45 protein-coding genes, 1 tRNA gene and 2 pseudogenes (2 of these 48 cut by a window edge) are annotated in these 57,671 nt (G+C 71.4%); 13 read left to right on the top strand and 35 right to left on the bottom strand.

The annotated features are described in order from the left end of the window. A protein-coding gene (locus RM704_RS05450; RefSeq protein ID WP_033529698.1) for a zinc-dependent alcohol dehydrogenase crosses the window boundary here: on the bottom strand, positions 1 to 413 show its start. Its footprint begins 568 nt before the window's first position; only the first 413 of its 981 coding nucleotides appear in the window; the start codon lies at positions 411 to 413; its stop codon lies off the left edge, out of view. Positions 414 to 519: 106 nt separating this feature from the next. On the opposite strand from RM704_RS05450, the gene RM704_RS05445 reads away from it, so the two are divergent. Then, the gene (locus tag RM704_RS05445; RefSeq protein WP_033529699.1) at positions 520 to 1,362 is read left to right on the top strand and encodes a CDP-alcohol phosphatidyltransferase family protein; all 843 of its coding nucleotides are present in this window, start codon (positions 520 to 522) and stop codon (positions 1,360 to 1,362) included. A gap of 301 nt (positions 1,363 to 1,663) precedes the next feature. Here RM704_RS05445 and RM704_RS05440 read toward each other — a convergent pair whose 3' ends face one another. Then, positions 1,664 to 1,975: a hypothetical protein gene (locus tag RM704_RS05440; protein ID WP_311589777.1), complete on the bottom strand. Its 312-nt coding sequence runs from the start codon at positions 1,973 to 1,975 to the stop codon at positions 1,664 to 1,666. A 155-nt stretch (positions 1,976 to 2,130) separates the two neighbouring features. Between RM704_RS05440 and RM704_RS05435 the strand changes: the two genes are divergently transcribed. Beyond that, positions 2,131 to 2,670 carry a phosphoribosyltransferase family protein gene (locus tag RM704_RS05435; protein WP_052146253.1) on the top strand — a complete coding sequence of 180 codons (540 nt, stop codon included), beginning with the start codon at positions 2,131 to 2,133 and terminating at the stop codon, positions 2,668 to 2,670. Between the two features lie 18 nt (positions 2,671 to 2,688). Here RM704_RS05435 and RM704_RS05430 read toward each other — a convergent pair. Next, positions 2,689 to 3,159 (bottom strand): annotated as a pseudogene (locus RM704_RS05430) (GNAT family N-acetyltransferase). Between the two features lie 48 nt (positions 3,160 to 3,207). After that, positions 3,208 to 4,251 (bottom strand): LacI family DNA-binding transcriptional regulator, encoded by a 1,044-nt coding sequence (locus RM704_RS05425; RefSeq protein WP_033529701.1) that lies wholly within the window; start codon positions 4,249 to 4,251, stop codon positions 3,208 to 3,210. Between the two features lie 199 nt (positions 4,252 to 4,450). Between RM704_RS05425 and RM704_RS05420 the strand changes: the two genes are divergently transcribed. After that, the gene (locus tag RM704_RS05420) at positions 4,451 to 5,212 is read left to right on the top strand and encodes an SDR family oxidoreductase (RefSeq protein WP_033529702.1); all 762 of its coding nucleotides are present in this window, start codon (positions 4,451 to 4,453) and stop codon (positions 5,210 to 5,212) included. Between the two features lie 137 nt (positions 5,213 to 5,349). Next, the gene (locus tag RM704_RS05415) at positions 5,350 to 6,360 is read left to right on the top strand and encodes a Gfo/Idh/MocA family protein (protein ID WP_033529703.1); all 1,011 of its coding nucleotides are present in this window, start codon (positions 5,350 to 5,352) and stop codon (positions 6,358 to 6,360) included. A gap of 133 nt (positions 6,361 to 6,493) precedes the next feature. Here RM704_RS05415 and RM704_RS05410 read toward each other — a convergent pair whose 3' ends face one another. Then, positions 6,494 to 7,507, bottom strand: coding sequence for a LacI family DNA-binding transcriptional regulator (locus RM704_RS05410; protein ID WP_033529997.1), 1,014 nt, complete (start codon positions 7,505 to 7,507; stop codon positions 6,494 to 6,496). A 382-nt stretch (positions 7,508 to 7,889) separates the two neighbouring features. On the opposite strand from RM704_RS05410, the gene RM704_RS05405 reads away from it, so the two are divergent. Continuing rightward, positions 7,890 to 8,855, top strand: coding sequence for a glycoside hydrolase family 6 protein (locus RM704_RS05405; RefSeq protein WP_033529704.1), 966 nt, complete (start codon positions 7,890 to 7,892; stop codon positions 8,853 to 8,855). An 85-nt stretch (positions 8,856 to 8,940) separates the two neighbouring features. Here the strand turns inward: RM704_RS05405 and RM704_RS05400 are convergent, their stop codons facing one another. Beyond that, positions 8,941 to 9,165: a DUF397 domain-containing protein gene (locus tag RM704_RS05400; protein ID WP_033529705.1), complete on the bottom strand. Its 225-nt coding sequence runs from the start codon at positions 9,163 to 9,165 to the stop codon at positions 8,941 to 8,943. Beyond that, positions 9,162 to 10,049, bottom strand: a complete 888-nt coding sequence (locus RM704_RS05395; protein ID WP_033529706.1) for a helix-turn-helix domain-containing protein — start codon at positions 10,047 to 10,049, stop codon at positions 9,162 to 9,164. Before RM704_RS05395 ends, RM704_RS05400 begins: the two co-directional genes overlap by 4 nt. Positions 10,050 to 10,277: 228 nt before the next feature. Here RM704_RS05395 and RM704_RS05390 point away from each other — a divergent pair, with 228 nt between their 5' ends. Next, positions 10,278 to 10,820 carry a hypothetical protein gene (locus RM704_RS05390; RefSeq protein ID WP_052146254.1) on the top strand — a complete coding sequence of 181 codons (543 nt, stop codon included), beginning with the start codon at positions 10,278 to 10,280 and terminating at the stop codon, positions 10,818 to 10,820. Positions 10,821 to 10,851: 31 nt separating this feature from the next. On the opposite strand, the gene RM704_RS05385 is transcribed toward RM704_RS05390, so the two are convergent. The 4 genes from RM704_RS05385 to RM704_RS05370 form a co-directional block, all read right to left on the bottom strand. Next, on the bottom strand, positions 10,852 to 11,742 hold the full coding sequence (locus RM704_RS05385; protein ID WP_033529707.1) for an NlpC/P60 family protein: 891 nt from the start codon (positions 11,740 to 11,742) through the stop codon (positions 10,852 to 10,854). A 241-nt stretch (positions 11,743 to 11,983) separates the two neighbouring features. Beyond that, entirely contained in the window at positions 11,984 to 15,946 is a 3,963-nt protein-coding gene (locus RM704_RS05380) for an nSTAND1 domain-containing NTPase (RefSeq protein ID WP_033529708.1), read from the bottom strand. A 203-nt stretch (positions 15,947 to 16,149) separates the two neighbouring features. Then, on the bottom strand, positions 16,150 to 16,611 hold the full coding sequence (locus tag RM704_RS05375) for a hypothetical protein (RefSeq protein ID WP_033529709.1): 462 nt from the start codon (positions 16,609 to 16,611) through the stop codon (positions 16,150 to 16,152). Between the two features lie 117 nt (positions 16,612 to 16,728). Beyond that, positions 16,729 to 17,655 (bottom strand): hypothetical protein, encoded by a 927-nt coding sequence (locus RM704_RS05370; protein WP_311589764.1) that lies wholly within the window; start codon positions 17,653 to 17,655, stop codon positions 16,729 to 16,731. A 393-nt stretch (positions 17,656 to 18,048) separates the two neighbouring features. Between RM704_RS05370 and RM704_RS05365 the strand changes: the two genes are divergently transcribed. Beyond that, positions 18,049 to 19,419: a glycoside hydrolase family 43 protein gene (locus RM704_RS05365; RefSeq protein ID WP_033529711.1), complete on the top strand. Its 1,371-nt coding sequence runs from the start codon at positions 18,049 to 18,051 to the stop codon at positions 19,417 to 19,419. A gap of 238 nt (positions 19,420 to 19,657) precedes the next feature. Here RM704_RS05365 and fusA read toward each other — a convergent pair whose 3' ends face one another. Together fusA and RM704_RS05355 are read right to left on the bottom strand one after the other, a co-directional pair. Beyond that, the gene (gene fusA / locus RM704_RS05360; protein WP_033529712.1) at positions 19,658 to 21,736 is read right to left on the bottom strand and encodes an elongation factor G; all 2,079 of its coding nucleotides are present in this window, start codon (positions 21,734 to 21,736) and stop codon (positions 19,658 to 19,660) included. Between the two features lie 377 nt (positions 21,737 to 22,113). Then, positions 22,114 to 22,854: a YhjD/YihY/BrkB family envelope integrity protein gene (locus tag RM704_RS05355; RefSeq protein ID WP_078937290.1), complete on the bottom strand. Its 741-nt coding sequence runs from the start codon at positions 22,852 to 22,854 to the stop codon at positions 22,114 to 22,116. A 753-nt stretch (positions 22,855 to 23,607) separates the two neighbouring features. Between RM704_RS05355 and RM704_RS05350 the strand changes: the two genes are divergently transcribed. Next, positions 23,608 to 24,261, top strand: coding sequence for a hypothetical protein (locus RM704_RS05350; RefSeq protein ID WP_311589758.1), 654 nt, complete (start codon positions 23,608 to 23,610; stop codon positions 24,259 to 24,261). Positions 24,262 to 24,406: 145 nt separating this feature from the next. Here RM704_RS05350 and RM704_RS05345 read toward each other — a convergent pair. The 4 genes from RM704_RS05345 to sucC all read right to left on the bottom strand — a co-directional run bounded on the left by RM704_RS05345 (position 24,407) and on the right by sucC (position 28,298). Then, positions 24,407 to 24,494, bottom strand: a tRNA-Leu gene (locus RM704_RS05345). A 174-nt stretch (positions 24,495 to 24,668) separates the two neighbouring features. After that, positions 24,669 to 26,237, bottom strand: a complete 1,569-nt coding sequence (locus tag RM704_RS05340) for an aldehyde dehydrogenase family protein (RefSeq protein WP_033529713.1) — start codon at positions 26,235 to 26,237, stop codon at positions 24,669 to 24,671. 1 nt (position 26,238) lies between these two features. Then, a complete protein-coding gene (gene sucD / locus RM704_RS05335) occupies positions 26,239 to 27,156 on the bottom strand; it encodes a succinate--CoA ligase subunit alpha (RefSeq protein ID WP_033529714.1) in 918 nt (305 codons plus the stop codon). 11 nt (positions 27,157 to 27,167) lie between these two features. Beyond that, a complete protein-coding gene (gene sucC, locus RM704_RS05330; protein WP_033529715.1) occupies positions 27,168 to 28,298 on the bottom strand; it encodes an ADP-forming succinate--CoA ligase subunit beta in 1,131 nt (376 codons plus the stop codon). Between the two features lie 155 nt (positions 28,299 to 28,453). Here sucC and RM704_RS05325 point away from each other — a divergent pair, with 155 nt between their 5' ends. From RM704_RS05325 to RM704_RS05310, 4 genes are all read left to right on the top strand, one after another. Beyond that, positions 28,454 to 30,139 (top strand): thiamine pyrophosphate-binding protein, encoded by a 1,686-nt coding sequence (locus RM704_RS05325; protein WP_033529716.1) that lies wholly within the window; start codon positions 28,454 to 28,456, stop codon positions 30,137 to 30,139. Between the two features lie 12 nt (positions 30,140 to 30,151). After that, positions 30,152 to 31,381, top strand: a complete 1,230-nt coding sequence (gene frc / locus RM704_RS05320; protein ID WP_033529717.1) for a formyl-CoA transferase — start codon at positions 30,152 to 30,154, stop codon at positions 31,379 to 31,381. A gap of 3 nt (positions 31,382 to 31,384) precedes the next feature. After that, the gene (locus RM704_RS05315) at positions 31,385 to 33,586 is read left to right on the top strand and encodes an acetate--CoA ligase family protein (RefSeq protein ID WP_052146282.1); all 2,202 of its coding nucleotides are present in this window, start codon (positions 31,385 to 31,387) and stop codon (positions 33,584 to 33,586) included. 113 nt (positions 33,587 to 33,699) lie between these two features. Beyond that, the gene (locus tag RM704_RS05310) at positions 33,700 to 35,088 is read left to right on the top strand and encodes an OFA family MFS transporter (RefSeq protein WP_033529718.1); all 1,389 of its coding nucleotides are present in this window, start codon (positions 33,700 to 33,702) and stop codon (positions 35,086 to 35,088) included. 33 nt (positions 35,089 to 35,121) lie between these two features. Here RM704_RS05310 and RM704_RS05305 read toward each other — a convergent pair whose 3' ends face one another. The 17 genes and pseudogenes from RM704_RS05305 to RM704_RS05225 form a co-directional block, all read right to left on the bottom strand. Next, a complete protein-coding gene (locus RM704_RS05305) occupies positions 35,122 to 36,177 on the bottom strand; it encodes a sugar phosphate isomerase/epimerase family protein (protein ID WP_033529719.1) in 1,056 nt (351 codons plus the stop codon). 87 nt (positions 36,178 to 36,264) lie between these two features. After that, positions 36,265 to 37,659, bottom strand: a complete 1,395-nt coding sequence (locus tag RM704_RS05300; protein WP_033529720.1) for an alkaline phosphatase family protein — start codon at positions 37,657 to 37,659, stop codon at positions 36,265 to 36,267. 16 nt (positions 37,660 to 37,675) lie between these two features. Then, positions 37,676 to 38,845 (bottom strand): metabolite traffic protein EboE, encoded by a 1,170-nt coding sequence (gene eboE / locus RM704_RS05295; RefSeq protein WP_033529721.1) that lies wholly within the window; start codon positions 38,843 to 38,845, stop codon positions 37,676 to 37,678. Between the two features lie 3 nt (positions 38,846 to 38,848). After that, positions 38,849 to 39,697: a TatD family hydrolase gene (locus RM704_RS05290; RefSeq protein WP_033529722.1), complete on the bottom strand. Its 849-nt coding sequence runs from the start codon at positions 39,695 to 39,697 to the stop codon at positions 38,849 to 38,851. Further along, positions 39,697 to 40,413 carry an EboA domain-containing protein gene (locus tag RM704_RS05285; RefSeq protein WP_033529723.1) on the bottom strand — a complete coding sequence of 239 codons (717 nt, stop codon included), beginning with the start codon at positions 40,411 to 40,413 and terminating at the stop codon, positions 39,697 to 39,699. The genes RM704_RS05290 and RM704_RS05285 overlap by 1 nt, the downstream gene beginning before the upstream one ends. After that, positions 40,410 to 41,303: pseudogene (locus tag RM704_RS05280) on the bottom strand (sugar phosphate isomerase/epimerase family protein); the annotation flags it as partial. The gene RM704_RS05285 and the pseudogene RM704_RS05280, both read right to left, overlap by 4 nt. 311 nt (positions 41,304 to 41,614) lie before the next feature. Continuing rightward, positions 41,615 to 42,799, bottom strand: a complete 1,185-nt coding sequence (locus RM704_RS05275; protein WP_052146255.1) for an inositol-3-phosphate synthase — start codon at positions 42,797 to 42,799, stop codon at positions 41,615 to 41,617. Between the two features lie 129 nt (positions 42,800 to 42,928). Then, positions 42,929 to 44,353, bottom strand: a complete 1,425-nt coding sequence (locus RM704_RS05270; RefSeq protein ID WP_033529724.1) for a ThuA domain-containing protein — start codon at positions 44,351 to 44,353, stop codon at positions 42,929 to 42,931. A gap of 9 nt (positions 44,354 to 44,362) precedes the next feature. Further along, positions 44,363 to 46,861, bottom strand: coding sequence for a PQQ-dependent sugar dehydrogenase (locus RM704_RS05265; protein WP_033529725.1), 2,499 nt, complete (start codon positions 46,859 to 46,861; stop codon positions 44,363 to 44,365). A 93-nt stretch (positions 46,862 to 46,954) separates the two neighbouring features. Beyond that, the gene (locus RM704_RS05260) at positions 46,955 to 47,959 is read right to left on the bottom strand and encodes a sugar phosphate isomerase/epimerase family protein (protein WP_033529726.1); all 1,005 of its coding nucleotides are present in this window, start codon (positions 47,957 to 47,959) and stop codon (positions 46,955 to 46,957) included. Positions 47,960 to 47,970: 11 nt separating this feature from the next. Then, entirely contained in the window at positions 47,971 to 49,332 is a 1,362-nt protein-coding gene (locus RM704_RS05255) for a Gfo/Idh/MocA family protein (protein ID WP_033529727.1), read from the bottom strand. 104 nt (positions 49,333 to 49,436) lie between these two features. Beyond that, positions 49,437 to 50,474, bottom strand: a complete 1,038-nt coding sequence (locus tag RM704_RS05250; protein ID WP_033529728.1) for a substrate-binding domain-containing protein — start codon at positions 50,472 to 50,474, stop codon at positions 49,437 to 49,439. Positions 50,475 to 50,510: 36 nt separating this feature from the next. Beyond that, complete coding sequence (locus tag RM704_RS05245; protein ID WP_033529729.1) at positions 50,511 to 51,530, bottom strand: ABC transporter permease; 1,020 nt, start codon at positions 51,528 to 51,530, stop codon at positions 50,511 to 50,513. Beyond that, positions 51,527 to 53,068, bottom strand: a complete 1,542-nt coding sequence (locus RM704_RS05240; RefSeq protein WP_033529730.1) for a sugar ABC transporter ATP-binding protein — start codon at positions 53,066 to 53,068, stop codon at positions 51,527 to 51,529. Before RM704_RS05240 ends, RM704_RS05245 begins: the two co-directional genes overlap by 4 nt. A gap of 140 nt (positions 53,069 to 53,208) precedes the next feature. Further along, on the bottom strand, positions 53,209 to 54,390 hold the full coding sequence (locus RM704_RS05235) for an ROK family transcriptional regulator (RefSeq protein ID WP_033529731.1): 1,182 nt from the start codon (positions 54,388 to 54,390) through the stop codon (positions 53,209 to 53,211). A gap of 325 nt (positions 54,391 to 54,715) precedes the next feature. Further along, positions 54,716 to 55,390, bottom strand: a complete 675-nt coding sequence (locus RM704_RS05230; protein WP_078937279.1) for a GntR family transcriptional regulator — start codon at positions 55,388 to 55,390, stop codon at positions 54,716 to 54,718. Between the two features lie 202 nt (positions 55,391 to 55,592). Next, positions 55,593 to 56,531, bottom strand: coding sequence for a beta-ketoacyl-ACP synthase III (locus tag RM704_RS05225; RefSeq protein ID WP_033529733.1), 939 nt, complete (start codon positions 56,529 to 56,531; stop codon positions 55,593 to 55,595). A gap of 296 nt (positions 56,532 to 56,827) precedes the next feature. Here RM704_RS05225 and RM704_RS05220 point away from each other — a divergent pair, with 296 nt between their 5' ends. Further along, complete coding sequence (locus RM704_RS05220; RefSeq protein WP_033529734.1) at positions 56,828 to 57,376, top strand: YciI family protein; 549 nt, start codon at positions 56,828 to 56,830, stop codon at positions 57,374 to 57,376. 65 nt (positions 57,377 to 57,441) lie between these two features. Here the strand turns inward: RM704_RS05220 and RM704_RS05215 are convergent, their stop codons facing one another. Next, positions 57,442 to 57,671, bottom strand: the 3' end of a protein-coding gene (locus RM704_RS05215; protein WP_033529735.1) for a glycosyltransferase family 2 protein. The gene runs 763 nt beyond the window's last position; the window shows 230 of its 993 coding nt (coding positions 764-993); the start codon falls outside the window, past its right edge — the gene reads right to left on this strand; the stop codon is at positions 57,442 to 57,444.

Here is a 57,671-nt window from a genome sequence, read left to right as displayed (position 1 = left end):
AGGGCGTTGACGGCGGTCTCGACGGTCCCGGCCAGGACGGCCCGCGCCGCCGGAACGGACTCCGGCACGACGGTGACGGCGCTCACCGGAACGACGTAGCGGCTCTGGTGCGGATACAGACAGAAGACGGTCCGTCCGACCAGTGCGTCCGGCCCCTCTTCCACCCGCCCCACGCTGAGATAGCCGTACTTCACGGGAGCGGGAAAATCGCCCTCCTGGAAGGGCGCGCGCATGGCCGCGCGCTGGTTCTCGGGCACTTCGCCGCGGAACACGAGCGTCTCGGTGCCCCGGCTGACTCCTGAGTACAGCGCGCGGACCAGGACCTCCCCGTCGGCGGGTGCGGCGAGCGTCTCCTGACGGATCTCGCCGTGCCCGGGTGAGCGTAGCCAGAAGGCATTGGCTGTCGGTTTCATGTGCGTCTCCGTGAACGGTCGAGCGGTCAGCCACGTACGCAGCGGTGGGAGTCGCGGACACGGTACGCGGCGATGATCCACTTGTCACACGTTCGGAAGGTATGCGGTGGCCCTGATCAACACATACGACGGCCGACTGTTGCTGTCGGAGACGACGGTGGGCGCGGGTGCCCAGGTGCTGCTGCTCGCCTTCCTGGGCACGGCGATCGGACTGGGCCCGGCGGGCTGGCTGACCGGGCTGGCCTTCGGGCTCGCCACCTGGGCGGTCCTCAACCGCGCCCTGCTGCGCACCCGGACGCGTACCTTCGGGCCCGCGAACCGCGTCACGCTCGGCAGGGCGATACTCGTCGGCGCCGTCACCGCGCTGGTCGCCGACTCCTTCCAGAGCTCGCCGCCCGTCTCGCTCTTCGTCGGCCTGACCGCCGTGGCGCTGATCCTCGACGGCGTCGACGGCAAGGTGGCCCGCCGGACGGGGACGTCGACCGCGCTGGGCGCCCGCTTCGACATGGAGGTCGACGCGTTCCTGATCCTGGTGCTGAGCGTGTACGTCTCCATGTCGATGGGCCCGTGGGTGCTGCTGATCGGTCTCATGCGGTACGTCTTCGTGGCCGCCGCCAAGGCCGCCCCGTGGCTGAACAACTCCCTGCCGCACAGCATGGCCCGCAAGACGGTCGCCGCCGTTCAGGGCGTGTTCCTGCTCGTCGCCGCCTCCGGCCTGCTGCCGTACGAGGCGGGCTTCGGCCTGGTCGCTCTGGCGCTGGGCTCGCTGCTCTGGTCGTTCGGGCGGGACATCGTCTGGCTGTTCCGCAACCGGGAGGGCGCCGTTGAGCCGAGGGCCACGGCGACCGTCCACGAGACGCTGACCGTGATCATGGAGCCGACCGTCGAACACCGGGCGGGCGAGCGCCGGGCGGGCGAGCGCCGGGCGGCCGAACTCGTCACGAGCTGACGGGGATCGGAATTGGCGGTGCGGAAAGGGTGGACACGGCCGGGTCTACGGCCGATGTATCGCCGTACGTGTCGGGCGGCGTACGTGTCGGGCGGCGTACGTGTCGGGCGGCGTACGTGTCGGGCGGCGTACGTGCCGGGCGGCGTACGTGCCGGGCGGCGTACGTGTCGGGCGGCGTACGTGTCGGGCGGCGTACGTTCGACCAACGCCGGCACCAGGCAGGGGAGCACGGCGGAGCACCAGCCCTGGAGACGAAGGGGCAGGCGTCCCAGTCCGGGCCCAAGTTCAGTGACCGAGGGGGTCAGCCCGGCTCAGCCAGGCCGGAGCCGGCAGCTTTCGGGGGCCTCTGGTGACCGCACTCCAGCCGGGTTCCGTTGGCGTCCGTCACTGTGTACTCCAGGACGATCTTGGTCGGGTCGCCGTCCTCATAAGGCCACACCGTGATGCCTCCCTCCCAGACGAGGGTGGAGAACCAGACATCGATCCCCTCGGCTTCAGGCCCGACCGTGAAGACCTCCCCGGGCTTCCGATAGAAGTCCTCACCGTACGGCTCGATGAAGAGACAGAGATCCCCATTGCCTGCGTTCTCCACAGGCAGCCTGCTGCGTCCCACTCGTCCCCCTCCCTCCCCCGACCACCACTCCGTCGCACAGTATCCGCCTGCACCGGCGCCAAGCATCAGCTGAATGTGAGCGAGCGGACTCGCGCCTGGCCTGCCGGGGAAGAAATGAGTTGTCGTGAGACAGTCGGGCCTCGACACTCGCGACCATGACGGACCCAGCCCGGGACCTGGCACTCAGCCACTTCCAGTGGATCGACGGCCACGCCGATGTCTGGAGGATCTTCCGCGACCCGGCCGCGCTGTCCGGCGTGGTCAGGGGGCTCGCGGCGACATTCGAGAGTGAAGGGATCACCGCTGTTTGCGGCATCGAGTCCCGGGGTTTCCTCCTTGGCGCCGCGGTCGCCCTGGAGCTCGGCGTCGGCTTCATCGCTGTACGCAAGCAGGACGGTCTGTTCCCCGGTGAGAAAATCACCAGACGGACGCCGCCCGACTACCGCCGTCTTCGCCATGAACTTCGCATGCAACGCGCCTCGCTCACGGCAGGCGACCGGGTGCTGCTGGTCGACGACTGGATCGAGACCGGCAGCCAGGCAGCCAGCGTCAAGTCCATGGTCGAAGAAGGCGGAAGCCGTTGGGGCGGTTGCGCTGTGATCGTCGACCAGACATCCGAGTCATGCCGCCGGAAGCTGGACGTGCGCGGCCTGGTCAGAGCAGCCGAGCTCCCCGTATGGAGCTCGCAGCACTAGAGGGGAGCGGCGGCATGCTCAGCTCAGCGTCAAGCGCACCAGGTCGATCTCCTCGTCACGGGCCCGGGCGAAGCACCGGCTCTTTCCCGTGACGACGAACCCGCACTTCTCCAGCACGCGGATGGAGCCGGCATTGTCAGCGGCGGCATCGGCGTGCAGCGGCCGCGTTGGCTCCAGCTTGATCAGTTAGGCAAGGGCCGCGGTGGCAATGCCCTGGCCCCAATGGGTTCGCCCGATGACGTACGTGACCTCGCGCTCCGACGGCGGACCGAAGACAGCGGCGTGCCCTGCTACAGCGCCGTCGGCGACAACGGTACGCAAGATCACGGACGGGTCCGAGCGCACCTTGGTCCAGTGCCGGTCGAAGTGGCCACGGTCGTAGTGATACTTCCGGGTCACAGCGGCCATCTGCCGCAACTCGGAATCCGTCAGCTGCTGCCAGAAGATCGGCAGGTCACTGTCCTCAAGTGCGCGCAGCGATATGCCCATAGGCGCAGTCTCACTCTCCAGATGACCGGCCCACAACCTGACGAAGCACTATTGACCGGTGACCGCACCGGCCCCCGGCGGCATGTTGTACGGCGTCACCACCTGGATCGCCGACGGCAGGAACGGGCCCTCGTCGGGAAGGGCCTGGTGGGCGCGCATGATCACCTGGCAGGCGCGGCGGACGTCCTGGCGCAGGTCGTGGTGGAGCACGGCGGAGAGCCGGTGCTCGCGCAGCAGACGGGTGTTGTCGTGGTCCAGGTCGTGGGCGACGAAGACGTGCGGCGCGCGGCCGAGCGCGGCGAAGGCGTCGAGCGTCGCGGTGTTGCCGCCGCCGATGGAGTAGACCGCCGCGATCCCCGGCTCCCGCTCCAGCGCGCCCAGGACGAGGTCCCGCTGGGTGGCGTCGAGGCCGTCGCTGTCGGTGACCTCCACGAGGGCCCGCTGCGGCGCGACCGCCCGCATCACCCCGCGGAACCCCATCTCGCGCTCCTCCTCGTTGCGGTAGAAACTGCGGCTTATCGTCACCAGGACGGCTCCCGGCCGGTCGCCCAGCCACTGCCGGAGCAGATACGCGGCGGTCGCCCCGGCGGCCCGGTTGTCGATGCCGACGTACGCGCAGCGCGGGCTGTTCGGCAGGTCCGTCACATAGGTGACCACCGGGACCCCGGCCGCGACCAGCCGCTCGACGGCGGCGGTGACCTCCGGCACGTCCGGCGCCTTGAGGATCACGCCCTGCGAGCCGCGCCGCCCGATCCGGTCGAGCACCCGCACCATCTCCGAGGCCGACCCCGTCTCCCGGAAGTGGAAGCGCGACCGTACGACCGCCGGGTGCAGGGACGGCAGCTCGGCCTCCAGCGCCTCCCGGACCGCCGTGGAGAACCGGTCCGGGGTCTGCATCACGATGTCGACCATGAACGTGCGGCCCCCGATGCGCACCTGCGTCCGCTGCCGGTCCAGGTCCCGCACGGCCTGGTGCACCTCGCGGGCGGTGCTCTCCCGCACCCCTCCCCGGCCGTTGAGGACCCGGTCGACCGTGGCCTGGCTCAGCCCGGCCTGCCGGGCGATCTCACGGATCGTGTAGGGGTGCGCCATGGCGATGTGTCCTGGATCTCGATGGTGGGCGGCGGTGAACCGGATGATGGGTTTTTGATGGTCCGCTGCGGGTTGTACGAGGGGCCCCGCGCCCCAAGACTGACAGAGGCGACGGCGCTGGGGAAGCCATGAAAGGCCCTACGGCCGGACCGCCACAGGCCCCGGCACGGCCCGCCGGAGCCGGTCGAAAGGAAGAACCATGGCACTACTGGAGGACAAGGTCGTCCTCGTGAACGGCGGCAGCCAGGGCGTCGGCGCGGGCGTCGTCCGGGCGGCCCTGCGCGAGGGCGCGACCGTCGCCTTCACCGGCCGCCGAGCCGAGGTCGGCAAGCGGCTCGCGGCGGACACCGGCGCGACGTTCGTCCAGGCGGACCTGACGGAACCGGCGCAGGTGCGCGGCGCCGTCGAGCAGGTGATCGCCGCACACGGCCGGGTCGACAGCCTCGTCAACGCGGCCGGCCTGACCTCACGCGGCTCGCTCCTCGACACCTCGCCCGAACTGTTCGACGCGCACATCGCGATCAACCTGCGTGCCCCCTTCTTCGCCATGCAGGCCGTGGTCGAGCATCTGGTGGCCCGCACGGCGCCCGGCACGATCGTCAACATCGGCTCGAACTGCGCGCACGGCGGCCCGCCGCACCTGGCCCCGTACTCCGCCGCCAAGGCCGGCCTCGCGGGACTCACCCGCAACGCCGCCCACGCCCACCGCTGGGACCGGATCCGGATCAACGACCTCAACATCGGCTGGACGGAGACCGAGGGCGAGGACGCGATCCAGCGCGAGTTCCACGACGCGGACGACGACTGGCGGGAACGGGCCGCCGCGGGCCTCCCGATGGGCAAGCTCGGCCAGGTCGACGAGATCGCCGACTTCGTGGTCTTCCTCCTGTCCGACCGCAGCGGCGTGGTCACCGGTTCGGTGATCGACTGGGACCAGAACGTCGTCGGCGCCTCGGACTGACGGCCCCCGACCCGCTCCCCTCCCTTCCCCTCCCGTCTCCTCCTTCGCTCCTCCCGTCTCCTCCTTCTCCCCCCGTCTGCTCTTCTCCTGCTCCTCCGGCAGAACTTCTCCAGCACATCCGAAAGGGACACTCGATCATGCGCATTGGCATCCTGGGGCTGGGCCGCATCGGCGCCTTCCACGCCGGGACTCTCGCCGGGCTGGACGTCGTGGAGCAGCTGGTGGTCTCCGACCCGCTGGCCGCGGCCGCCGCCTCCGCCGCCGAGAAGTACGGCGCCACCGTGGCCGACTCGCCCGAGGCCGTCTTCGCCTCCGGCATCGACGGTGTCGTGATCACCGCCGCCACCGACGCGCACCCGGGACTGATCCTGGCCGCCGTCGAGGCGGGCATCCCGGTGTTCTGCGAGAAGCCGGTGGCGAAGACGGTGGAGGAGAGCCTCACCGTGCTGCGCGCCGTGCGCGACAGTGGCATCGAGGCCCAGATCGGCTTCAACCGCCGCTTCGACGCGGGCTGTGTGGCCGCCCGCGAGGCCGTCCTCAGCGGCGAGCTGGGCGCGCTGCACACCGTACGGTCGACCACCCTCGACCCCGCCCCGCCGCCGGCGGCCTACGTCGCGGTGTCGGGCGGCATCTTCCGCGACTGCGCGGTGCACGACTTCGACGTGGTGCGCTGGGTGACGGGCCGCGAGGTCGTCGAGGTGTACGCGACGGGCGGCAACAAGGGTGCGGAGTACATCAAGGAGGCGGGTGACGTCGACACCGCGTCGGCGCTCCTCACCTTCGACGACGGCACCATCGGCGTCATCTCCAACACCCGCCACAACGCCCGGGGTTACGACGTCCGTCTGGAGGTCCACGGCATGAAGGACAGCATCGCCGCCGGCCTCGACACCCAGCTCCCGCTGCGCTCCGCCGAGCCGGGCGTGACCTTCCCCGCCGGTCCCCCGCACACCTTCTTCATGGACCGCTTCGCCCCCGCCTACCGTGCCGAACTCACCACGTTCACCGAGGTCGTCGCCGGCACCCGCACCTCCCCCTGCACGGTCGCCGACGCCCTGGAGGCCAGCTGGATCGCCGAGGCGGCGACCCTGTCGGTGGCGGAGCACCGGCCGGTGCGGCTGGACGAGGTGCGGGGGCTGGCCGGCTGAGTGGACCGGGCCCGGCACGTGCGGGACCGGGCGACCGGGCGGGACCAGAACCCAACCGCGCGACCGGGTCAGGACGGTGAACCCGGCCGCTCTGCCGGGCCGGCCTGCACTCCCGCCGCGCGGCCCCGCCGTGTCAGGTGCTGGAACGGACGACGAGTCGGGTGGGCAGGATCAGCGGGGTTGGGTCCTGCCCGTCGACGAGCGCGACGAGCATGCGTGCCATCTCGCGTCCGAGGGCCGCGATGGGCTGGTGGACGGTGGTGAGCGGCGGATCGGCGATCCGGGCCACGGCCAGGTCGTCGAAGCCGACCACGGCGACATCCTCGGGAACCTGCCGCCCCGCCTGGCGCAGGACACGCAGCGCACCCGCCCCCATGTTGTCGCTGGCGGCGAACACCCCGTCCACGTCGGGGTGTTCGGCCAGCAGCGCGGCCATGACGGCGGCTCCGCCGGACTCGGTGAAGTCGCCCTCACGCGGCGGAAACGGATCGAGCCCGGCCGCCAGCACGGCGTCCCGGTAACCCCGGTACCGGGCGCGCCCCGCCTCGGTGTCCAGGCGCCCGCAGATCGCGGCCACCCGGCTCCTGCCGCGTGAGAGCAGGTGCTCGGTCGCCTCGCGGGCACCGCCGGTGTTGTCGACGTCCACGTACCAGCGGGGGGTCGAGCCGACCGGCCGTCCGCCGAACACCACGGGCAGGTCCGCCTCCTCGGCGATCCGGGCCAGTGGATCGTCCTCGCGCAGCGCCATCATCATGACGCCGTCGGCGCCCTTGGAGCGGAGCAGTTCCGCCACCCTCTTGCGGCCCCGGTCGGACGCGGCCAGGCACAGCATCAGATGCAGGTCGGCCTCCTCCAGTGCGCCCGACGCCCCCACGATCACCTGGGCGAAGAACGGATCCGCGAAGATCGACGGTTCCTCCCCGGAGATGACCAGGGCGGCTGCTCCCGTCTGCCGGGTGGCCAGGGCGCGGGCGCTCGGATTGGGGACGTAGCCGAGCTGCCGCACGGCCCGCTCGACCGCCTCTCGCTTCGAACGGCTGACGTGCGGCGCGTCGTTGAGGACGCGGGAGGCCACGGACCGGGAGACCCCGGCGAGTTCGGCCACGGCGTCGAGCGTGGGCCGCCGACGCGCCGGATCCTCTGCCATGACCACGACCCCTTCCCCCGAATCACGCCGAAGTCCCCTGATCCCCTGAGCGCCCGCCGAGTTGTCGTCGAACGCCCACCGGATCCCCCGGATCCCCCGGATTTCCCGGCCCGAAAACTGGGAGCGCTTCCAATCCCAAGGACCGTAGAGCCTCGGACTCGCCCTGTACAGGAGGCAGTTCGCACGTCGACCCTTGACAGTTCTCCCAGCCGGTCACACGATACCCACCACACCCCGAAGGTTCTCAGCGTCACTGGAAGCGCTTCCAAATGGGAGCGCTCCCAGCATCCGGGGAACGCCTTACCACCGCACTTCCTCAGCGCGTCACACGCTCGGGACGAGAGCGCGTGACGTGTCCCTCCACGGAATTCGAGGTGATCTCATGCGCCGCAGACTCCGCGTCCTGACGGCAGCGCTCTTCGCCCTGCCGCTGGCGCTCACCGCCGCGCCGTCCGCCCACGCGGCCGACCCGACGACCATGACCAGCGGGTTCTACGTGGACCCCGACTCCAGCGCGAAGCGGTGGGTGGCCGCCAACCCCGGTGACGGCCGGGCGTCCGCGATCAACGCCTCCATCGCCAACACCCCGACGGCCCGCTGGTTCGGCTCCTGGAGCGGGGCGATAGGCACCGCCACGGGCGCCTACGCGGGCGCCGCGGACAGCCGCGACAAACTGCCCCTGCTCGTCGCGTACAACATCTACAACCGCGACTACTGCGGCGGGCACTCCGCGGGCGGAGCCTCCTCACCGTCCGCCTACGCGAGCTGGATCGCCCAGTTCGCGGGCGGGATCGGCAACCGCCCGGCCCTGGTCGTCCTGGAACCCGACTCCCTCGGGGACTACGGCTGCATGAACCAGGCCCAGATCGCCGAACGCCAGACCATGCTCAGCGGCGCCCTGTCCCAGTTCGCCCGTCAGGCCCCCAACACCTGGGTCTACATGGACGCCGGCAACCCCGCCTGGACGGACGCGGCGACCATGGCCCGGCGCCTGCACGAGGCCGGTGTCCGGCAGGCCCACGGGTTCTCGCTCAACGTCTCCAACTACCTCACCACCGCCGAGAACACGGCCTACGGCAACGCCGTCAACAGTCAGCTCAGCGCCCGCTACGGCTACACCAAGCCCTTCGTCGTGGACACCAGCCGCAACGGCAACGGCTCCAACGGCCAGTGGTGCAACCCCTCGGGGCGCCGCATCGGCCCCGCCACGCAGCTGGGCGGGGGTGCCGAGATGCTTCTGTGGATCAAGGTCCCGGGTGAGTCCGACGGCAACTGCGGTGTCGGGTCCGGCTCCTCGGCGGGCCAGTTCCTGCCCGAGGTCGCCTACAAGATGATCTACGGCTACTGATTCCGTGGCCCGGACGCCGGATACGTCCGCCCCGGCGTCCGGGCCACGGGCACCGTCGGCCGCACGCGGCCCGGAACAGCGGCGCTCACGAGGTGAGGCCCGCCTGTCGCGGACCTCCCTCATGCCCCGTGAACCCCACGAACCCCACGAACCGCGACCACCCCTCACGTCCGACCGCGAAGTGAGGAAGGGCCAGGTCCTTGGAGTCCCGTACGCACACGACCCGCTGGGTGACGGCGACTTCGACGCAGTCGTCACCCTGACTGCCGCTGTAGCTGGACTTGAACCACGCCAGTTCCGTCGTGTTCATAGGTCTAGTTCCCCTCGGAGTCGCTCCAGCAGCGCCCGCGAATCCTTGGCATTGAGGGCCTGCGAGCGCAGTGTGTCATAGCGCTGGTGGAGGAGACTCACCTCTTTCGGGTCGGAGATCAGACGGCCGTTCTGCTGGCCTTCGGAGTACGCGAGCCGCTGCCCCTTCGGCGTCTCCAGCAGTCGCACCGGCCCGTCGAGACACGCGTGCAACCCGGCCTCCAGCGGCACGATCTGGAGCGTCACATTGCGCGGCGCGCTGAGCTCCAGCACATGGTCGAACAGCCCGCGCATCCGCGCGTCGTCCCCGACCCGCCGCCGGAAGACATGCTCCTCGACGATGAAACTGAAGGGCGTCGTCGGCCGCTCGACGAGCATCCGCTGTCGCTCCATCCGCCGGTCCATGAAGTGGTCCAGCTCGTCGTCCGGCGTCACCGGCACGGTCCCCTCGAAGACCGCCCGGGCGTAGTGCCTGGACTGCAACAGCCCCGGCACCAGCCTGCACTCGTAGGTGCACAGGCTCACCGCGACCCGCTCCAGCCGGGCCCACTGGCGGAACCAGGCCGCCAGGCCCACGTCCCCCCGCCCCCGCGTCACGTACTGCGACGACCTCCGCAACGCCCCCGTGTTCCCGAGCAGTTCGTCGGCCCGCTCCACATACGTGGCGTCCGGCATCCGGCGCCCCTGCTCCACCGATTCCACCGTGTGCTTGGAGAAACGGACGAGATCCGCGAACTCGGCCCGGCTGTACCCCGCGTGCTCGCGCAGCGCCTGGGTCACGGCACCCCACGTCCGCAGGCTGTCCGACGGGTCGGGCTCGCGGTCCACCACCGGCCCCTCGTCCACCAGTGTCTCGTCGTAGTCACCCATTCCGCCGCCCGTCATCCGCGGCCACCTCCGGTCTTCGTGCGCTGTGGCCCCCATGCCCCGACGGCATCCAGCGTGACGGGAAGATCGGCGTACTGTCCACAGAATGTGCCCGTACGCTGACGCAGCGTACGGGGCGCGGGCATGGGGGACAGTGGACCGGCCAGGTCTCAACCCACGCGCTGGAAGACCGATGCAGGGCAGGGCCTCAGTGGAAGTGCCCGTCCTCTGAGGAGGAGGAGTGCTGTGTCCGAGCCCAGGCTGATCAAGGAGCAGGAACTCGAACCCGAGGTGGATTTCCATGGCTTGTGCCTACAGGACGCGGAGTCCGCGCAGGTCGCGTATCCGGGTGGCCGGATCATGGACGAGGGCGTGTTCTTGACCGCTCACCCCGGACGAGTCGATATCGAGAGCGCTGGTCATACTCACACGCCGGCCATGACCGCTCAGGTGTGGGACGGCGAACCACCCGTCGACACGAGTCGTGTGTGGGACCGGCGGGCCGACACCACCGTGCGGTCCACGACCGGCACCCTGCAGGTATGGGCGGTGGCTCACGGCCCGATCGAGGATGCGATCGAACTGGGTGCCTCCGACCGGGACTGGCACGTACGGGTCTACTGCTCCGGCCGAGATGAGGTGACTCGGGTCATCGAGGAGGAGGGAATCGCCGAGGGCGTCGAGCGCTACCTGGTGCAGTTCTGGCCCCTACGTGATGGCCGCGCAGAGCCGTCGTCGTCACCGTCGGGACAGGTCGAGACAGAGGGCTGGGCGCGCTCGCGCCGGTGACCGCCCCCCGACGGTCACCGGCGCGGATCCGCTACGGCGTGGGGGGTGCGTCCTTGCAGTCGGGCACCCCCTCCAGCCAGGCCGCGCCCTTGATGTAGATGTTGGTGACCCAGGCCTTGTAGTCCGGCAGGTACGACCACACGTCGTTGGTGTAACCGTCGGACGTGACCTTCTCCGCGTGCTTCTGGCAGTGGACGCGGATGGTGGTGGAGTAGGGGAAGGCGTAGACGCGTTCGGCCGCGAGGCGGGGCTCGGCCTTGGTCCAGACGCCGGTGCCCCAGGTCTGGTGGATGTGGCCGGTGACGGCGCCGGTGTTGACGCGGACGGCGCCGAAGTAGGAGCCGTTCAGGCGCACGTCGCTCACCATCAGCCGGGTGCCGGACTCCTTGGCCTCGACCATCTTGCCGGCGCCCAGGTAGATGGCGATGTGGTGCAGGTCCTTCGAGGTGCCCCAGGCCAGCAGGTCACCGGGGAGCAGGGGGGCGAGGCCCTGGGCGGCGGTGAAGCGGGCGGCGGCACGGTGGGTGTAGTACTGCTGGCTGGCGACGCCGTTGAGGATGTCGGAGCCGCCGGTGGCCTGGGCGTAGGCGTGGCGGACCAGGCCTGAGCAGTCGAAGCCCCGGCGTTCGGGGTCGTGCTTGCTGTCCTCCGGGTCGCTGGGGTCCACCATCCCGTACGTGGGACCGGGCTGGGCCCCGTGGCCGCCGCCCCAGGTGTACCAGGTACCGGCCGCGACCTCGGCGCAGGCGGCGGCGATCGCCCGCTCGGCGGCCGCGGAGGCGCCCGGCGCGAGGGGACGGCAGTCGTCGGCGGCGGGAGCGGCCGGTGCCGCCTGCGCGGTGGCGGTCGTGGCCACCGGCACCCAGAAGAGGACGGCCAGGAGTGTGATCAGTGTGCGGATGAGTCCGGTCCGGCTCACCATGCCGGGACCCCCGATTCCTGTTCGATGTGGATCATTTCGACGTGGATCATGTGGTCGTCGTGGTCATGCGGTGGTGCGGTGTGCGGTCGTGCGCTCGTGCGGTGCGGTCCTGCGGTTCTGTGGTCGTGCAGCAGCTTGCCGTCGTGCGGGCCCGGTCGGGGAGGTGCGGGTGTCGCCCCATCCGATCGGGCAACCGGGAAACACCTGGGAAACGCCCTGCGAGCAGGGCAGTCGGTCACGGTCAGGAACGGCCGCACGGCGGTTGCGAGGGCACCGGCAGTCCCGGCAGCAGGGCGCCGCGTTCCTCGGGGCCGAGTCCGGCGCTCAGGCGGCAGATCTTCTCCAGGCGCGCTCCCGGGTCGAGGTCCCACAGCCGTACCGTGCCGTCGGTGCTGCTGCTGGCCACCGTCCGCCCGTCGGGCGCGAAGTCCACGCCCCACACGGCGTTGGTGTGGCCGGACAGGGTCGCCCACGACTGCCGCGTGTCCATGTCCCACAGGCGCACCGTGCGGTCGTTGCCGCTGCTGGCGAGCATGCTGCCGTCCGGCGAGAAGGCGAGCCCCCGGGCGGAGCCGGTGTGCCCCGTCAGGGTCGTCTCCGATCGCCGTTCACGGACGTCCCACAGGCGTACGGCGCCGTCGTTGCCGCTGCTGGCGAGGGTGCGGCCGTCCGGGGCGAAGGCGACACTCCGTACCGCGCCGGTGTGGCCCGTGAGTTCGGCCAGGGCCTGTCGGGAGGCCACGTCCCAGAGACGTACGGTCAGGTCGTCGCCGGCGCTCGCCAGGGTGCGGCCGTCCGGGCTGAAGGCGACGGCGTTGGCGTAGTCCTCGTGTCCCGTGAGGACGGCGATGTCGCGGCGCGCGGCGATGTCCCAGAGGTGGACCGTGCGGTCGGCGCCGGCCGAGGCGAGTGTCTTGCCGTCCGGCGCGAAGGCCACGGAGAAGACCTCCCCGGTGTGGCCGGTGAGCGTGGCCAGGAAGGCGCGCCGGTCCACGTCCCACAAGCGGATCGTGCCGTCGGAGCTCCCCGAGGCGAGAGTCTTGCCGTCGGGGGAGAACGCCACCGAGAAGACCGTCTCGGTGTGGCCGGTGAGTCTCTTGAGGAGACGGTGGCTCCGTACGTCCCAGAGCCGCACCGTGTGGTCGGTGTCGGCGGTGGCCAGCAGCTTCCCGTCGGGGCTGTAGACCGTCTGCCAGACCTCCGTGAACGGACGCGCCGTCAGCACCGGTCCGCCCAGGTCCCAGAGGACGACGGACTGGTCGAAGCCGGCCGTGGCCAGCCGGGTGCCGTCGGAGGTCACGGCGACCCCCATGACGTAGTCGGTGTGACCGGCGAGCACGGCGGTCTGCCGGCCGTCGCGCACGTCCCAGAGCCGGGTCGTACCGTCACCGACCGCGCCGATCACCGCCGCGCCGTCCGGTGTGTAGGCGACGGCGTTGATGTCGTCGCTGCCGCCGGTGAACACCGCGGTCTGCTCCGCGTCGCGCACGTCCCACAGCCGTACGGTCCGGTCGATGCCGCCGGAGACCACCTGCCGTCCGTCCGGGGAGAACGCCGCGCCCAGCACCTCGTCGGTGTGCCCTTCGAGCACGTCGAGCCGCTCCGCGCGGTCGGTGTCCCACAGGCGTACGGTCCGGTCGGCGCCGGCGGAGACGAGTTTCGTGCCGTCGGGGGCGAACGCCAGCGCGTTGAGGGTGCCCTTGTGACCGGTGAGCGAGGCCGCGCGCCGTGGCGTGCGCCCGGTGCTCCAGAGTTCGACGGTCCCGTCGGCGGTCGCGACGGCGAGCGTGCCGCCGCGCGGGTCGAAGGCCACCGCCCGGTCGCCCTTGGTGCCGGCCGGGAGTGCGGCCGTCCGACGGCGGTCGCGGACGTCCCAGAGGGTCACGGGACCGTCCGTCGAGGTGGCCGCGACCGTGCGGCCGTCGGGGCTGAAGGCGACCGAACGGACCCGGCCGGGGACGGTGAAGGTGGCGAGCGTCGGGTGGTCGCCGGTGGTGCCGCGCAGGGTGACGGTGCCGTCGGAGCTGGCCGTCGCGAGGGTCCGGTCGTCCGGGGCGAAGGCCACCGCGTTGACCGGGCCCCGGTAACCGCCGAGCCGGGCGGAGAAGGGCTGGGCCTGGGTGCTCAGGAGGGCGCCGCGCGCCTCGACGGTGGTGTCGGCGCGGTAGGCCTCCTCCGCAAGCAGCATCGACGCCTCGGGCCGGCCCCCGGCGAGGGACGCGGACCGCACGGCGAGGGCCTGGGAGCGGGCGGCGCGCTCCTGGTCGAGGGCGCCCTCCCGCTGCTGGTAGGCGAGGCCGCCGGCGGTCACGGCGAGCCCGAGCAGGACGACGAGCGTGGCGAGCATGGTCTGCCGCAGCCGGATCTGGCGGCCGGCCTGTCTGCGGCGGCCGTCCTCCTCCGTCTGACTCGCCCTCAGGAAGGCCTCCTCGCCGGGGCCGAGGCGGCTCCAGCCGTCCGACTCGTCGGCCCAGGTCCGTACGGTCTCCAGCCGTGTGCCCCGGTAGAGGGCCGACGGGTCACGGTTCTCGCGCTCCCATTCGGCTGCGGCGTGGGCGAGTTGCTGGTGCAGGAGGAGGCCGGCGCGGTCGGCGTGGATCCAGTCGCGCAGCCGGGGCCAGGCGTGCAGCAGTGCCTCGTGGGTGATCTGGACCGTGTCGCTGTCCAGGGTGATGAGCCGGGCGCGGACGAAGGCGTCGAGCGCGGCGGCCGCGCCGTCGGCGTCGCCGAGCTGCTCTGTCAGAGCGGTCCTGCTGGTCCGGCGGCGGGTCGCGCCGGCGCCGTCCGCGACGACCACGAGCCGGGACAGGATGCGGCGGATCGTCCGCTGCTCGGCCGGGTACAGCCGGGCGAACACGTTCTCGGCGGTGCGGGCGATGGCTCCCTGGATGCCGCCGGCGCGCTCGTACCCGTCGACGGTGAGCGCGGAGTCCGTACGGCGCTGCCAGGTGGCGAGCAGTGCGTGGGAGACGAGCGGGAGCGCGCCGGACGGCGTCTCGTCGGCGCCGATGCCGGCGGGTTGCGCGGCGCCGATGCCGCCGGGCTGCGCGGCGCCGGTCCCCACGGCGTGCGCGGTGCCCCGTAGTGTCGCGTCCGGTGCGTCGCGCAGTCCGGCGTCCCGCAGTCCGGCGTCGCGCAGGAGGAGCGGGACCAGGCCGGGTTCGAGGGTGACGCCGGCGAGTTCGGCGGGCCGGGTGATGGACTCCCGCAGCTCCGCCACGGACATGGGCGCCAGGACGAAGAGTCCGTCGGTGAGGACCGGGGTCAGTTCGGGCAGGCCCAGACAGCTGCCGGTGAAGTCGGCGCGAACGCCGAGCACCACGACCGCCGACGCGGTCGTGTCGTTCCCCGGTCCGGTGGTCGCGAGGGCACACAGCACGCGGACGAAGGCACGGCGTTCCTCGTGGTCGGGGCAGAGCGTGAACAGTTCCTCGAACTGGTCCACGATCAGGACGGGGCGCAGGGGCGGGGGTCTGCGGTCCCCCGGGGCCGGCGGCGGTTCGTCCGCCATCGCGCGTACGGCGGCGAGCAGGGCGGCGGGGTTCTCCCGCACCGCCTCCACGGTGACACCGAGTTCGCCGCCGACCGCCTTGGCGGTGCGCTCCAGCAGTTCGTCGAGGGGGCGTGAGGTGGGGGTGAGCAGGACCACCGGCCAGCGCTCGGCGCCCGGCATGGGGAAGTCGCCGCGTTTCAGGGCGGGCACGAGGCCGGCGTTGAGCAGGGACGACTTGCCCGCGCCCGACGGGGCGACCAGCATCAGCGGTCCGCTGCCGACCCGTTCGAAGGTCCGCTCCACCAGGGCGGCCGTGGCGCGCTCCCGCCCGAAGAACCACTCCGCGTCCTGCGGGGTGAACGCCGACAGACCGCGATACGGACACGTGGCGTCGGACTGCCGCGCCGTGCTCTCCCCGTCGGGTCGGCCGTCGCGAGGTGGGGCCTGCTGCACCAGCCGTACCAACTCGCCGTCCGCGCCCAGTACTTCATCGCAGAGACGGGCGACGTCGACAGTGGCGCGTTTGGTACCGGTCTCGATCTTGCTGAGGTAGCCCTTGCTGTAGTGGGTGCGGCGGGCCAGGTCCGTGAGCGACAGTCCGCGTTCCCGTCTCAGGCGTCTGAGTTGCGCGGGGAAGGCCGGCGTGGTCAGCGCGGTCCCGTCCCCGTCGTTCCGGCGGTCCGGGTCCTCTCCGAACGGCGGGTCCCCCAAGGTGTCCCCCAAGGCAGTGCGGGCCGTGAGACGGCGGGTGCCCAGGTTACTGTCGGGGCGGTGAGGGCGGCCAAGCCTTTCACCCGGAGTGGCGAAAACACGAACGTCCGGAACCGCGGGCCGATGCGGTTCCGGACGTTCCCCGGTGGTGTCGGGTCAGCTCGGACCAGCCCCGGTGGTCGATCCCGGGGCGGGCGGGCGGATCAGGTGAGGTTGGTCGCGCAGCCTCCGTTGACCCACTTGTGCGACCGGATGTTGTTGTCCGCCGAGCTGCCGTCGGAGAGGCGGTTGTCGGACAGGTTGTCGGCGTACAGCTCGCCGGGCTGGAGACAGGCGTGGCCGTCGTTGGTACCCTCCGCGTGGCCCTCCCACTCGTAGAACTTGACGATCGCGAGGCTGCCGGTGTAGCCCCGGTTCATGACGGACGACGCCCGGTCCCAGTTGGCGGAGCCCCAGTCGCCGACGGTGTTGGGGGTGGCGATCAGCTGGGCGCCGGAGCAGTCGTAGCCGTCCCAGGCGTACATGTAGCCGTTGCGCGGCCCCCACTTGCTGTCACAGCCGGGGCCGGCGACGGCGCTGTCGGCCGCCTGCGAGGTGGCGGCGGGTACGACGACGCCCAGGGCGGCGAGCCCGAGAAGCGCTGCCGTCGCGGTGAACTTGCGCATGATGGTTCCCCTCGTTTCGTTGGTCGTGCGTGGGTGTGGTGCAGCCGATGACCGCGCACCGGGGGTGGCCCGGTCTGCCGTCGTCGGCGGTCGGTGCGGTTCCGGGACGCCCGGTGGTCAGTCGCGTTCCGGGACGATGCGCACCGCCCGGTCGTAGGCCTGCTGGGCGAGGGTCCGGTAGGTGTCGAGGTCCTTGCCGAACCGGTCGCGCAGGCGGTTTTCGTAGAACGTCTCCCGGGCCGACGCCACGGCCCGCAGGGACGTCTCGCGGGCGCAGGTCGCGTCCGCCACGGCGGTCTTCCGCTCGGTGGCGAAGGCCTCGTCGGCGCGTTCCTCGCCCAGCCTCGCGGTGTTGGCCCGGACGGCCTCACGGGCCGCCTGCGGGTCGTCGTAGGGCAGTCCGGCCTTCGTCATGCACCGGGACCAGGCCCGCAGTGCCGTGGTGAGCCGACGGTCCTTCATCAGGTCCTCGCTGTACAGGGCACTGAGGCCGGTGGCGACCTTGCCGGTGCGGAACCATTCGGCCGGGTCGCCGTAGAGCTTCTGCTCGGCCTCCTCCGTGCAGCCGCCGAGGCGTTTGCGGATCTCGCCGCGGCCCCCCGGCAGCGGCGCGGTGAGCGTGCGGCCGTCGTCGCCGCCGTCGAGCGCGAGGTCGAACGCGGCACGCCGGGACGGGGTGAGGTTCTGGCGGTAGGTACCGATGGGGTTGCTCGCCCGGGTCTTCTCGTTCTCGGCCTCGATGCGGCTGCCGTACCCGTGCGCACGGGCCCAGGCCACGTCGTCCTGGACGTAGCGCACCGGACGACTCTCCTCCAGCGTCAGGCGGCGGTCCTCCCAGTAGGTGAAGCCGTGGCGCTTCATGCACTGTGACGTCAGGCGTTGTTCGGCGTCGCCGACCCGCACTTCCTGCTGCCAGGTCAGCGCCCGGGGGCGCGGGCCCGGCTCCTTCGGTGCCCGGCCGGCGCCGTCACCGCCGGCGCATCCTGTCGTGGCGACCGCGGTGGCCGCCACCACCGCGCACAGAGACATGAGCACACGCCTCATGGGCCGATTCCCCCCGGTCTCACACTGGGTCTTGGGTGCTGCGTGCTGACGGATCCAGAGTTGCCCCGCCGCTCGGGGCGGTCGACGGGTTTCCTGTTGCCCTCCCCCGGAGCACCGGGGAAACCAGACGTGACCTGGGGAGGCGTGAGGCGGGAGGCAACGCCCGAGCCGTGCGGCGGGTCGAACTCGCGCACAGCCACGTCACGGTGGAGTCAGGGCGGACCCACGGCGACCACGAAGCGGAATCTCTTCTCGCAGAAACCCTGGCACAACCCATTGACGCGCACATGCCTCCCTCTTATCTTCTGACCGAAGTTCCGCACGATGTACGACATGCCGAACAAAACAACATCCTCACGCCTCAGGGCAGTTCACGCAGAAATGGGACGAGCGTTGAACAGAACCCTCAGGGCGGTCCTCGCCCTCCTCACCTCGGTGGCCGCCCTCCTGGGGCTCACCACCGCCTTCGCCGGCGCGGCCGGAGCCGCCCACCCGCCGGCGGGACAGGCGACGCGGTACACCATGACCGCGTTCACCAACAGCAGCGAGTCGAACATGTACGTCTACGACTCACCGGACGCGACGGGGTTCACCCTCCGCAAGGGCCCGGCGTACACCCCGCCCTCCGGCCTGATCCGTGACCCCAGCATCTTCAAGCACACGGACGGCTACTACTACCTGACCTACACCACCCGCACCTGGTCGGCGCTCTCCACCACCATCGGCTTCGCCCGTTCCACCGACCGACTCAACTGGACCTTCCTCTACGACTACACGGTCCCGATCAGCGGTCTGCAGCGCGCCTGGGCGCCGGAGTGGTTCGTCGACACCAACGGCAGCGTCAACATCATCCTGTCCGCGTCCGTCGCGGCCGACGGAGAGTGGATCTTCAAGCCGTACAAGCTGACGGCGACGAACTCCGCCCTCACCGCGTGGTCGGCGCCCACCCGGCTTTCCGGCATCGGCCCGAACTACATCGACACCTTCATCGTCAAGATCGGCTCCACCTACCACGCGTTCACCAAGAACGAGACGACGAAGTACATCGAGTACGGCACCGCCTCCAGCCTCACCGGCCCGTACACCATCACGAAGACCGGCAACTGGGCAGGCTTCGGCTCCGGCATGGAGGGCCCGGCGCTGGTCCAGCTGGACAACGGCGGCTGGCGCATCTACTACGACGCCTACGGCGCCGGGCAGTACTGGTACAGCGACAGCTACGACAACTTCGCCACCTGGTCGACCCCGACGCAGCTCCCGGGCCTCACCGGCTTCGTACGCCATCTGACGGTGCTCAAGGAGACGGTCTCCGGCGGCGTCACCCTCCCCACCAACACCACCCGCTCCCTCCAGTCCGTCAACTACACGGGCCGCTACACCGTGGCCCGCTCGGACAACCTCGGCTACGTGGACCCGGTGACGTCCTCCAGCACCACCGCCGTCAAGCAGAGCGCGACCTTCACCGTCGTGCCCGGCCTCGCGGACGCCAACTGCTACTCCTTCCGCAACTCCGCCGGCCGCTATCTGCGGCACTGGGACTACCGGATCCGCTTCGACACGGACGACGGCACGACCGTCTTCGACAAGGACGCGACGTACTGCGCCCGCCCGGGCACGACCTCCGGCTCGGTCCGCCTGGAGTCCTACAACTACCCGGGCCGCTACATCCGCCACTACAACTACGAGCTGCGCCTGGACATCCACCAGGCCACGGACACCTTCCGCGCCGACAGCTCCTTCACGGCCGTGAGCCCCTGGGCCTAGCGACGACAGAACCCCGCGCCCCGTCAGGGGCGCGGGGAACTGCGCCCCGTCAGGGGCGCGGGGAACTGCGCCCCGTCAGGGGCGCGGGGAACTGCGCGAGAACCCCCACGACCCCGCACCCGAAGAACGCACCGAAGGCGGGGTCGAAGGGGCGGCAGCCCCTGGAGGACGGGACGGGTAGGGGCGGCGGGGGCGAAAACCCCACGCGCACCCCCACCCGCCGACGAAAGCGGCTACCTCACCGCTCACTCACCACCGCACCCGGCGCCCGCACATACCCGGCCGGCCGCGCCGTGAACGTCCCCCGCCCCTGCGTACGGCTGCGCAACCGCGTCGCGTACCCGAACAGTTCGCCCAACGGCACGGTCGCGGTGACGACCACCGCCCCGCCCCGGGCCACGGAGTCCGACACCCGCCCCCGCCGCGCGGCGAGATCCCCGAGCACCCCGCCCACGGCATCCGCGGGCACGGTGACCGTGACATCGGCGACGGGCTCCAGGACGCCCATCACCCCGACACGCATGGCCTCCCGCAGCGCGAACCGTCCCGCCGTGCGGAACGCCATCTCCGAGGAGTCCTTGGAGTGGGTCGCCCCGTCGACCAGCGTGACGCTCACCCCGGTCACCGGATGCCCACCGAGCGGCCCCTCGGCGAGCGCGTCGCGGCAGCCGGCCTCGACCGCGCGGACGTACTCCTGCGGCACCCGGCCGCCGACGACGGCCGAACGGAACACGAAGCCGGTGGCGGCACCGTCGCCCTCCGCCTCCAGAGGCGCCACGTCCAGCACGACATGGGCGAACTGCCCCGCCCCGCCGTCCTGTTTGACGTGCCGGAAGACCAGACCGGTCACGCCCTGGACGACGGTCTCGCGATAGGCCACACGAGGCCGGCCGACGGCGACGTCGAGCCCATGGCTCTGCCGGACCTTCTCCACGGCGACCTCCAGATGCAGTTCGCCCATGCCGGACAGCAGGGTCTGCCCGGTCTCGGGGTCGGTCCGCACGACCAGCGAGGGATCCTCCTCGGCGAGCCGCGCGAGGGCCGTGGCGAGCCGGTCGGTGTCGGTGCTCCGGCGTGCCTCGACGGCCACCGACACCACCGGGTCGGCGACGGAGGGCGGTTCGAGGAGCAGCGGCGCCGCCGGGTCGCACAGCGTCGTCCCCGCGCGGGCGGACTTCAGCCCGACCACCGCGACGATGTCCCCGGCCACGGCCCGCTCCAGTTCGGCGTGCCGGTCGGCCTGGACCCGCAGGATCCGACCGATCCGCTCGGTGCGGCGTGTCCCCGCGTCCAGCACGGTGTCCCCCTTCCGGATCGTCCCCGAGTACAGCCTCACGTACGTCAACCTCCCCGTGGCGGTGGCGCTCACCTTGAACGCCAGGGCCGCGACCGGCGCCTGCGCCTCGGCGGCCCGCTCCTGCTCCGTCCCGTCGTGCGTGCCGCGTACGGGCGGCACGTCCAGGGGCGACGGCAGATACGCCACCACCGCGTCGAGCAGCGGTTCGATGCCACGGTTGCGGTAGGCGGAGCCACAGAGCACGACCACTCCCTCACCCGTGCGGGTGAGGTCGCGCAGCGCGGCGGCCAGCGTCCGCGCGGAGAGCGTGCCCCGCGCGCAGAACTCCTCCAGCGCCGCCGGATGCAGCTCCGCCACCGCCTCCTCCAGGCGCCGCCGTCGCCGCTCGGCCTCGTCCCTCAGGTCGTCCGGGACCGGCCCCTCCACGGCCGTGTCGGAACCGTCCGCCCACACCAGCGCCCGCATGCGCGGCAGGTCCACCACACCGACGAAGCCGTCCTCCGTACCGATCGGCGACTGCACCACCAGCGGCGCCGGATGGAGCCGCTGCCGGATCGACTCGACAGCCGTGTCCAGGTCGGCGCCCGCGCGGTCCAGCTTGTTGACGAACGCGATACGCGGTACGCCGTGCCGGTCGGCCTGCCGCCACACCGACTCGCTCTGCGGCTCGACGCCCGCGACCGCGTCGAACACCGCGATCGCGCCGTCGAGCACCCTGAGCGAACGCTCCACCTCGTCGGCGAAGTCGACATGGCCGGGGGTGTCGATCAGGTTGATCCGATGGCCGTCCCAGGCGCAGCTCACGGCCGCCGCGAAGATGGTGATGCCGCGATCGCGCTCCTGCGGATCGAAGTCGGTGACGGTCGTCCCGTCGTGGACCTCGCCCCGCTTGTGCGTGGTCCCGGTGGCGTACAGGAACCGCTCGGTGACGGTGGTCTTGCCGGCGTCGACGTGGGCGAGGATGCCCAGGTTGCGGACGGCGTTCAGAGGGTTGGCGATGGTGTCGACGTTGCTGCGCATGGCCCGTGGCCTTTCAGCTGAGCTGTTTCGGGGCAGCGCGATTCCCGTGCGGACACGACGGACGGCGAAGGCACGCGGGAGGTACGGAGCTGTCGCTCCGGCACAGGTGCGGCTTCGGGATCAGGCGTTCGTCACGGGCATCCGGTACCGGCCGCGCAGCGGGCACCGGACGGACGAGGACACGAGGATCACCTCGTACCGGGAACGGGGAACGACGACAGCGGTGCGGTCACACACGGCCGGGCTCCCCTCGATCGGTCTGCGTCCACTCGTCACGACGCGCGCGCCGCGGTGGAACGCGGCGCGCGATGTGTGGCGATTCTAGGGAAGCGGACACAGACGGGGCACCGCATTTTTCAGCGGACCGCGGCAGCGCCTCAGTGCTTCCGGGAGCGGCCGTGGGGATGCGGAAGGTGATGCGGTTCGTGGAGGTACCAGTAGCGACCGACGAGGGCGCCGCCGAAGACGACGAAGCCGACCCCGATGAGCCAGGACGTCACGATCAGGACGGTGCCGACCGAACCGTACGCGACCGCGTTGCTCACGATGAGCGGGGAGAAGACCAGGTAGGAGAACAGGCGCAGGCCGCCCAGGCCCACCACCGTGGCGACGGCGCCCGGCAGGAGCGCCCGCCAGGAGATCCTGCCGCCGAGCAGGAAACGCTGTCCCCACCAGAAGAAGAGCACGCCGAGCAGCGCGGACAACACGAGCCGGGCCCCTGAGCGCAGGGGTCCCGAGCCCAGGAGCGCGCCGCTCTGCGCCTCGGCGAAGAGGTAGGCCGTCAGAGCGACCAGCCACACCGCGCGTCGCCATACGGTGTGCCAGCGCCCGGCCGACAGGTCCCAGACCTTCTCGTAACCGGTCTGGACGCTGCCCGCGAAGGTCACGCCGAAGACCGCGAGCAGCACCACGCTCAGGACACTGATCGTGCTCAGGACCTTGCGGGGCGCGGAGAAGAGGTCCTGCACGGCGTCGGCGGAGCGCCCGGACAGGCCCATGCCGTCGACGATCCACAGGGCGAAGCCGCGTTCCTGGATGGGCGCGGCCGCCGCCACCACGATCAGCAGCGGGGCGAACGTCACCAGTCCCAGCGCCGCGAAGCCCATGGCCCGGTGCATCAGCTCCACTTCCTTGCCGCGCTGCCATACGTGCGTGGCCCTGATGTGGAGGGAGCGGCGCAGTCTCGTCGAGCGGCGCCCGCGGCCGCCGGGGTGGTTCGTCTTCCCGCGCCTGCCGGGCCGGCCGTCCCCCAGAGGATCCGGAGCATCGGACGACCCCGAGAAACGCGGAACACCCGACGAACCGGATGGCTCGGATGGCTCGGACTGGCCCGGCGGTCCGACGGGTTTCATGGGATCCGCCAGGGCTCTACAGGGCCGACGGTCCGGCGGGACGGACGAGCCGGACTGGCCTGACGAGCCCGACTAGCCGGACGGCACTGCCGCCCCGCCCCTGGCCGAGCGGGCAGCGACGAACCCGCGGCGGCGGTGGCACCACCCCATGGCGCATGCGTGGTCACCTCGTCCTGTTCCTCTGCTCCTCTGCACCGGCAGGGAGGCTCGTCCCCCGCACCGGCCCGCCCGTACGTCACGGGTGGCTGTTTCCAGCGTGCCCCGCCGACTCCGGATGTGCGACCGGCTGAGCGGCCCCCGCTATCCGGCGGGAAGGGGCACGACGCCTCGGCCCCCTGCGCCTGCGGCACCTCCCCGTCGATTCCGCCCGGCATCCGCAACCGTGGCGCAAAATGGCGCGTCTTCGACCCTGTTGGCCGTGCGTGCGGCCCTGCGAAGCGGATAAAGGGGGAACCTACGGTGAATCGAACCGGGAGATGGGCGAGACGGGGAACGCGGCTGATTGCCACCCTCGCCCTGGTGTCGGCCGCGGTGGGATGCAAGGACACGGCGAGCGGCGGGGAGAGTTCGGCATCGAAGTCTCCGAAGCCTGCCGCCTCCTCGAAGAAACCTGACAGCGGCTCGGTCAAGGACGACGGAAAAGAATCGGCCAAGGAGTCGCCGGACTCTTCGAAGAAGCCGGGAGGCAAGGGCCCAGCGGGTGCGCTGACCTGCGATCAGCTGCGCGACGCCGAGCTGCAGAACTCCTCCATGCGGCTGCCGGACGCCCCTGAGGGGACCGTCGCCTTCACCGACGGGCGGTGGGAGGGCGACGGTGTGGTGATCGAGCTGCAGCCGCAGTGCGGCATCGGGGACATGACAGGTGACCCGGCGGCGGACGCCGTGGCCGCCATCAAGGTCACCACCGGGGGCACGGGCAAGTTCTACGGCCTCGTCACCTGGCGCAACGACGCCGGAACCCCGGTACCGGCCGCCGCCGTCTCCCTCGGCGACCGTACGCCGGTGGTCTCGATCGACATCTCGTCGCCCGAGAGGCAGGCGACGGTCGTCTACCTCACCCGCGGTGACTCGGAACCGACGGCCGTGGTGACACTCCGGCGAACCGCCGTCTACCAGGTGACGGAGCCCGCCATGGTCGAACTCCACCACAGCGACGCCCCGTACACGCCGTGAGACGTGAGACCGGTGGGTTGAGTCCAGAGAGATCGGCGGGGCCGGGCTCGGCATGCTCCGGGGCGGAACGAGCGGGCCCCGGCGGCAGCGAAGAACCCCACCGACCGGAACGGTCGATGGGGTCGATGTCGATCTCTTTGCTATGTGGTGTCCGAGGGGGGACTTGAACCCCCACGCCCGATAAAGGGCACTAGCACCTCAAGCTAGCGCGTCTGCCATTCCGCCACCCGGACCAGGTGTCTGCCGCCTTGCCAGGAGTGCTCCCGGCGGCGACATGGACAACAATACCAAGGTTTCGGAGTGCCTTTCACCTGCATATCCGGGCTCAGGACAGGGCCGTGCGGGACTCGACGAGCAGGCCCGCACGGCCTCACCAGGGGTGATCGGACAGTTACTTTCCGGCCAGGTCAGGCCGCGGACGGCATGAGGTGGTACTCGGGGAAGTTCCCCGGCAGCCGCTCCCCCGCCGGACCGCGCGTGACGGCCTTCACCAGCAGCTCGCCGCCGACGAAGGCACCCCGCCAGGAGGCGCCGAAGCCGCCGAAGAGCTCGTCGCGGTCGCCGCGGGAGCGCGGCCTGCCGTGGCCGACCTTGAACGCCCGGATCTGGGGTGCGAGCCGCTCGTACGTCGCCCGGTCGTCGGTGGACAGGGTGGCGACGAGCGCGCCGTTCGAGGCGTTCATCGCGGCGAGCAGCTCGGCCTCGGTGTCGACCAGGACGATCGTGTCGACCGGGCCGAAGGGTTCCGCGTGGTGGAGCGGGGAGGACGAGGGCGGGTCGAGGAGGGTGACGGGCTGGACGTACGCGCCGGTGTCCTGGCCGGGCAGGAAGCGCGCGTCGGCGAGTCGCCCCCGGTGCAGCGGAACGGCGCCCCGGTCGACGGCCTCGGCGACCTGGTCGGTCAGTTCCTTGGCCTTGGCCGCGTTGATGACGGGTCCGAAGTCCAGCGTCGGGTACGGGTCGTCGGGGTGCTCCACGGCCAGCGGGTGGCCCACCCTCAGGGTGCGGACCGCGGGGAGGTACGCCGCGAGGAACTCGTCGAACAGCTCGCGCTGGACGACGAAGCGCGGATAGGCCGTGCAGCGCTGTTTGCCGTAGTCGAAGAGTTTGGGGACGACGGCGGTGAGGCTCTCCCAGTCGGTGTGGTTCCAGATGCCCCAGGTGTTCAGGCCCTCCTGTTCCAGGACATGGCGTTTGCCGAGGTCGGCGACGGCGGTGGCCACGGCGGCGCCCGTGTCACGGCCGCCGACGAAGGAGACGCAGCCGATCTCGGGGGCGCGGACCAGCGCCTCGGACAGTTCACGTCCGCTGCCGCTGACCAGGGTGACGGGGACGCCTTCGCGGGCGGCGAGGGCGCTGGCGAGGGTGAGGCAGGCGACGCCCCCGTCGGTGGGTGTCTTGGCGATGACGGCGTTGCCCGCCAGGGCCTGGACCAGCATCGCGTGGACGAGCACGCTCATGGGGTAGTTCCAGCTGGCGATGTTGGAGACGGGGCCGTCGAGGGGGACCCGCCCTTCGACCATGGGTTCGATGCCGTCGACGTACCAGCGGACGCCGTCGATGGCCCGGTCCACGTCGGCCTGTGCCAACCGCCAGGGCTTGCCGATCTCCCAGACGAGGAGCAGGGCGAGCAGTTCGCGGTGCCGGGTGAGGGCGTCGAGGGTGGCGGCGACCCGGGCGCGGCGTTCGGCGAGGGGGACGTGACGCCAGGCGCGGTGCTGGTCGAGACAGGCCCGGACGGCGTGGTGCGCGGTGGCGCCGTCCAGTCGGGGCGGCCCCGCGACGGGGCTGCCGTCGACGGGGCTGGTGGCGGGGAGCGCCCGGCCGTCGGCCTGCCAGGAGCCGTTCCAGAGGTTGAGGACCCGGTCGTCCCGGAAGGCCTCGGGGGCGACGGCGAGGCAGCGGCGCCAGGCGTCGGTCCAGGCGGTGCCGGCCTTGAGGGTGAGGGCGGGGGCGGGTGTCGGTGTGGGGGTCATGTCACGCACCGCCTTCCAGGGCGGCCAGGACGAGGCGGGCCGTCTCGGTGGGGGTGTTCCCGACCCGTACCCCGACCGCCTCCAGCGCCTCCTTCTTCGCCTGCGCCGTACCGGATGAGCCGGAGACGATCGCGCCGGCGTGGCCCATCGTCCTGCCCTCGGGGGCGGTGAAGCCGGCGATGTAGCCGACGACGGGCTTGGTGACGTGGTCGCGGATGTACGCGGCGGCGCGTTCCTCGGCGTCGCCGCCGATCTCGCCGATGAGGACGATCAGTTCGGTGTCGGGGTCGTCCTGGAAGGCGGCGAGGCAGTCGATGTGGGTGGTGCCGACGACGGGGTCGCCGCCGATGCCGACGCAGGTGGAGAAGCCGGTGTCGCGGAGTTCGTACATGAGCTGGTAGGTGAGCGTGCCGGACTTGGAGACCAGGCCGACGCGTCCCGGCTTGGTGATGTCGGCGGGGATGATGCCGGCGTTGGCCTGGCCCGGGGTGATCAGGCCGGGGCAGTTGGGGCCGATGATCCGGGTGCCCCTGGACCGGGCGTACGCCGTGAAGGCGACGGAGTCGTGGACGGGGATGCCCTCGGTGATGACGACGGCGAGGCCGATGCCCGCGTCGGCGGCCTCGACGACGGCCGCCTTGGCGAAGGCGGGCGGGACGAAGACGACGGTGACGTCGGCGCCGGTGACCTCGACGCCCTCGGCGACGGAGCCGAAGACGGGGATCGCACTGGGGGCACCTCCCAGGCCCGTGAGGCACTGGGGGACATCGAAGTCCACGGTGCGGCCGGCCTTGCGGGGGTTGACGCCGCCGACGACGTTCGTGCCGGCCGCGAGCATGCGGCGGGTGTGCTTCATGCCCTCGCCGCCGGTCATGCCCTGGACGAGGACCTTGCTCTCCTTGGTGAGGTAGATGGCCATGTCCGGGCTCCTCAGGTCGCGTGGGCGAGGTCGGCGGCGCGGCGCGCGGCGCCGTCCATGGTGGTGGCCTGGTGGACGAGGGGGTGGTCGCGGTCGTCGAGGATCGCCCGGCCGCGCACGGCGTTGTTGCCGTCGAGGCGGACGACGAGCGGTTTGGTCAACTGGACGCTGTCCAGGGCCTGGACGATGCCGTCGGCGACCGCGTCGCAGGCGGTGATCCCGCCGAAGACGTTGACGAGGACGGACTTCACGGCCGGGTCGGAGAGGATGACGGAGAGGCCGTCGGCCATGATCTGGGCGGAGGCGCCGCCGCCGATGTCGAGGAAGTCGGCGGGGCGGGCGCCGCAGCCCGCGACCACGTCGAGGGTCGACATGACCAGTCCCGCGCCGTTGCCGATGACGCCGACCTCACCGTCCAGTTTCACGTAGTTGAGGCCCTTGGCGGCGGCCGCCGCCTCCAGCGGGTCGTCGGGCGCGAAGCCCTCGTCCCCCCAACGGGTCTGCCGGAAGCCCGCGTTGTCGTCGAGGGTGACCTTGCCGTCGAGGGCGAGGATGCGGCCCTCTTCGGTGCGGACGAGCGGGTTGACCTCGACGAGGAGGGCGTCCTCGCGGGTCAGCACCTCCCAGAGCCGCATGAGGACGTCGACGGTCTGCGGCGGCAGGCCGGCCGCCTCGGCGATCTCGGACGCCTTCGCGGAGGTGACGCCCTCGACGGGGTCGACGGGTATCCGGACCACGGCGTCCGGCCTGGTCGCCGCGACCTCCTCGATGTCCATGCCGCCCTCGGCCGAGGCGATCGCGAGGAAGCGGCCGGCGGCGCGGTCGAGGACGTACGAGACGTAGAACTCGCTCTCGATCGCGACAGGTTCGGCGATCATCACCTGGTGCACGGTGTGGCCCTTGATGTCCATGCCGAGGATCTGCCGTGCGGTCAGTTCGGTGGCGGCGGGGTCGGCGGCGAGCTTCACCCCGCCCGCCTTGCCACGCCCGCCGGTCTTCACCTGGGCCTTGACGACGACGCGTCCGCCGAGTCGGCGGGCGATCTCGCGCGCCTCCTTGGGCGAGTCGGTGACCTCCGCCCGTGGCACCGGGATGCCGTGTTCCTCGAAGAGTTCCCTTGCCTGGTGTTCGAACAGGTCCATTCCGGCTCCTGACTCAAAAGTGCCGCACGCCCCCTGGACACCACCCACCGGATGCGGGATAACAAGCTTCATACAGTATTCGTCGACTGTATGCAATCGACCGCGAGCGCGCTCCAACCCCTAGGAAGACCCCTACGAAGGGACAGGACCCCGCCATGCCCGACGGCAACAGCCAGGACCTCATTTCCGGTGGTCACCTCGTCGCGAAGGCACTCAAAGCGGAGGGTGTGGAGGTCATCTACACCCTGTGCGGCGGCCACATCATCGACATCTACGACGGCTGCGTCGACGAGGGCATCGAGGTCGTCGACGTCCGCCACGAGCAGGTCGCCGCACACGCCGCCGACGGCTACGCCCGGATCACCGGCAAGCCCGGCTGCGCGGTCGTCACCGCCGGCCCCGGTACGACCGACGCCGTGACCGGCGTCGCCAACGCCTTCCGCGCGGAGTCCCCGATGCTGCTGATCGGCGGCCAGGGCGCGCACACCCAGCACAAGATGGGCTCCCTCCAGGACCTGCCGCACGTCGACATGATGACGCCGATCACCAAGTTCGCGGCGACCGTGCCGGACACGGCCCGCGCCGCCGACATGGTGTCGATGGCGTTCCGCGAGTGCTACCACGGCGCCCCCGGGCCCTCGTTCCTGGAGATCCCGCGTGACGTCCTCGACGCCAAGGTGCCCGTCGAGAAGGCGCGCGTACCGAAGGCCGGCGCCTACCGGGCCTCGACCCGCTCGGCCGGCGACCCCGAGGCCATCGAGAAGCTCGCCGACCTGCTGGTGCACGCCGAGAAGCCCGCGATCCTGCTGGGCAGCCAGGTGTGGACCACGCGCGGCACCGAGTCCGCGATCGAGCTGGTGCGCACGCTCAACATCCCGGCGTACATGAACGGCGCCGGGCGCGGCACGCTCCCGCCCGGCGACCCGCACCACTTCCAGCTCTCCCGCCGGTACGCCTTCTCCAACGCCGATGTCATCGTCATCGTCGGTACCCCCTTCGACTTCCGCATGGGCTACGGCAAGCGGCTGTCGCCGGACGCGACCGTCGTGCAGATCGACCTCGACTACCGGACCGTCGGCAAGAACCGCGACATCGACCTCGGGATCGTCGGCGACGCGGGCCTCGTGCTCAAATCGGTGACGGAAGCGGCCTCCGGGCGCATGAACGGGGGCGCGTCGAAGCGCAAGGAGTGGCTCGACGAGCTGCGCGCCGCCGAGCAGACCGCCATCGAGAAGCGGCTGCCCAGCCTGAGGTCCGACGCCTCGCCCATCCACCCCTACCGGCTGGTCAGCGAGATCAACGACTTCCTCACCGAGGACTCCATCTACATCGGCGACGGCGGCGACATCGTCACCTTCTCCGGTCAGGTCGTGCAGCCCAAGTCACCCGGGCACTGGATGGACCCGGGCCCCCTCGGCACGCTCGGCGTCGGCGTCCCCTTCGTGCTCGCCGCGAAGAAGGCACGGCCCGACAAGGAGGTGGTGGCCCTCTTCGGTGACGGCGCCTTCTCCCTCACCGGCTGGGACTTCGAGACCCTCGTCCGCTACGACCTGCCCTTCGTCGGGATCGTCGGCAACAACTCCTCGATGAACCAGATCCGTTACGGCCAGAAGGCCAAGTACGGGGAGGAGCGCGAGCGGATCGGCAACACCCTCGGCGACGTCCACTACGACAAGTTCGCCCAGATGCTGGGCGGTTACGGCGAGGAGGTCCGCGACCCCGCCGACATCGGCCCCGCCCTGCGGCGCGCCCGGGAGTCGGGCAAGCCGTCGCTCATCAACGTCTGGGTCGACCCGGACGCGTACGCCCCCGGAACCATGAACCAGACGATGTACAAGTGAGGTGACCTCGGCATGACCAAGGCTCTCGAAGGCATCCGCGTCCTCGACATGACGCACGTCCAGTCCGGCCCGTCCGCCACCCAACTGCTCGCCTGGCTCGGCGCGGACGTGGTGAAGCTGGAGGCGCCGACCGGGGACATCACGCGCAAGCAGCTGCGCGACCTCCCGGACGTCGACTCCCTCTACTTCACGATGCTCAACTGCAACAAGCGGAGCATCACCCTCAACACCAAGACCGAGCGCGGCAAGGAGATCCTCACCGAGCTGATCCGGCGCTCCGACGTCATGGTCGAGAACTTCGGACCGGGCGCGGTCGACCGCATGGGCTTCACCTGGGATCGCATCCAGGAGATCAATCCGCGGATCGTCTATGCCTCCATCAAGGGGTTCGGGGACGGTCCCTACACCAACTTCAAGGCGTACGAGGTCGTCGCGCAGGCCATGGGCGGGTCCATGGCGACCACCGGCTTCGAGGAGGGACCGCCGCTGGCGACGGGGGCCCAGATCGGGGACTCGGGCACGGGCGTCCACGCCGTGGCGGGGATCCTCGCGGCGCTGTACCAGCGGGAGAACACCGGGCGCGGCCAGCGGGTCAACGTGGCCATGCAGCACGCGGTCCTCAACCTCTGCCGGGTGAAGCTGAGGGACCAGCAGCGGCTGGCCCACGGCCCGCTGCGTGAGTATCCCAACGACGACTTCGGCGACGAGGTCCCCAGGTCGGGCAACGCGTCCGGCGGAGGTCAGCCCGGCTGGGCCGTGAAGTGCGCGCCGGGCGGCCCGAACGACTACGTGTACGTCATCGTGCAGCCCGTCGGCTGGCAGCCGCTCAGCGAACTCATCGGCCGGCCGGAGCTCGCGGACGACCCCGAGTGGGCGACGCCGGAGGCCCGCCTCCCCAAGCTGAACAAGATGTTCCAGCTCATCGAGGAGTGGTCGGCCACGCTCCCCAAGTGGGAGGTGCTGGAGCGGCTCAACGCGCACAACATCCCGTGCGGGCCGATCCTCTCCACCAAGGAGATCATCGAGGACGAGTCGCTGGTCTCCAACGAGATGGTCGTCACCGTGCCGCACCCCGAGCGCGGCGAGTTCGTGACCGTCGGCAGCCCGCTGAAGCTGTCCGACTCCCCCGTGGACGTGACCAGTTCACCCCTGCTCGGCGAACACAACGAAGAGGTCTACGTCGGCGAGCTGGGGCTCGGCGACGAGGAGCTGCGCCTGCTCAAGTCGAACGGAGTGATCTGATTGATGGCCGAAGACCGGGAGCTGAAGGTGCGTTCGCTCCTCGACGCCGTACGGGCCGAGGGCCGGAGCGCGCTGACCGCTCCCGAGGGCAAGGTGATCGCCGACGCGTACGGGATCGCCGTACCCGGCGAGGAGCTGGCGCGGGACGTCGAGGAGGCGGTGTCGTACGCGGCGCGCTTCGGCGGGCCGGTGGTGATGAAGATCGTGTCGCCGGACATCCTGCACAAGACCGACGCCGGAGGTGTGATCGTCGGGGTGGAGGGCGCGGCCGATGTACGGGCCGCGTTCCACACCATCGTCGACAACGCCCGCGCCTACGCGCCCGCCGCCCGTATCGAGGGTGTCCAGGTGCAGGAGCTGCTGCCGAAGGGGCAGGAGGTCATCGTCGGCGCGGTGACGGACCCGACGTTCGGGAAGGTCGTCGCGTTCGGGCTCGGCGGGGTGCTGGTGGAGGTCCTCAAGGACGTGACGTTCCGGCTCGCGCCGGTCGACGCGGACGAGGCGCTGTCCATGCTGGACTCGATCCGCGCGGCGGAGATCCTGCGCGGGGTGCGCGGGGCGCCGGCCGTGGACCGGTGGGCGATCGCCGAGCAGATCCGCCGGGTCTCCGAACTCGTCGCGGACTTCCCCGAGATAGCCGAGGTGGACCTCAACCCGGTGATCGCGACGCCGGAGGGAGCGGTCGCCGCGGACATCCGGGTGATCCTCGCCCGGTCGGTGCCGAAGCCGAGGCGCAGGTACACGCGCGAGGAGATCCTCGCGTCGATGCGCCGGCTGATGGAGCCCTCGTCGGTGGCCGTGATCGGGGCCTCCAACGAGCAGGGCAAGATCGGCAACTCGGTGATGCGCAACCTCGTCGACGGGGGCTTCGCCGGCGAGATCCATCCGGTGAACCCCAAGGCCGATGACATTCTGGGCCGCAAGGCGTACAAGAGTGTCACGGACGTTCCCGGTGAGGTGGATGTGGCGGTCTTCGCGATCCCCGCCAAGTTCGTGGCCGCGGCGCTGGAGGAGGTGGGTCGCAAGGGGATCCCCAACGCCGTACTGATCCCGTCGGGCTTCGCGGAGACCGGCGAGCACGGACTCCAGGACGAGATCGTGGCGATCGCCGAGCGGCACGGCGTCCGGCTGCTCGGGCCGAACATCTACGGCTACTACTCCACCTGGCAGGACCTGTGCGCCACGTTCTGCACGCCGTACGACGTCAAGGGCGGGGTGGCGCTGACCTCGCAGTCCGGCGGCATCGGGATGGCCATCCTGGGCTTCGCGCGCACCACGAAGACGGGCGTGTCGGCGATCGTCGGGCTCGGCAACAAGTCGGACCTGGACGAGGACGACCTGCTGACCTGGTTCGGCGAGGACCCGCACACCGAGTGCATCGCCATGCATCTGGAGGACCTGAAGGACGGGCGGGCCTTCGTGGAGGCCGCGCGGGCGACCGTCCCGAAGAAACCGGTCGTCGTCCTGAAGGCCGGCCGTACGGCGGCCGGGGCGAAGGCGGCGGGCTCGCACACGGGCGCGCTCGCGGGCGACGACGCCGTGTACGAGGACATCCTCAAGCAGGCGGGTGTCATCAGGGCGCCGGGGCTGAACGACATGCTGGAGTACGCGCGCGCGTTGCCGGTGCTGCCGGCTCCGCAGGGCGACAACGTCGTGATCATCACGGGGGCCGGCGGCAGTGGCGTGCTGCTGTCGGACGCCGTGACGGACAACGGGCTGACCCTGATGGAGATCCCGCCGGACCTCGACGCGTCGTTCCGGACGTTCATCCCGCCGTTCGGGGCGGCCGGCAACCCCGTCGACATCACCGGGGGCGAGCCGCCGTCGACGTACGAGGCGACGATCCGGCTGGGTCTGGAGGACCCGCGCATCCACGCGCTCGTCCTCGGCTACTGGCACACCATCGTCACTCCCCCGATGGTCTTCGCGGAGCTCACCGCGCGCGTGGTGGCCGAGTTCCGGGAGCGGGGCGTCGAGAAGCCGGTCGTGGCGTCGCTCGCGGGCGACGTCGAGGTGGAGGAGGCCTGCCAGTACCTCTTCGAGCGGGGAGTCGTGGCGTACCCGTACACGACCGAGAAGCCGGTGGCGGTGCTCGGCGCGAAGTACCGGTGGGCCAGGGCGGCAGAGAGGTTGGGGGCCGAAGGCCCCTCCGGTAGGGCGGTGGTGGGAGACGGGCGGGATGTTGGGGGGCGGTCGATGAGCTGAGCGACGGCTCGAACCACGGGGCCTGCGGCGACCGCTCACCGCGGGCCCCGGCGCAAAGAAGCACGGACAGGGGGCGCTGGCCAGACTTCTTCCACGCGGAGGGTTCGATCGACATGGCAACAACTGACATCTCCACACCCGTCCCCTACCGGGAGGTGACGGATGCCAACGGCCGGATGTACCGGATCGGCGAGTCCGACCTGGACATCATGGGCCGCAAACGCAAGTGGATGGTCATCCTGCCGTGGGTGGGCATGATGGGCATCAGCTCGGCGGAGTACGCGTTCGCGTCCGCCGAGGAGACCCTGCACACGGCGCACAGCTGGAGCAACCAGCACATCTTCTGGATGCTGGGCGTCTGGGTGTTCTTCCAGGCCGCGGTGGCCTTCCCCGCAGGCAAGCTGCGCGAGAGCGGCAAACTGCCCGCCCGCTGGGCGATGATGCTGGGCGCCGTCGGCACCCTGCTCGGGTACGTGTCCCTCGCGTTCGCGCCGCACGTCGTCGTCGCGTACATCGGGTTCGGCATGTTCAGCGGCATGGGCGCGGGCATGGTGTACGCGACCTGCGTGAACATGGTCGGCAAGTGGTATCCGGAGCGCAAGGGTGGCAAGACCGGCTTCGTCAACGGCGGTTTCGCCTACGGTTCGGTGCCCTTCGTGTTCATCTTCACCGGGTACATGGACCTGACGAACTTCCGCTGGGTGCTCGTCTGCGTCGGGGTGTTCCTCGCGTCGGTCGTCGCCGTGGCCGGCCACTTCTTCCAGGACCCGCCGAAGAACTGGTGGCCGGCCGAGGTCGACCCGCTGCGCAAGCCGGACGACCCGCGCGCCCGGCGGGCGCTGGAGAAGAACCCGCCCGCCGTGAAGCAGTACACGCCGGGTGAGGCCTGGCGGACGGGCCGGGTCGCGCTCATGTGGTTCTGTCTGCTGTGCACCTCGGGCGTGAACATCTTCGGCATCGCCTTCCAGGTGCCGTTCGGCAACGAGGCGGGTTTCGCGGGTGGGATCGTGGCCACCGCCATGTCCCTGAAGGCGATCGTCAACGGCACGGGACGCGGTGTCATCGGCTGGCTCTCCGACCGCTACGGCCGCAAGCAGTGCCTGATCTTCGTGTGCATCGTGCTGGGCCTGTCCCAGTACGGCATCCTGTGGTCGGGCAACATCGGCAACCTGCCGCTCTTCCTGGTGTTCTCCAGCATCTCCGGCTTCGGCGGCGGCGCCATCTTCCCGATGTTCGCGGCGATGACCGCCGACTACTTCGGCGAAAACAACAACGCCTCCAACTACGGCCTGGTCTACAGCTCCAAGCTGGTCTCCGGTCTGCTCGGCTCCGGCATGGGCGCCGTGGTCGTGGGCGCCTGGGACTACGCGGGCGCCTTCGTGCTCGCCGGTTCCATCTCGCTGTTCGCCGGTTGCGTGGCGGTCTTCCTGCATCCGCCGGGGCGGCCCCGCAACCGGCGGATCACTCCCAACCCCCGTCCGCTCGGTGACGAAGTGGCCTGACAAGTGGCCTGACGCCTCCGCGTCCGGCGTCGGTCAGCACTTCTCCCGCAGCGAGTGCAGGTGCTCGCTGGAACGGCGGGCGAACGTGAAGGACTCGGCGGGGTTGTCGTGCTCGGCCTGCCAGTGGTGGGCGAGACGGTGGCCCTTCAGCCGGGTGACGGCCGAGATGAACTTCTGGTAGTCGATGTCGCCGTCGCCGACGTCCACCATGCGGTAGCCGAAGGGGTTCGACGGGTCGCTCTCGCCGTCCTTGACGTGGAAGAGCGGGTAGCGGTTCGGGCGGCGCAGGACGTAGTCCAGGGGCTCGAAGGGCGCGGAGGTGCCGTCGGGCCGCTGGGAGAACCGGAACTGGGCCACGTACGCCCAGAAGATGTCCATCTCCAGGAAGACCAGGTCGGGGTCGGTCTCCCGGAGCAGCACGTCGTAGAGGCGGACCTTGGGGTTGTCGGTGGCGAAGGAGAACTCCTCGGAGTGGTTGTGCTGGTAGAACTTCATGCCCCGCGCCCTGGCCGCCGCGCCGTAGGTGTTGAACTCGTGGGCGGCCCGCTTCATCGCGTCGACGGTCATGCCGTAGCGGAAGGGACCGGCGGCGGTGCCGATGTGCTTGAGGCCCAGGGCCTGGGCGTCGTCGAGGACCTTGGTGAGGTTCTGGGCGAAGGTGTACGCGTTCGGGTCGCTCGCGTAGTAGCCGACGTGGCTGCCGATCGGGGTGAGGCCGTGGTCACGGGCCAGGCGCTTCAGCTGGGCGAGGGTGATGGGGCCCGCCGAGCCCTGGGTGTAGCCGGCGAACTCGACCTCGTCGTAGCCGTACTTCTCCAGTTCGGCGAAGACGGGGGCGAAGCCGAGGGTGGAGACCTTGTCGCGCAGGCTGTAGAGCTGGATGCCGAGCCGGCCGGGCGGGAGGACGGGGCGGCCCCGGCCCTTGCCCGCTGCTCCGGTGGCGGTCGCGGCCTCGGTGCCCGTGGCGGCCTGCGCGGGGGCGGCCGCGCCCAGCAGGGCGGCGACCGTGGCGCCGGCGGCGACGCCGAGCATGCCTCGTCTGCTGAGGCGGTGGGTGAGTTCGGGATCCGGCTGGTGGGTGCGGCTCATGTCCGGGGCTCCTCTGCGTGGAAGGGCGTTGTCAGTGGTGGGTGCTTCACTGGTGACCAGTCAGGACCCGTGGGTCCTGGGCGCCGGTCAGGACAGACCGGCGAGTCGGAGCAGGAGTGCTTTCACATCGGTGGCCGCCACCCGGTCACCGACGGCTCGGGGGGTGGAGCAGATGATGAGCGGACCGTCGTCGTCGCTCGCGGGAAGGCGGCCGTGGCTGCCGCGAATAGGCGAGGGATCCAGCGGCACGACCGCCATGCGGTAGCGCAGGCCGAGTTTCTTGCGGGCCAGCGCCGTGGCCGCCTTGAACTTCACCATCGGGTCGAGCGGGTCCATGAACAGCTCGACCGGGTCGTAACCGGGTTTGCGATGGATCTCGACGGTGCGCGCGAAGTCGGGTGCGCGGTCGTCGTCGAGCCAGTAGTAGTACGTGAACCAGGCGTCCGGCTCCGCGACGGCGACGAACTCGCCGGAGCGTGGATGGTCGAGGTGATGGGCCTTCTTGCCCTCGTCTTCGAGGAGTCGGTCGATCCCGGGCAGGTCGGTGAGGGCTTCCCTGGTGGCGTCCAGGTCCTCGGCGCGGCGCACGTACACATGGGCGATCTGGTGGTCGGCGACCGCGAAGGCCCGTGAGGCCATCGGGTCGAGGTACTCCATGCCGTCCTGGGTGTGCACCTCGAGGAGGCCGGCACGGCGCAGGGCGCGGTTGATGTCGACGGGGCGGTCGGCGCGGGTGATGCCGTACTCGGAGAGCGCGACGACGGTACGGCCCTGCGCGCGGGCGTCGTCGAGGAGGGGCGCCACGGCCCTGTCCAGGTCGGCGGCGGCCTTCAGGGAGCGCGGGTCGTCGGGGCCGTGGCGCTGCAGGTCGTAGTCGAGGTGGGGGAGGTAGCAGAGCGCCAGGTCGGGGTGGCGGGTGCGCAGGATGTGGCGGGTCGCGTCGATGATCCATCGGCTGGAGACCAGGTCGGCGCCCGGTCCCCAGAAGTGGAACAGGGGGAACGTGCCGAGTTCGGCGGTGAGTTCGTCGTGCAGGGCCGGGGGGCGGGTGTAGCAGTCGGGTTCCTTGCGGCCGTCGGAGTAGTAGATCGGGCGGGGGGTGACGGTGATGTCGGTGTCGGCGCCCATGGCGTACCACCAGCAGATGTTGGCGACGGTGTAGCCGGGGTGGGCGCGGCGGGCGGCGTCCCAGAGTCTGTCGCCGGCGACGAGCCCGTTGTGCTGGCGCCACAGCAGGACGTCGCCGAGTTCGCGGAAGTACCAGCCGTTGCCGACGATGCCGTGCTCGGCGGGGAGGGTGCCGGTCAGGAAGGTGGACTGGGCGGCGCAGGTGACGGCGGGCAGGACGGTGCCGAGCGGGGCCCGGGAGCCGGACCGGCCGAGGGCCTTGAGGTGGGGCATGTGGTCGAGGAGACGGGGGGTGAGGCCGACGACGTCCAGGACGAGGAGGGGGGTGGGCCCGGCGTCGGGTTGCGGGGTCATGGCTGCTCCTCCGGGTTCACGGCAGCTCCTTGAGTCCGAGGTCCGTCAACAGGTCGCGTGCCAGGGCGAGTTCGGCGGCGATGCCGTCGGCGAGCTGGGCGCGGGTGCTGGGGCGCAGTGCGGTGGGCAGGGCCTGCCAGGTGTAGGTCTCGACCTCCAGATGGCGGGTGAGGGGGTGGGCGCCGCCGACCAGCCGGGTCAGGGCGGCCTTGAGGACGGGGAGTGTGGAGGTGAGGGGTGCGGCGGGGGCCGCGTGGAGCGGGACGTGGAAGTGGGCCCGCCAGGGGGAGGCGTCGGGCAGCGTGTCGCCCGAGAGGGCCTCGCCCAGGTCGTCGGTGCCGCGCAGGCCGGCGGCGGTGGAGGTGCGGGTCTGGTGCAGGAAGCGGGGCTCGTCGAAGGCGGCAAGGGCTTCGCGGACCTCGGGGAGGTGGGGGTGTTCGGCGTGCAGGGCGGCCGAGAGCTGGGATTTGACGAGGGGGACGCGGGCTCGGGTGAGCGCGTCCAGGGCGGTGCGCGGGTCTTCGAAGGAGGTGGCGAGATGGCAGGTGTCGACGCAGATGCCGATGCGGTCGTGGCCGATGTCCGTCAGGGGGCCGATGGCGTCGGCGGTGGTCTCGACGGTGCAGCCCGGTTCGGGTTCCAGACCGATGCGGATGGAGCGGCCGGTCAGTTCGGCCACGACGTCGAGGCGTTCGGCGAGGGTGCGCAGGGCCGTGCGGGACCGGGCGGCGCGGGTGTCGTCGTGGGCCGTGCGCCAGGCCAGGGGCAGGGTGGAGATGGTGCCCTCGGTGACGTCGTCCGGGAGGAGCTGGGCGAGCACCCGGGCGAGGGAGGTGGTGTGGTCGAGGCGCTCGGGGTCGGCCCAGTCCGGCCGGTAGACGCGGTACTTGACCTCTTCGGCGCCGAAGCCCTGGTAGGGGAAACCGTTGAGGGTGACCACTTCGAGGCCGCGTCGGTCGAGTTCCGTGCGCAGGCCGCGCAGTGCGGACGGGTCGGTCACCAGGGCCGCGGCGGCGTCCCTGGCCAGCCACAGGCCGATGCCGAGGCGGTCGCGGCCGAGGCGGCGGCGTACGGGCTCGCAGTGGTCGCGGAGTTGGGCGAGGACACCGTCGAGGGTCTCGGCCGGGTGCACGTTGGTGCAGTAGGCGAGGTGGACGGTGGAGCCGTCGGGGTGGCGGAAGCGCATCGGTCACTCACCGCCGCGCAGGATGCTGTTGCCCTCGTGCGTCGCGTCCGTCGCGGTGACGCCGAGGTCGAGCCGGCCGCTGAGTCCGTAGAAGTCCACCGGGTTGCGCCACAGCACCAGATCGACGTCGTCCTCGTCGAATCCGGCCGCGAGCAGGGCGTCGGCCACCCGGCGCGTCTTGAGGGGGTCGCTTCTGCCCCAGTCGGCGGCGGAGTTGACCAGCACTTTCTCCGGGCCGAACTTCTTGAGGACGGCGACCATGCGCTCCTCGTCCATCTTGGTGTCCGGGTAGACGGAGAAGCCGAGCCAGGCGCCGCTGTCCCTGGCCTCCTCGACGGTGGTCTCGTTGAGGTGGTCGAGCAGCACCCGCTCGACGGGCAGGGCGGAGGACCGTACGACGTCGAGGGTGCGGCGCAGACCGGCGAGCTTGTCCCGGTGGGGGGTGTGAACGAGGGCGGGCAGGCCGTGGTCGGCGGCCAGCTGAAGCTGGAGTTCGAGCGCGTGGTCCTCGGCCGGGGTCATGGAGTCGTAGCCGATCTCGCCGACCGCCACGACCCGGTCCTTGAGCAGGTAGCGGGGCAGCAGGGCCAGCACGGGGGTGCACCGCGGGTCGTTCGCCTCCTTGGGGTTGAGGGCGAGGGCGCAGTGGTGGGCGATGCCGTACTGGGCGGCGCGGAAGGGTTCCCAGCCGAGCAGGGAGTCGAAGTAGTCGACGAAGGAGTCCGGCGACGTGCGGGGCTGTCCCTGCCAGAAGGCCGGTTCCACGACCGCGCGGACGCCCGCCGCGTGCATCGCCTCGTAGTCGTCGGTGGTGCGTGACGTCATGTGGATGTGGGGGTCGAAGATGCGCATCAGGACTCCTCGCCGTCGAGGCCGTGCTCGGCGGCCGGTGGGGGCGCGGTCAGGGCCAGGACGCGGTACAGGTCCTCGGGTACGGGACGGCCCGCGGCGGTGCGCTCCTCGGCGAAGGCGCGGAGCATACGGGCGAGTTCGGTGTCGTCCCGGGCACGGCGGGCCAGGTCGGCGGCCTCGTCGACGCGCACGCCGGCGAACAGGCACTTGAGGACGGCCTGCCGCCACGGGTGCGGGGCCAGGTGGCGGGCGCCGTACGGGCCGAGGGCGGCGGCGACGAGGCGGGTGTCGTTGGTGCGCAGGGCGTCCTCGACGAGGTGCAGCGCCTCGGGGCCAGGCACGAGGTGGGGCAGCGCGTGCAGGACCGCGCGGCGTTCGTCGGCGGTGCCCTGGCGGTAGACCCGGGTGAGCGCGTCGGTGTCGGCGCGGGCCGCGTGCAGGATCAGGACGCGGACGGCGTCGGCGTGCTCGGTGCCGCAGCGGCGGCCCGCCTCGGCGAGGCGCGACTCCCAGGCGGAGATGGGCCCGTGGCTGCCCGGTTGATCGGCGGCCTCGTCCAGCGCCCGGCCCAGCCAGGCGTGGGCGGCGCCCGTGAGGTGGGCGTCCAGGTGGCGGCGCAGGTCGGCGGGGGCGGTGCGGGCCGGGTGGTGGTCCGGGTGGTGGGCTGGATGGGCGTGACCGGTCGTCGGCGTGGCCGGGGTGCGGTGGTGGATCACGAGCTGCTCCCGGGAAGGGCGGTGCGGCCGGACGTGTCGTCGTGGCGGAGGGTGAGGGCCTGTTCGAGGAAGGAGAGCGACCGCTCGGCGAAGTGCGGGCCCGCGTGGGAGTGACGGGGCAGTTCGACGACGGTCAGGCCCCGGTAGTCGACGGCGGCGAGCGCCGCGAGGACGGGCGGGAAGTCGATCTCGCCCTCGCCGAGGGGCAGGTGTTCGTGGACACCGCGGCGCATGTCCTCGATCTGTACATGGCGCAGCCAGGGCGCGGCGGCGCGGACGCAGTCGGCCGGAGGGAGGGGTTCGAGGCACTGGCAGTGGCCGATGTCGAGGGTGAGGCCGAGTGGGGCGGGGCTGTCGAGGGCCGCGCGGAGGCGGTGGAAGTCGGCGAGCGTGGCGAGGAGGTGACCGGGTTCGGGCTCGATCGCGAGGGGGACACCGGCGGCGGTGGCGGCGTCGAGGACGGGGGCGAGTGCGTCGGGGAGACGCTTCCAGGCGGTGTCCTCGTCCGTGCCCGGTGGCGTGACCCCGCTGAAGCAGTGCACGGCGTGGGCGCCGAGGTCGGCCGCGACGCGCACGGCACGGACGAGCAGGTCGGCCCGGCGGGCGCGGTCGTCCGGGTCGGGATCCAGGAGTGTGGGGCCGTGTTTGCGGCGCGCGTCCAGCACATAGCGGGCGCCGGTCTCCACGGTGACGGACAGACCGAGCTCGTCCAGCCGCCGGGCGAGCCGCCGGGTCCGGGCGGCGAGGTCGGGAGCGAGCGGGTCGAGATGCATGTGGTCGAGCGTGAGACCGACTCCGTCGTAGCCGAGGTCGGCGAGGAGGGCGAGCGCGTCGTCCAGCCGGAGGTCGGCGAGGCCGTTGGTGCCGTAGCCGAAGGAGAGGGGGGTGGTCGGGGAGGTGACGGTCGGGGTGGTCGGGGTGGTCGAGGCGGTCGGCTGAGGTGACTCGGACGGCTGGGAGGAGGCGGTGAATGACCGGGAGGGCTGGAGTGACCGGGAGGGCGGAGGCGGGGAGGAGGGCTGGAGTGACCGGGAGGGCAGAGGCGGGGAGGAGGGCTGGAGTGACCGGGAGGGCAGAGGCGGGGAGGAGGGCTGGAGTGACCGGGAGGGCAGGGGCGGTCGGGGTGTGTGCGGCGGACGGGGTGAGCGGGCGGCGTCGGCGGCCGCGTCGGCGTCGGGCCGCCCTCGACGACGTCCCCCGTTCATCGGGTCTCCTCGTGCGGCGTCGGCTGCTGACCGGCGCCGGGCTCCCCCAGCGGCGGCCCCGCGGCCCGCAGCCGCTCCGCCAGTCCCGTCAGCTCCGCGTACTGCTCCCCCAGTGCCGCCGGGCTCTCCCCCTCCGGGTCCTTGAAGTAGAAGCCCAGCTCGGCCAAGGGGCCGGTGAGGCCCGCTTCGTGGGCGCGGGCCAGGAGGCGGGCCAGGTCGAGCACCAGGGGGGCGGCGAGGGCGGAGTCGCAGCCCTGCCAGGTGGTCTGGAGGACCATCCGGACGCCGAGGAAGCCGTCGAAGGCGATGTGGTCCCAGGCGGTCTTCCAGTCGCCGAGGGCGAGGACGTCGTCGATGTGGGTCTCGCCCTCGGGGGTCGCCCCCAGGCTGTCGGTCAGGACGCGCTCCTTGCCGGCGTTCTTGGCAGCGGCGGCGGCCGGGTCGGCGAGGGCGGCGCCGTCACCACCGCCGAGCAGGTTGGTGCCGGACCACGCCCGGACGGCCAGGGCCCGTTGGGCGAACATCGGGCCCAGGACCGAGCGGAGCAGGGTCTGCCCGGTCTTGCCGTCGCGGCCCGCGTACGGCAGCCCGCAGGAGGCGACGAGCGCGGCCAGGGCCGGGTGCTGGAGGCCGGTCGACGGAGTGAAGTTCACGTAGGGGCAGCCGGCGCGCAGGGCCGCCGCCGCGTAGAGGGAGCTCGGCGGCAGGGCCGCGCCGGTGGGCGCGGGTTCCGTGGAGGCGACGTTCACCACCACGGCCCGGGCCAGCCCCCGGCGTCGTACGAAGTCCTGGATGTCGGCGGCGTGGGAGGAGATCAGCTCGTCGGGGGTCCTGGTGTCGCCCGGGAGGGGGCCGCCGGGTCTGATCTCCCGGTCGGCGGCGGCCAGTTCGGCTCCGACGGCCACGGGGAGGCCATGGGGCAGGACGCCCCCGGCCGCGAGGGCTTCGGCACGCTTGGGCAGGGGGCAGTCGACCGTGTCGTGGCCGCCGAAGACGAGGGAGGACAGGGGCGGAAGGCGCGTGTCGGCGAAGAGAGGGGTCTCGGTGACCATGCCCGTCGGGGTGTGCAGGCCCGCCGTGACGGCCGCGCAGCCCGCGACGACGGTGGTGGCGACGGAACCCCGTGCGCCGATCAGCCAGACGCCGACGCTGGGTGGGGTGACGGACACGGACGCGGACATGGGCAGCCTCCTCGTCGGGCCAGTGGTGGGAAGGGCCGGGAACCCTCCGTGGGGAAGAGGGAAGGGGAAGGGGCGAGAAGAAGGGGCAAGACGGCGGGCGGAGGTCCGGCGTCCCCCGCCCGCCGTCGCTCAGTCGCCCGGAGGCGAATCCGCCCTGTCGGCGGCCCGCGCGGGCAGCTCCTTGATCCGGATGTCACGGAAGGACACCTGATCGGCGGATCCGTGGTTCTGGATGCCGAAGTGGCCGTCGCTCAGGCTCCGTACCGGATCGGTGTTGGTGAAGTCGTTGATCTTCACGCCGTTGAGCCAGACGCGCAGGCGCTCGCCCTCCACGCGGATCTCGTACGTGTTCCACTCCCCCGGCGGGTTCAGCGCACGGTCGCGCTTGCCGATGTCGGCGGAGCGGAAGCCGTAGACGGACCCGGTGGTCCTCTCGGGTACGTCCGTGGCGTCGATCTGGACCTCGTAACCGTTGTTCACGGCCGACCACGGATCCTCGGAGGGCGGGAAGCCGACGAAGACACCGGAGTTGTCGTCGCCCGAGGGGCCGGACATCCTCCAGTCGAGCTTCAGGGAGTACGACCCGAAGCTCCGGTCCGCGTACCAGAGCATGCCCATCCCGTCGGACGACGTGATCGTGCCGTCGTCGGACAGGGTGAAGGAGCCCGGGCCCGCCTGCCGCCATGCCGCGAGCGAGTCGGCGGTTCCGTCGAACAGCGGCCGGTAGCCGTTCTCCGGGCGGCAGTCGGCCTGGGCCTCGCCGATCGCCCACCGGATGCCGCCCAGCAGGTGCTGCCGGAAGGCGGGTTCGGCGAAGGACTCCTTGGTGTGGCCGCCGCCGGTGTAGAAGGCGCGCCCGCCCCGGTAGTCCTGGCACCAGGCGATCGGATGGTCGCCGTTCATGGTGCCGCCGCTGTACGACGACTCGTCGAGCGACGCGAGGACATGGGCCCTCTCACGGGGGTTGGAGCGGTAGTTGTACCACTCGTCCGTGCGGTTCCAGGTGGCACCCAGACCGGCGGTGGCCGGGTGAGCGTGGTCCTCGACGTCGACCGTCGCGGGCTGGATCGCGGGGTGCGACTGGAAGTACGCGCCCGCGAGCCCGCCGTAGAAGGCCCAGTCGTACTCGGTGTCGGCAGCCGCGTGGACGCCGACGTAGGAGCCCCCGCGTTTGATGTACCGCTCGAACGCGCCCTGTTGGGCCGCGTTCAGGACGTCACCGGTCGTGGAGAGGAAGACCACGGCGTCGTAGCGCCCGAGGTTGCGGGCGGTGAAGGCGCCCGCGTCCTCCGTGGCGTCGACCGCGAAGCCGTGGGCGGCCCCCAGTTCCCGTACGGCCGTGATGCCTTCGGGGATCGAGTCGTGGCGGAAGCCGGCGGTCTTGGAGAACACCAGCACCCGGCGCTCCTCCCCGTGCTGCCCCGGGCCTCCGGGACCGCCCCGGCCGCCGGAGCCGCCCGCCTCATCCGACACGGCCGGCCCCGACACGCAGCCGATCAGCAGGGCGGCGCCACCCAGCGCGGCCCACAGGCGTCCTCGTCCGTTCGTCGGCATGGCGCCCCCTCACCGCTTCGTGAAGGTGAAGTCGTCCACGTCGAACAGGCCGCTGGAGCCGGTCCCCTTGAACACCAGGTGCAGCGTGGTGGTGCCGCGCGGTGCGCGGGACAGGTTGGCGGTGACGTCCTGGAAGTTCTCCCAGCCGCCGGTCACCGGCACGGTCGCGCTGCCGAGGAGACGGCCGGTCGGCGATCCCGCCCGGACCTCCAGCTTGCCGCCGGCGCCCCCGGAGGAGACACGCGCGGTGATCTTCGTGGCGTCGGAGAGGACATAGGGCTCGAAGGAGATCCAGTCGCCGTCGTCGATGTCCCCGACCGTCTTGCCGCCGTGGGCCGTGGGCTTCGACTGGACCGCGATGCCGGAGGAGTCGCCGTAGTGCTCGGCCTGGCGGTGGGTGGGCTGGACGACATTCTGGTCGTGGGTGGTCAGCGGGGCCTGGCCGCCGCCTCCGCCGTCGGTGTACTCGGCGTCGAAGACACCGAAGATGTTGGCGTTCTCGTCGTGGCCGCCGTCGGCGCTGGTCTGGATGGTGCCGGTGCAGCCGTTGGCGGAGGTCACCGGGTGGCCGTGGCTGTCGTGGCCGAGGATGAAGGTGACCTTGACCTTGGCGCAGTCGATCGGGCGGCCGTCCTCCGGGTCGCTCACCCGCACCTTGAACGGTACGGCGTCACCGAAGGCGAACAACTGCCCGTCCTGCGGGAGTTCCAGCGTCACCTTCGGCGCGGTGTTGCCGACGACGATCTGCACGCTCGCGCTGCCGGTACGGCCCGAGGGGTCCTTCGCGGTCACGGTCGCCGTGTAGGTGCCGTTCTTCTTGTAGGTGTGCGTCGGGTTCGCGGCCGTGGAGGTGCCGCCGTCACCGAAGTCCCAGCTGTACGTGAGGGCGTCGCCGTCCTGGTCGCTGGTGCCGGCGGAGGAGAAGCGGACCTTCAGTCTCGCCTGGCCGGAGGTGCGGTCGGCGGCGGCCTGGGCGACCGGGGAGTGGCCGTCCGTGGCGTTCTCGATCCGGTACAGGGCGGAGTGTTCGTCGCCGCCGAACCAGGAGATGCCGTAGTCGAGGACGTACAGCGCGCCGTCCGGGCCGAAGGCCATGTCCATGACCTGGGTGCCCGTCCACGGCACGTCGTCGATCGACTGGACCGTGCCGTCGGCGTCGCTGCTGATCCGCTTGATCCAGCGGCGGCCGAACTCACCGGCGAAGAAGTCGCCGTCGTACGCCTCGGGGAACTTCACCGGGGAGTCGAGCGAGGCGTCGTAGTCGTAGACCGGGCCGCCCATCGGGGACTCGGAGCCGTCACCGAACTCCGGGACGGAGTCGCCGTTGTAGGGGATCCACGCGGGCTCGGCGGGCGGTAGGTCGGTGAGGCCGGTGTTGTTGGGCGAGGTGTTCTTCGGGGCCGCGCAGTCGAAAGCCGCGCCCGAGGTGCCGGTGGCGAAGTCGTAGTCGACGTAGGCGTCGTTCTTGCCGGTGCAGTACGGCCAGCCGAAGTTGCCCGGCTTGGTCACACGGGCGAACTCGACCTGCCCGGCCGGGCCGCGCGAGGCGTTGGCGGCGCCGGCGTCGGGGCCGTACTCGCCGACGTAGAGGACGCCGGTCTTCTTGTCGACGCTGAAGCGGAACGGGTTGCGGAAGCCCATCGCGTAGATCTCGGGGCGTGTCTTGTCCGTGCCGGGCGCGAAGAGGTTGCCGTCGGGGACGGAGTACGAGCCGTCGGCGTTCACCTTGATGCGCAGGATCTTGCCGCGCAGGTCGTTGGTGTTGCCGGAGGTGCGCTGGGCGTCGAAGGCCGGGTTGCGGTTGGACCGCTCGTCGATGGGGGTGAAGCCGTCCGACTGGAACGGGTTGCTGTCGTCGCCCGTCGACAGGTACAGGTTGCCCGCCGCGTCGAAGTCGATGTCACCGCCGACGTGGCAGCAGATGCCGCGCGAGGCGGGCACGTCGAGGACCTTCGTCTCGCTGGCCTTGTCCAGGGTGCCGTCGGTCTTCAGGACGAAGCGGGAGAGCCGGTTGACGCCGTCGAAGGGCGCGAAGTCCGCGGCCGTCCCGGTCTCGGGGGCGTCACCGGCCGGGGTGTTCAGCGGGGGCGCGTAGTACAGGTAGATGAAGCGGTTGTCGGCGAAGCCCGGGTCGACGCCTATGCCCTGCAGGCCTTCCTCGTCGTGGGAGTACACGTCGAGCTTGCCGGCGAGTCTGGTGTTGCCCGCCGCGTCGGTCAGCCGCAGTTCACCGTCGCGCGAGGTGTGCAGGACCGAGCGGTCGGGGAGGACGGCGAGCGACATGGGCTCGCCGACCTCCGGTTCCCCCTTGGCGAGGGTGACCTGCTGGAAGTCCTCGGCGGCGGCCGCGGCGGCCTTCGGCTCGGCGTCGGCCGCACCCGCCGCGGGTGCGGTGAGCGAGAGCGACGCGCCCGCGAGCAGCAGTCCGCTCAGCAGTGCGATCGGTCCGCGCAGTCCACGGCGTCCGAAGGTGCTGGTGGGGTGTCTGTTGTCGTCGTACGGGTGCACGAAATGCCTCCAGTAAGGGGCTGGTCGTACGGAGGTGTACGGGTGTGTGCGGTACGCCGGGGTGCGCCGTCACCCCGGAGGACGGAGGTAGCGCTACTCGTTGCCGCCGAAGGCGGCGTCGAACGAGGCGGTGGGCGGCTCGAAGTCGAATGCCTTGAGGCGGGTGAGGGCCTCGGGGGCGCCCTGGAGCCGGTCCATGCCGGCGTCCTCCCACTCGACGGAGATGGGGCCCCGGTAGTCGATCGAGCGGAGCATCCGGAAGACGTCCTCCCAGGGGACGTCGCCGTGGCCGGCGGACACGAAGTCCCAGCCTCGGCGCGGGTCGCCCCAGGGCAGGTGCGAGCCGAGGCGGCCGTTGCGGCCGTCGAGCCGCTTGCGGGCCTCTTTGCAGTCGACGTGGTAGATCCGGTCGCGGAAGTCCCACAGGAACCCGACCGGGTCGAGGTCCTGCCACACGAAGTGCGAGGGGTCGAAGTTCAGTCCGAACGCCGGCCGGTGGTCGACCGCCTCCAGCGCGCGCTGGGTCGTCCAGTAGTCGTAGGCGATCTCGCTCGGGTGGACCTCGTGCGCGAAGCGCACGCCCTGGGCGTCGAAGACGTCGAGGATCGGATTCCAGCGCGTCGCGAAGTCGTCGTAGCCGCGCTCGATCATCGACTCGGGGGCGGGCGGGAACATGGCGACCAGATGCCAGATGGCGGAGCCGGTGAAGCCGATGACGGTGTCCACGCCGAAGGCGGCGGCGGCCCGCGCGGTGTCGGCGATCTCGGCGGCGGCCCGCTGCCGTACGCCCTCGGCCTCGCCGTCGCCCCAGATACGGGCGGGCAGGATGGCCCGGTGGCGTTCGTCGATGATGGCGTCGCACACCGCCTGTCCCACCAGGTGGTTGGAGATGGCCCAGCACTTCAGGCCGTACTTGTCGAGGAGCTGGTGGCGGGAGGCGAGGTACGACGGGTCGGCGAGCGCCTTGTCGACCTCGAAGTGGTCGCCCCAGCAGGCGAGTTCGAGCCCGTCGTAGCCGAAGTCGCGGGCGAGGCGGCAGACCTCTTCGAGGGGCAGGTCGGCCCACTGGCCGGTGAAGAGCGTGAAGTCGCGCGGCATGTCGGGTCTCCTCAGACCGCTGTGGGGGTGTGGGTCGGGGTGTAGACGGAGTTCTTCTCGGCGCTCTCCTCGACCGCCGCGAGCACCCGCTGCACCTGCAGCCCGTCGGCGAACGACGGCTCGGGCCGCCGGCCCGCCGCCACGGCGTGGACCAGGTCGCGGGCCTGGTGGACGAAGGTGTGCTCGTACCCGAGGCCGTGCCCCGGCGGCCACCAGGCGTCCAGGTAGGGGTGGTCGGGCTCGGTGACGAGGATGCGACGGAAACCGGCGTGGGCGGCGGGCTCGGTGTGGTCGTGAAAGGCGAGTTCGTTGAGCCGCTCCAGGTCGAAGGCCAACGAGCCGCGCTCACCGTTGAGTTCGATGCGCAGGGCGTTCTTGCGGCCGGTGGCGAAGCGGGTGGCCTCGAAGGAGGCGACGGCTCCGGAGGCGAAGCGGCCGGTGAACAGGGCCGTGTCGTCGACGGTGACCGCGCCCCGGCCGGCGGTGCCGCCGGAGGACGCGAGGCCGCTGGACACCCCGGCCGGCAGGGGCCGTTCGCGTACGAAGGTCTCCATCAGCGCGGACACCCCGACCACCGGCTCCCCGGCCAGGTACTGCGCGAGGTCGACGATGTGGGCGCCCAGGTCGCCGAGCGCCCCGGAACCGGCGGACTCCTTGCGCAGGCGCCAGGTCAGCGGGAACTCCGGGTCCACGAGCCAGTCCTGGAGGTACGTCACCCGCACATGTCGCAGGGCCCCGAGCCGGCCCTCGGCGACCATGCGGCGGCCCAGCGCGGTGGCGGGCACCCGGCGGTAGTTGAAGCCGACCATCGCCAACCGGCCCTGCGCGTACGCCTCTTCGGCCGCCACCGCCATCCGCTCCGCCTCGGCGACCGTGTTGGCGAGAGGCTTCTCGCAGAGCACGTGCTTGCCGGCGGCGAGGGCGGCGAGGGCGATCTCGGCGTGGCTGTCGCCGGGGGTACAGATGTCCACGAGGTCGATGTCGTCGCGGGCGATCAACTGCCGCCAGTCGGTCTCCGTCCCCGCCCACCCGTGCCGGTCCGCCATGGCCCGCACCGCGTCGGCGTCCCGCCCGCACACGGCGGCGAGCACGGGGGTGAGCGGCAGGTCGAAGACCCGCCCCGCCGTGCGCCACCCCTGCGAGTGCGCGGCGCCCATGAAGGCGTAGCCGACCATCCCGACCCGCAGCTGCGGCTTCTCCGTCCCACCGGCGAGCCCGGCCGGCCAGTACCCGACGCGAGGACCGTCGCCGACCGTCGAACCGGCGGGCGGGGCCACGGCACCGGCACGGGGAACGGTCCCGGCCCCCGCGTCGGGCCCCGGCGCTCCTGGCTCCTCCGCCTCGGCCTGGTCGGGCTGCTGCGGCTGTCCCATGCGTGTGTCCTCCTCGTGGTGGCGCGGTGGGGGGTGGGGCCCGACTCGGCGGCCCGGGCTCATGTCCTGCGTCGACCCGGCCCGGGTCCGTCGGGCGGGACCCGTCACTTGAAGCCGGTGGCCATGTACTGGTCGACGTTGTCCTTGTCGACGACGGCCGAGTACAGCGTCAGCGAGGACGGGATCTCGAACTCGGCGAGGCCGCCGACCCCCTTGCCCTGGCCGAGGGCGCGGGCGAGGTCGATCGCGGAGGCGGCCATGGTCGGCGGGTAGAGGACGGTCGCCTTGAGCACGCCGTCGTCCTTCTTGATCGCCTGGAAGGCGGAGAGCGCGCCCGCGCCGCCGACCATCAGGAAGTCGTCGCGCCCGGCCTGTTCGATGGCGCGCAGGGCACCGACGCCCTGGTCGTCGTCGTGGTTCCACAGCGCGTCGAAGTTCGACTGGGCCTGGAGGAGCTGGGCCATCTTGGCCTGCCCGGACTCGACGGTGAACTCGGCGGCCTGCCGGGCCACCTTCTTGATGTTCGGGTAGTTCTTCAGGGCGTCGTCGAAGCCCTTGGTGCGCTGCTTGGTCAGCTCCAGGTTGTCCAGCCCGGCGAGCTCGATGACCCGGGCGTCGCCCTTGTCCTTGAGCTTCTCGCCGATGTAGTGCCCGGCGTTGAGGCCCATGCCGTAGTTGTCGCCGCCGATCCAGCAGCGGTACGCCTGCGGGGAGTTGAAGATCCGGTCGAGGTTGACTACGGGGATGCCGGCCCGCATCGCCTTGAGGCCGACCTGGGTGAGCGCCTTGCCGTCGGCGGGCAGCACGACCAGGACGTCGACCTTCTTGTTGATGAGGGTCTCGATCTGCCCGATCTGCTGGGCGGTGTCGTTCGATCCCTCGGTGATCTCCAGGGTGACGTCCTCGTACCGCTCGGCGCGGCTCTTGGCGTTCTGGTTGATCGCGTTGAGCCAGCCGTGGTCGGCCTGCGGTCCGGCGAAGCCGATGGTGACCGCCTTGCCGGGCTTGTCGTCGGCGGCCGGCTGATTGTCGGCGGCCGGGTCGTCCTTGGTCTCGTTGCTGGTGCAACCCACGAGGAGGGCGCCTGCCGAGACGGCGGCGGTCCCGAAGAGCAGTCCTCTGCGGCTGGTGAACTCTGGCATGGCGGTGGGCCTTTCGCGTGTCGGCTCTTCGGTGGGTCAGGTCGTGCCGGCCGTGCGTCGCTGGACCAGGACCGCGGCGACGATGATCGCGCCCTTGGCGATCTGCTGGACATCGCTCTGCAGGTTGTTGAGGGCGAAGATGTTGGTGATCGTGGTGAAGATCAGGACGCCGAGGACGGAGCCGGTGATGGTGCCCCGGCCGCCACTGAGGAGGGTGCCGCCGATGATCGCGGCGGCGATGGCGTCGAGTTCGTAGAGGTTGCCGTTGGTGTTCTGGCCCGAGCCGGACAGCACGATCAGCAGGAAGGCGGCGATGCCGCAGCACAGTCCGGAGAGCAGGTACAGGTAGAGCCGCTGGCGGCGGACGTCGATGCCCGCGAGGCGGGCCGCCTCGGCGTTGCCGCCGACGGCGACCGTGCGCCGGCCGAAGGTCGTGCGGTTGAGCACGAGCCAGCCGATGATCGTCACGAGTGCGAAGACCAGGACGAGCGGCGGGATGCCGAGGACGTAGGCGTCGCGTTCACCGAGGTCGAGGATGGCGTCGACGGTGACGACCTGGGTGCTGCCGTCGGTGATCTGGAGGGCCAGGCCGCGGGCCGAGGCCAGCATGGCGAGGGTGGCGATGAAGGGGACCATCCCGCCGTACGCGATGAGCAGCCCGTTCACCAGGCCGCAGCCGACGCCGACGATCACCGCCGTGAAGAGGATGCCGGCGAAGCCGTACTCCTGCGTGGCGACGGTCGTCGCCCAGACCGACGCCAGGGCGACGATCGCGCCGACGGACAGGTCGATGCCGCCGGAGGTGATGACGAACGTCATGCCGACGGTGACCACGCCGATGACCGAGGCCTGGGTGAGCACGAGTTGGAGGTTGCGGGTGTCGAGGAACTCGTCCGGCTTGGTGACGCCGCCGATGAGGATCAGCGCGGCGAGGACACCGAGGAGGGAGAGCGTGCGGACGTCGGCGCGGAACAGCGTGGTCCGCCAGGCCGGGGGCCCGCTCGCCGCGGGTGCCTTGTCGATGTTGTCCCTGGGCGGGGACACGGGCTGCGTCATGACGCCGGGCTCCCTTCTGTGGCCACGGGGCTTCCTTCCATGACGAGGTCGAGGACACGGTGTTCGTCGAGTTCACGGGCGGGCGCGGTGTGCACGACCCGGCCCTCGCGCAGGACGAGCACCCGGTCGGCGAGGCCGAGGACTTCGGGCACCTCGCTGGAGACCAGCAGGACGGCGAGCCCCTCGTCGGCGAGTCGGCGGACCACCGCGTACAGCTCGGCGCGGGCTCCGACATCGACGCCCCGGGTGGGTTCGTCGAGCAGCAGGACCCGGCAGCCGCGCAACAGCCAGCGGGCGAGGACCGCCTTCTGCTGGTTGCCACCGGAGAGCGTGCGCACGGGTACGGCGGGGTTGTCGGGGCGCAGGGACAGCTCGCGGGTCGCGGCTCGCGCGGCACGGTGTTCGGCACCTCGGTCGATCCACCCGACGCGCGCGAAGCGGGACATCGACGACACGGAAACGTTTCTGGTGACGGACTCCAGCATCAGCAGTGCCTGCGCCTTGCGCTCCTCGGGGGCGAGCCCGAGCCCGGCCCGTACGGCGGCCCGTACACTGCCGAGCCTCAACTGCCGCCCGTCCACACTGACATGACCGGCCGTCGGCCTGCGGGCGCCGTAGATCGTCTCCAGGATCTCCGAGCGTCCCGAGCCGACGAGTCCGGCGAGCCCCACGATCTCGCCGGGCCGCACCTCAAGGTCGAACGGCTCGAACTCTCCGGCGCGCGCCAGTCCCCGCACCTCCAGGACGGGTGCGACCGCGGTCGGGGGCGCGGGCGGCCGATCGGGGAAGACGTACTCGACGTTGCGTCCGGTCATCAGTGCCACGACCTCGCGCGTCGGCGTGGACTTCGCGGGCAGCCCGCCCGCCACGGCCCGCCCGTCCTTCAGTACGGTCACCCGGTCGCCGATCCGGCGGATCTCCTCCAGGCGGTGCGAGATGTAGACGACGGCCACCCCGTCGGCGGTCAGGTCCCCGACGATCCTGAACAGGTTGTCGACCTCGTCCGGGTCGAGCGCGGCCGACGGTTCGTCCATCACGATCAGCCGTACGTCGTGGGAGAGCGCCCGGGCCATCGAGACGATCTGCTGCTGCGCGGCCGACAGGTCGCCGACGAGCCACGCCGGATCGACCTCGGGATGGCCGAGCCGCTTGAGCAGTGCGGCGGTCGACGCCCTGGCCGCCTTGCCCCGTACGACGAAGCCGGCGGCGGTGGGCTCGTGTCCGAGGTGGACGTTCTCGGCCACCGACAGGCCCTCCACCAGGTCGAGTTCCTGGTAGATGGTGGCGATGCCGAGGCGCATGGCGGCGATCGGGGACTTCAGGGTCACGGGTTCGCCGCGCCAGGTGATGGTGCCGTCGTCGGGCTGGTGGGCGCCGGCCAGGACCTTGATCAGGGTCGACTTCCCGGCGCCGTTCTGGCCGAGCAGACAGTGGACCTCTCCGGCCTGGACGTCGAGGTCGACGCCGTCCAGGGCCCGGACTCCGGGGAACGACTTGGTGATGCCGGACATGGTGAGCAGCGGTGGTTCTGGTGCCATGAGTTCCCCTTGGCGGGCGTGCGGGCCGGTTTCAGGGCGAATCCGTCTGCTGGGCAGGCGTTTCGGGCAGGGCGAGGCAGAGCGCTGTGCTGGAGGGCCTGGACGGAATGGGGCCTAGGCGCGTGCGAACGGGAGAGGGCTCACGCGGGTGAGAACAGGTGGTCGCTGATGAGACGGGCCGCGCCGATGACTCCGGCCGTGGGCCCCAACTCCCCCAGCACGATGGGCAGATTGCCGGTCGCGAGGGGCAGTGACTGACGGTAGACCTGGGTGCGGATGGCGGCGAGCAGGGTGTGGCCGAGGCCGGTCACCCCACCGCCGATCACCACCAGGCCGGGGTTGAAGAAGCTGACGAGTCCGGCGATGACCTGGCCGGTGCGGTTGCCGCCCTCGCGTATCAGGTCGAGCGCGGTGGCGTCGCCGGCGGCGGCCGCGGCGGCCACGTCGACGGCGGTCAGGGTGCCGCCTGTCTCCAGACGTGAGGCGAGTTCCGCCGAAAGTCCGTGCTGGGCGGCTTCCTTGGCGTCGCGGGCGAGCGCGGCGCCGCTGAAGTGGGCCTCCAGACAGCCCCGGTTGCCGCAGGCGCAGGGGCGGCCGTCCGGTACGGCGAGGATGTGCCCTATGTCTCCGGCGCTGCCCGTCGTACCGCGGTGGACCTCACCGCCGACGACGATGCCGCAGCCGATGCCGGTGCCGATCTTGACGCAGAGGAAGTCGCCCACGGAACGGGCCACGCCCGCGTGCTGCTCCCCCATCGCCATGAGGTTCACGTCGTTGTCGACCATGACGGGGCAGCCGAGTTCCTGGCTGAGCGCCTCGCGGACCGGGAACCCGTCCCAGCCCGGCATGATCGGCGGGGCGACCGGGACGCCCTCCGGGAAGCGGACCGGTCCGGGGACGCCGATGCCGGCGCCGTCGAACCCTTCCGCGAGGCCGGAGGCCTTCAGCTTGGCCGCCATGGAGAGCACCTGCTCGAAGACGGCGACCGGGCCCTCCCGCACGTCCATCGGCTGGTTGATGTGTCCGAGGATCTCCAACTCGGCGTTGGTGACGGCCACGTCGATCGAGGTGGCGCCGATGTCGACGCCCAGGAAACGCAGTTGGGGAGCCAGCCGGATGTTGTGCGACCGGCGGCCACCGCGCGAGGCGGCGAGTCCGTCGGCCACGACGAGTCCCGTCTCCAGGAGCCGGTCCACCTCCACGGCCAGCTTCGACCGCGAGAGATCCACCCGATCGCCGAGCTGGGCCCGCGAGTTGGGCCCCCCGTCCCGCAACAGCCGCAGCAGCCGTGCCTGATGCGCGTTCGCGGGTCGAGCCGTCATACGTCTCACGAGCCCCTCCCCGCCTCAACCGGCCGCTGCGTCCGTCGGGTTGCCGGCCGCAGCACCGCGACCGACCTTTCGCAGGGGAACGTAGCAGCGGCTGCCGGGGCTGGGAAGAAGTCGCGCACAGATTGCCGCCAACTTTCTCCACTGACAGGACAAAGGGTCTCGCGGCGGTACGCCGGACCACCCCGCGCCGCGGAGCACGAGGACGAGGATCCGGAGATGGTGCGGGGCTTCCCGGACGGGCGACGGCGGGCGACGACGGCCGACGGCGAACGGCGGCTACGGCTTCACCGATGGCCGCCCGCCACCCGCGCCTCGGTCACTTCTCCCGCTCGTGGTACGTCTTCCGCGTGTGCTCCGTGTGGGCCCGCATGACCTCCGTGGCCCTCTGTTCGTCGCGGGCCGAGATCGCCGTGATGAGGTCGCGGTGTTCGATCCAGGACTGGTGTCCGCGCCGGCGGGCGACGGGGGTGTAGTACCAGCGGACGCGGCGGTCGACCTGGGCGGCGAGTTCGGCGAGGACGGTGTTGCCGGCCAGTTCCATGACCTTGGCGTGGAAGCGGGCGTTGAGGGCGACGGCCGCGTCGACGTCGTCGGCCTCGACGGCTCGCTCGCCCTCGGCGCAGAGTTCCTCCAGGGCCGCGATGCCCGCCGTACCGGCGTTCGCCGCGGCGAGGCGGGCGGCCTCGGCCTCCAACAGGGTTCGGACCGTGAGGAGTTGGTCGGCCTCCGCCTCCGTCGGCTCGTGCACGAACGCGCCCTGCGCGGGCCGGAGATCGACCCACCCCTCGGTGTTGAGGCGTTGCAGGGCCTCGCGGACGGGTTGCCGGGACACCCCGAGGTGCCCGGCGAGTTCGCTCTCGACGAGGTGCTGGCCGGGGCGCAGCGCGCGCGTGGTGATGAGTTCGAGCAGGGCCTCGTAGACACGGTCGCGCAGCGGACCGGGGCGTTCGAGCTTGGGCACGGCCCCTTGCGGAAGTCCTGTGGACAACATCGGGTCCCCCTCCAGAGCACCACTGGATGTACTGCACACGGAAAGTCGACGGCCCGCACTGGAAAGAACTGGGAAGGACGGGAAATCCCAAGTCAACAGCCAGTATGGATTGTCTTTCGTCTACAGTCTACGGCCCACAATGGCCAGCCCGATGGAGGGTCGAACTCGTCACATCGCCGTCACCGCGTCACGAGCGCCCAGCTCAGGGGCAGCGGACGACCTGTCCCGCGTAGGAGAGATTGCCGCCGAAACCGAACAGCAGCACGGGGTCGCCGGAGGAGATCTCGCCGCGTTCGACGAGCTTGGAGAAGGCGAGGGGGATGCTGGCGGCCGAGGTGTTGCCGGAGTGGACGACGTCCCGGGCGACGACGGCGTTCACCGCGCCGATCTTCTCGGCGAGGGGCTCGATGATGCGCAGATTGGCCTGGTGGAGCACGACCGCGGCGAGGTCGGCGGGCACGAGCCCGGCCTTCTCGCAGGCGGCACGGGCGAGGGGCGGCAGCTTGGTGGTGGCCCAGCGGTAGACGCTCTGCCCCTCCTGCGCGAAGCGCGCGGGCGTGCCCTCGATCCGTACGGCGTTGCCCATCTCGGGCACCGACCCCCACAGCACCGGCCCGATGCCGGGCTCCTCGGCCGCCTCGACGACGGCCGCGCCCGCCCCGTCCCCGACGAGGACACAGGTCGTGCGGTCGGTCCAGTCGGCGACCTCGGACATCTTGTCGGCGCCGATGACGAGCGCCCGGGTGGCGGCGCCCGCGCGCACGGCGTGGTCGGCGGTGGCGAGGGCGTGGGTGAACCCGGCGCAGACGACGTTGACGTCCATGGCGGCCGGGTTCGGGATGGAGAGCCGGTTCGCGACCCGGGCCGCCATGTTCGGGGAGCGGTCGACGGCGGTGGAGGTGGCGACCACGACCAGGTCGATGGCCTCCGGGCCGAGTCCGGCGGCGGCGAGCGCCTTGGCCGCGGCGTGGCCGGCCAGCTCGTCCACCGGCTCGTCGGGTCCCGCGATGTGCCGGGTGCGGATGCCCACGCGGCTCGTGATCCACTCGTCACTGGTGTCGACCAGGCCGGCCAGGTCCTCGTTGGTGAGGACCTTGGCGGGCTGGTAGTGGCCGACGGCGGCGATTCGCGAGCCGTTCATGGGTGGTTCCCCTCGTTGCCTGTGGTCAGCGGGATCCACCAGTCTGATCAGTGACTCACCGGTACGAGGACGGGTGAGGCGACAGGAAAGCGTGGCCCGAGTTGTGGGCTTCTGTCAGAGCCCCGACGAGTCCCGGTCACGTCGTGAGTCCGCTCCGGTGACCGCTTCGTGAGAAGGCTCACAGGGCGAGAGGGGACGCCCTCGCCGCGCCGGTCGCAGTGGACTCGCCCGGGCGCGACCCGGTGGACTGCGAAACTCCGTTGAGATGCCGCCGGGTGTGGTGGAGGGTCGGGCCCATGGAGTACTTCTGCTATCACCGCGACCGGCTCGGATCACTCCCGTTGCGCGAGGAGTTGCTGGAAGCGCACTGGTCCTACATGGACGGGTACGCGAAGGAGCTGATCGCGCGCGGTCCGACCTTCGCCGACGACGGTGAGACCCCCACCGGCAGCGTGCACATCGTCGACCTGCCCGATCCCGCCGCCGCCCGCGCGTTCGCCTTCGACGAGCCCAACTACCAGGCCGGCGCGTACCGGGACGTGCTGCTGCGCCGGTGGCGCAACCTGCTGGGGCGCACCATGTGGGAGTTTCCCGGTGGCCGAAGCGGCGGCAACCGGTATCTGGTGCTCGGCCTGGGATCGGGGGAGGCCGCCGACGTCGACGTGCCGTCCGGGCGGGACGACCTGATCGCGTACGGACCGCTGCTGTCCGACGACGGCGCCACGTGGCTGGGGACGGCGGTGCTGCTGAGGGCCCCGGACCCGGCCACGGCGCGCGCCGTGCTGACCGCGGACCGGTACGCCGACATCGAGGTCCACGCCTGGGAGTTCGGCGGACGCCGCTGACGGACCGGGGGCTCCGCTCACACCCTCACGAGTCACACGCGGACACCCCGGCCGGTCAGCGGCTGTCAGCGACTGCCGGAGATGTTCCTGGCGGGCGCCGGGCCCGAGCCGGGCCGGGGTCTGGTGTGGCGCGGTGCGCGGCCCGGCGCCGCGTAGGCGAGGTGCACGAGCCGGGAGTGCTCCTGACGCATGTGCATGAGGGACTCCAGGATGTACCCGACGAGCAGGACGAGCACCGCGATCGTCATGATCGCGGCGGCGAGGATCGCCGTGGGGATGCGCGGCACGGTGCCCG

Origin of the sequence: Streptomyces gottesmaniae (genome assembly GCF_031845845.1) — a bacterium.
GTDB lineage: Bacteria > Actinomycetota > Actinomycetes > Streptomycetales > Streptomycetaceae > Streptomyces > Streptomyces akebiae.
The sequence above is the reverse complement of the archived record's forward strand: the minus strand, read 5'-3'. Positions and strand labels throughout refer to the sequence as shown.

Coding starts and splice junctions, on each gene's coding strand:
- RM704_RS05375 (WP_033529709.1), bottom strand. CDS start 16,611: ATGCGCAAGTTCACCGCGACGGCAGCGCTTCTCGGGCTCGCCGCCCTG.
- fusA (WP_033529712.1), bottom strand. CDS start 21,736: ATGCGCAGCAACGTCGACACCATCGCCAACCCTCTGAACGCCGTCCGC.
- sucC (WP_033529715.1), bottom strand. CDS start 28,298: ATGGACCTGTTCGAACACCAGGCAAGGGAACTCTTCGAGGAACACGGC.
- RM704_RS05240 (WP_033529730.1), bottom strand. CDS start 53,068: ATGGCACCAGAACCACCGCTGCTCACCATGTCCGGCATCACCAAGTCG.
- RM704_RS05220 (WP_033529734.1), top strand. CDS start 56,828: ATGGAGTACTTCTGCTATCACCGCGACCGGCTCGGATCACTCCCGTTG.
- RM704_RS05385 (WP_033529707.1), bottom strand. CDS start 11,742: ATGGTGAGCCGGACCGGACTCATCCGCACACTGATCACACTCCTGGCC.
- RM704_RS05395 (WP_033529706.1), bottom strand. CDS start 10,049: ATGACGGGCGGCGGAATGGGTGACTACGACGAGACACTGGTGGACGAG.
- RM704_RS05250 (WP_033529728.1), bottom strand. CDS start 50,474: ATGCCAGAGTTCACCAGCCGCAGAGGACTGCTCTTCGGGACCGCCGCC.
- RM704_RS05230 (WP_078937279.1), bottom strand. CDS start 55,390: ATGTTGTCCACAGGACTTCCGCAAGGGGCCGTGCCCAAGCTCGAACGC.
- RM704_RS05340 (WP_033529713.1), bottom strand. CDS start 26,237: ATGACCCCCACACCGACACCCGCCCCCGCCCTCACCCTCAAGGCCGGC.
- RM704_RS05255 (WP_033529727.1), bottom strand. CDS start 49,332: ATGGGACAGCCGCAGCAGCCCGACCAGGCCGAGGCGGAGGAGCCAGGA.
- RM704_RS05400 (WP_033529705.1), bottom strand. CDS start 9,165: ATGAACACGACGGAACTGGCGTGGTTCAAGTCCAGCTACAGCGGCAGT.
- RM704_RS05245 (WP_033529729.1), bottom strand. CDS start 51,530: ATGACGCAGCCCGTGTCCCCGCCCAGGGACAACATCGACAAGGCACCC.
- RM704_RS05325 (WP_033529716.1), top strand. CDS start 28,454: ATGCCCGACGGCAACAGCCAGGACCTCATTTCCGGTGGTCACCTCGTC.
- RM704_RS05405 (WP_033529704.1), top strand. CDS start 7,890: ATGCGCCGCAGACTCCGCGTCCTGACGGCAGCGCTCTTCGCCCTGCCG.
- RM704_RS05290 (WP_033529722.1), bottom strand. CDS start 39,697: ATGCGCATCTTCGACCCCCACATCCACATGACGTCACGCACCACCGAC.
- RM704_RS05370 (WP_311589764.1), bottom strand. CDS start 17,655: ATGAGGCGTGTGCTCATGTCTCTGTGCGCGGTGGTGGCGGCCACCGCG.
- RM704_RS05420 (WP_033529702.1), top strand. CDS start 4,451: ATGGCACTACTGGAGGACAAGGTCGTCCTCGTGAACGGCGGCAGCCAG.
- RM704_RS05260 (WP_033529726.1), bottom strand. CDS start 47,959: ATGCCGCGCGACTTCACGCTCTTCACCGGCCAGTGGGCCGACCTGCCC.
- RM704_RS05270 (WP_033529724.1), bottom strand. CDS start 44,353: ATGCCGACGAACGGACGAGGACGCCTGTGGGCCGCGCTGGGTGGCGCC.
- frc (WP_033529717.1), top strand. CDS start 30,152: ATGACCAAGGCTCTCGAAGGCATCCGCGTCCTCGACATGACGCACGTC.
- RM704_RS05305 (WP_033529719.1), bottom strand. CDS start 36,177: ATGAGCCGCACCCACCAGCCGGATCCCGAACTCACCCACCGCCTCAGC.
- RM704_RS05315 (WP_052146282.1), top strand. CDS start 31,385: ATGGCCGAAGACCGGGAGCTGAAGGTGCGTTCGCTCCTCGACGCCGTA.
- RM704_RS05235 (WP_033529731.1), bottom strand. CDS start 54,390: ATGACGGCTCGACCCGCGAACGCGCATCAGGCACGGCTGCTGCGGCTG.
- RM704_RS05410 (WP_033529997.1), bottom strand. CDS start 7,507: ATGGCAGAGGATCCGGCGCGTCGGCGGCCCACGCTCGACGCCGTGGCC.
- RM704_RS05425 (WP_033529701.1), bottom strand. CDS start 4,251: ATGGCGCACCCCTACACGATCCGTGAGATCGCCCGGCAGGCCGGGCTG.
- RM704_RS05415 (WP_033529703.1), top strand. CDS start 5,350: ATGCGCATTGGCATCCTGGGGCTGGGCCGCATCGGCGCCTTCCACGCC.
- sucD (WP_033529714.1), bottom strand. CDS start 27,156: ATGGCCATCTACCTCACCAAGGAGAGCAAGGTCCTCGTCCAGGGCATG.
- RM704_RS05275 (WP_052146255.1), bottom strand. CDS start 42,799: ATGTCCGCGTCCGTGTCCGTCACCCCACCCAGCGTCGGCGTCTGGCTG.
- RM704_RS05225 (WP_033529733.1), bottom strand. CDS start 56,531: ATGAACGGCTCGCGAATCGCCGCCGTCGGCCACTACCAGCCCGCCAAG.
- RM704_RS05355 (WP_078937290.1), bottom strand. CDS start 22,854: ATGCACCGGGCCATGGGCTTCGCGGCGCTGGGACTGGTGACGTTCGCC.
- RM704_RS05300 (WP_033529720.1), bottom strand. CDS start 37,659: ATGACCCCGCAACCCGACGCCGGGCCCACCCCCCTCCTCGTCCTGGAC.
- RM704_RS05310 (WP_033529718.1), top strand. CDS start 33,700: ATGGCAACAACTGACATCTCCACACCCGTCCCCTACCGGGAGGTGACG.
- RM704_RS05435 (WP_052146253.1), top strand. CDS start 2,131: ATGACGGACCCAGCCCGGGACCTGGCACTCAGCCACTTCCAGTGGATC.
- eboE (WP_033529721.1), bottom strand. CDS start 38,845: ATGCGCTTCCGCCACCCCGACGGCTCCACCGTCCACCTCGCCTACTGC.